Here is a 57,671-nt window from a genome sequence, read left to right on the forward strand (position 1 = left end):
AACTTCGCCGTTCGAAGGATCTAGCGGTGGCCGTTCCCATTCCCCACATCACGCCCAAAGTGGGCGAGTCGTACACCACCTCAGTGGACGTGGCCGAGGCAGGTAGCCGACGACGCCACCGCCACACTTGATCGCAACAGCCGTTGGGTCGTAGACGTTCGCCGGCTCCGGCACCAGTTCCGCAATCATCTCCAACTCAGCGTCGTCCCGACCGCTCGAACGCGGCAAGAGGCTCCGGATGTGGTCGAAGTAGTGCGACTCGCCAACGACATCACGGCTAGGCCATCCGCGCTGTCCCCAAAGGCCAAATGGTTGCATCACGGCGACTTCCAAACGTCATAGCTTCAGCGGGCGCTCAAGCGCCATCGTGGATGCACGACAGTCGGACTGCCATCACACGAACGGCTTTGTCGGCCACCGAACGGTGCAGATCGACCCACCTTGACCGCTGAGGCTCCAACGATGTGCTCGGATTCGCCGCCGTTCCGGGCAGTCGGAAACGACTTCGGCGGCCACACGCATTGGCAAGACCGCTGAAGTTGATCGGGGGTGGGCTGAAGCTGGCCCTGTTAGATGCGCAGAGCTGATCACGTAGCGGAGAAGGCGGAGGGGTCCTGCTTACGCTACCGACCGGCGTCCGACGAGGCTTGATCAGGTCGTTCACGATCGGCGCCGCTCAGCCGGTCCAGCGCTCAACCGGAACAGCCGCGGCGGCCTCCCCGTGGGTAAGGCCGCCGCTGTTGATCTCCAGTGGAGGTGCCGGGAATCGAACCCGGGTCCTTCGTCGCTTTGTTAGGGCTTCTCCGAGCGCAGCTCGCTATGTCTCTCTCGGCCCTACCAATCACGCGAGCGAGTTGGTATGACGGGCCCAGCCACAATTAATCTCGCCGCGCGAGCCCCGTGACCGGGCTCGGTTGGCCAGCCTTCTAGCTGATGCCGGTTACTGGGCCGAAGGCACTCCCAGACCGACAGAGCTCAAGGTCGCTTAGGCAGCGAGCGTGAGCTCAGAGCGCTTAACATTGGCGCTTATAACTTTCCGACGACTGATTCACGAGACAACGTCGGCTTCCTCGGCTCGCTTCCCCTATCGCCACAAACAAAGTCGAAACCAGTCACCCCCTCGTAGGCCGCGGCGGCCCCTGAGGGACGGCGCGGTGGTCGTCCCACCATGGCACGACCGATCAAGCTTAACCCCTCCCCGCCCCAACTTCATCCCGGTATCGCGCTGCAGTCCCGCTGGTCGATCGTGCAGGTGAAGGGCTCGTTGCGCACGCCTAGGCCTTCGACGTCGAAGCGGACCGTGGCGGTGCCGCCCGGTTTCACGGTGCGGGTGGTGTCCAGAGGGGTGAAGGCGATGTGGCCCTCGGTGCGGGTCATCACGGCGCCGGTGACGTTGCGGACGGTCAGGTCCAGGAGGGGGAGTTGGATCTCCACGGTCCAGCCCGCCGCGGTCAGGTCGCTCGGGTTGGTGATGGTCACCGTCACCCGGTATGCGGTCAGGCTCAGATTTTCCGTCTTGAACCCGGCCACCAGCTGCGCCGGGCCCGACGGCTGCGGTACCGCCGAGGACGGTGGCACGGACGCCTGCGGGGCCCGGGAGGCGGCCGACACGATCGGCTGAGACGTGGCTCGGGTCGGGGCTATCGCCGCCCCCGGGACCGTCGCCTGCGCCGGGCCTGGGCTCTCGCCGCCGGTGCGGGGCGGGCCGGGCGGGTGCAGGGCGGTCGCCTTGCCGATCAGGATGGCGGCGAGGGCCAGCAGGAGCAGTACCGCCGCGCCGGTGGCCACCGCCTGGTTGCGGCGGTCGGCGGACCAGTCGCGGCCGCCCGTCACGCGGTGCCACACGGTGCTCAGGAAGGCGCGGAGCCGGGCCACGCGGGAGACCGGCTCCTCCATGGTCGGGGCGCTCGGAGCGGTCGGGGCCATCGGGGCGGTCGGCGCGGCGACCTTGGCCACCCCGGTGGCCCTGGCGGTCAGTACCGCGGCCGCGAAGCCGGGGACGGCCGTGGTCGGGCGGGGGCCGGCGGTCGAACGCATCCGGGAGCTCAGGCCCGGCGCCGACCGGCTGGGGCCGTTGTGCTGGCGCGGCAGCCGGTTGAACAGGCCGACATTGCGCCTCGGCGAGGCCGCCGGCGCGGGCTCCGGGTCCGCGGACGTCGGCGCGGCCGCGACGATCTTCTCCAGCGTGGCGGTCAAAGGACCTTTGAAGAGTGTGGTGTACGTCGAGAGCAGTACCCGCCGCCGCATTGTCCCTTGGGGGCCGAGAAATCCGCTCTGCGTCATCGTGAACCGGGTGCCGGACCCCCGCTCCGCCAGCGTCAGCGCGACGACCGTGTGGAGGTTGCTCGCCTCCCAGCGCATGACCAGGCGATTGGGGGCCTCGACGGTGACGATCTGGCCCTCGATCGGGTCTTCCAGGCCGGTGAGCTCGGTCGACTGGAACGTGAACGTCCCGTCCTCGCGGATCATGAAGCGGCTGGTCGGGAGCCAGTCCGTGACGAGGTGGGCCTCGGTGAACGCGCGCCACACCACGCTGGGTGGGTGCTCGAGGTCGACATCGACCCGAATCTCGGTCACGCAGGGACTATATGGCCTCAACGCATTGCTTGCATGACACCGGCGCGCTACTCACGCGCCGGAGTCGCTCTACTCGGCGATGCCCTTGCCGCGGCGGCCCGCAACGCGAGCGATCTCGCGGTCGGCGTCGCGTTTGGCCAGCGTCTGGCGCTTGTCGTACGACTTTTTACCGCGTGCGAGGGCGAGCTCGACCTTCGCCCATCCGTCGGAGAAGTAGACCGACAGCGGCACCAGAGTCAGGCCGCTCTCCCGGACCTTCGCCCCGATTCGGTCGATTTCCTGCCGCTTCAGCAGGAGTTTCCGGACCCGGCGGGGTGGGTGGTTGGTCCAGGTGCCCATCGTGTATTCGGGCACGTGCATCGCGTGCAGGTAGACCTCGCGGTCCGAGATCTGGCCGAACGCGTCGACCAGCGAGCAGCGCCCGGCCCGCAGCGACTTGACCTCGGTGCCGGTCAGCGCGATGCCGGTCTCGAACGTCTCGAGGATCTCGTAGTCGTGACGCGCCTTCCGGTTGGACGCGACCAGCTTGCGCCCTTTTTCGCGCGGCATGACTCCTCCTTCAAATCGATCGAGAGAAGCGTAGCGCGCCCGGCAAGACTTTTAACACAGGCAGCCGGGCAGCCAGGTCAGCGGCTGGGTCGGCCGGCCGTCGAGGCGGACTTCGAAGTGCAGGTGGTACCCGGTCGAGGCACCAGTCGTGCCGACCCGCCCGATCAGCTCGCCCCGGGAAACGCGCTCGCCGACGTGCACGAGAATGGCCGACTGGTGCGCATAACAGGTCGCCAGCCCCTTTCCCTGAAACAGTCCGTGCGAAATACACGTGTAGTTGCCGTTCCCGCCGGACGGCCCGGCCCGCACGACGACACCGTCCGCCGCCGCGACAATCGGCTGCCCACCGCCGGCCGCGATGTCGACACCGGCATGCAGTTGATAGACCTTGTACACCGGGTCGAACCGCATTCCGAAGTTGCTGGACTTCCAGCCATGCACCGGCATCAGGAGGAACGCTCCCGAGTTGGGACCGATTACGGTGTTGGGAACAGCATTTTTTCCGGGGGTACCCCCTGAGGCCTTCTTTTTGGCAGCACGCGCTTCGGCCTGTGCTTCCGCCCGCAGCTGTTCCGCGACCTTGTCGCTCTCGGCCTTCAACTCGTCGTATCGGGCCAGCACCGCACCGCGCTCCGAGTTGGCCGTCGCCTCCGCCTGCGCGCTCCGGTCGAGCAGCGCCTGGACGTCCGCGGCGGCCTGCTCGGCACCGGCCTGGGCGGCCTGCGACGCCTCCAGGCTGCGCTGGGCCGCGACGGCCGCGTCCTGGGCCTTGCGCAGGGCCAGCACGGCGACGTCGCTGTGCTGCTTGGCCGCCATCCGCGCGACGGTGAGCTCGTCGACGGCCGCCTGGTTCTCCTGGGCGACATGATTGAGATACTCGATGCGCAGCGCCAGGTCCGTCGGCCCGGTCGAGTCGAGCACCGAGTTGAACATCGCGAACCCGCTGCCCTTGTACGCGGCCGCCACAAACACCGACGCGTCCTGGCGGGCCCGCTCGACCTGCTGCTGCGCGGCGGCGTACCCGGCGTCGGCCACCTCCGCGGCCGCATCGGCCTCGGCCCGGTCCCGCTCAGCCTGCCGGACCGCGGCGTCGGCCGCGATCACCCGCCCTTTGGCCTCGGCCAACCCTTGCTGTGCACCGGGCAGTGCGGCCTGCGCACGATCGTGGTCGGCCGCGGCCTGCTGCGCCTTGTCGGTCGCCGCCTCCAGCGTGGCCTGGGTCTCCTGCAACTGCTTGTCGAGCCGAGCCTTGTCGTCGCCGGCGTCCGCATGCCCAGGCGTACCCGGCCCGAGCACCAACAGCAGAACCCCAACCGCGGCCATGATCCGAATTCGGTTCAAGGAAGCAACCCTCCAGTACCACTTGAGGGTTACGGTACGCAGAAAAACCCCAAAAGTCCGGAATTTCCGTTAAGTGGGCCTGTCGCCCACACCCACTCGAAAGAGCCACCCGCACGCAAGCCCCACGAGCAAAGCCCCCACGCCCACACCGCCCCGCCGCGCCCCACACCGCACCGCACCGCACCGCACGACCTCGCCGCGTCCTGCGCCGCACCGCACCACCCCCCATGTCCCGCACCGCACCACCCCACCTCCCATGTCCCGCCGACTCGCCGCACCGCGCACCGCTCTACTCGCAGCGCCCCGCTTGCATCACCTCACCGCGCCTCCCACACGCTCGCACCGCGCCCGCACCGCGCCCGCCCAGCACCGCACGCCGCCGGGCCCCTCACACCGCCTCCCCGCCCAGCACCGCACACCGCCGCGCCCCTCACACCGCCTCCCCGCCCCGCACCGCCGCATACCACCCAGCCCCGCCCCGCGCCCACATCGCGCCGCCCGCCCACCACTCGCGCAAACCGCACTGTCTCGCCGCACTGCCGCAGTCCACGTAACTCTGCGCTGCGCCGCATCGAGTCGCCGCACACCGCGCCATGCCAATCAGTCACCGAAAAGCGACACAACCGACTTATCCGCCGTCAGGGTATAAATCCGATAAGTCGTGGTGCGGAGCGCCCGACTTATCGTGCTGCACCACACGATGCGGCCGTACGGCTGCGCCAGGCGCCAGGCTTCACGAACGGCAAAGGGCGGCCCCCGCGCGAAACGGAGGCCGCCCTTTCGAAAGAGACGTGATCAGACGCGCACGTAGAACCGCAGCGTCACCCAGGCCGTCACGGCACTGACCAGGCCGCCGGCGCCGCACAGGACGGGCAGCATGACCCAGATGTTGCTCCAGTCGACGGGTAGCAGCACCGTCGTCAGAGCCTTCAGCGAGCCGTCGATAAAGAATATCTTGGCCGCTACCAGGCCGCCGAAGGCGAGGATCGCGCCGATCAGGCCGGCGAAGACCGCCTCCAGGACGAAGGGCATCTGGATGAACCAGTTCGAGGCGCCGACGAGCTTCATGACGGCGACCTCGCGCCGTTTGCTGTAGGCGGCGACCTGGATGGTGTTGGCCACGAGGAGCAAGGCGGCCACCCCCTGGACCACGGCGACCGTCAACGCCAGCGTCTGCAGGGCTCCGAGCAGGTCGAAGACCCGTTTCAGCAGCTGCTTCTGGTCGATGATGTCGCTGACGCCGTCCTGGCTGCGGAACTGGTCGCTGAACTCCTGGACCTTGTTGGGGTCCTTGAGCTTGATCCGGAACGACTCCGGCAGCGACTCCTTCTTGGTCGCGGCGACCAGGTCGGGCGCGTCCTTGAACTGCTCCTGGAAACGGTTCCAGGCGGCGTCCTTGGTCTCGTGCTCGTAGGACTTCACGAGGCCGTTGGACTTCAGCGCGCTCTCGATGTTGTTGCGCTGGTCGTCGGACACGTCGGCCTTGAGGAAGACGGACACCTCCACCCGCTGGTAGAAGAAGTCTTCCATCTTGCCGACCTGGAAGAACAGCAGCAGGCTCGCGCCGAGCATGCCCAGCGACACCGTCATGGTGATGATCATGGCGACGGTCATCGTGACGTTGCGCCAGAGCCCGGTCAGGACTTCGGACAGGACGTATCTCACGCGCATCGGGTGGGGGTTCCTTCCCAGCGGACCCAGCAGGAGGACGGGGGGCGGTGCGGACTAGGGCTGAGGATCGTCAGCCGTAGACACCGCGAGGCTGGTCCCGCACAATCCGGCCACTTTCGATCTCGACGACCCGCCGGCGCATCTGGTTCACGATGTTGGAGTCGTGGGTGACCATGACGACCGTGGTGCCGGTGCGGTTGATCCGGTCGAGCAGCCGCATGATCTCGATCGACGTGTCCGGGTCGAGGTTTCCGGTCGGCTCGTCGGCCAGCAGGATCAGCGGCCGGTTGACGAACGCGCGGGCGACGGCGACCCGCTGCTGCTCACCACCGGAGAGCTCGTGGGGGTAGCGGTGCTCCTTGCCGCCCAGGCCGACGAGCTCGAGCACCTCGGGGACGACGCGGCGGGCGACGCCCTTCGACTTGCCGATCACCTCGAGGGCGAAGGCGACGTTCTCGTAGGCGGTGCGGTTCGGCAGGAGCCGGAAGTCCTGGAACACGCAGCCGATCTGGCGCCGGAAGGCCGGGATCCGCCAGGAGCGCATCGACGTCACATCACGCTCGTTCACGACGACCTTGCCCCGGTTGGGGGTGACCTCGTGCAGCAGCAGCTTGATGATCGTGGATTTGCCGGAGCCGGAGGGACCGATGAAGAAGACGAACTCGCCCTTCTCGATGTTGACGTTCACGTCGTCGAGAGAGGGGCGGGACGCCTTCGGATACGTCTTCGTCACGTGGTCAAGCCGAATCACGGGAGGTGAGTCTACGCGTTGTGACAAGTGGGCCAAGTACACGCGGTGCGTCGTGCACGATTTGCCAGGAATGCGGACCCGAACCGGGGACGCGAAACGCAGGGCAGCGCTTGTTCCCACGCTCGAATGTGACGTAGGTCTCATCTTCGCCGCAGGAACCGCCAATCACCCACGGTGATTGACGGACTCCAAAGCGATGATCATGCCGCTAATCAAGACTTAAGCGCCCCCACAACCGAACCGAAGCCCGGCCCGAGATCCAGACCGAAGCCCGGCCCGAGACGCGACCGAAGCCCGCCCCGAGACGCGGACCGAAGTCCGGTCCTAAACGGCCGGGTCCATCTCGCGCTGCTTGCGCCACCGGATGCCGGCGTCGATGAACCCGTCCAGGTCGCCGTCGAAGACCGCGGTCGGGTTGCCGGTCTCGTGCTCGGTGCGGAGATCCTTGACCATCTGGTAGGGGTGCAGGACGTAGGAGCGCATCTGGTCGCCCCAGGAGCCGGCCACGTCGCCGCGCAGGGCGTCCATCTTCGCCGCCTCCTCGGCCCGCTTCACCGCCAGCAGCTTCGCCTTGAGCACGCCCATGGCGGTCGCCTTGTTCTGGATCTGGGAGCGCTCGTTCTGGCACGAGACCACGATGCCGGTCGGGATGTGGGTGAGCCGCACCGCCGAGTCGGTGGTGTTGACGCCCTGGCCGCCGGGGCCGCTGGAGCGGTACACATCCACGCGCAGTTCATCGTCCGGGATCTCGACCTCGTCGGTCGTCTCGACCACCGGCACGACCTCCAGGGCCGCGAACGACGTCTGGCGGCGGCCCTGGTTGTCGAACGGGCTGATCCGCACCAGCCGGTGGGTGCCCGACTCGACGGAGAGCGTGCCGTAGGCATAGGGGGCCTTCACCGCGAACGTCGCCGACTTGATGCCGGCCTCCTCCGCGTAGGAGGTGTCGTAGACGTCGGTGGTGTAGCCGTGCCGCTCGGCCCAGCGCAGATACATCCGCAGGAGCATGTCGGCGAAGTCGGCCGCGTCGACCCCGCCGGCGCCGGCCCGGATCGTCACGAGCGCCTCGCGGGCGTCGTACTCCCCGGACAGCAGCGTGCGGACCTCGAGCTCCTCGATCGACTTCGACAGCCCGACGATCTCGGCGCCGACCTCGCCCAGCGAGCCGGCGTCGCCCTCGTCCTGCGCGAGCTCGAGCAGCACCTGAGCGTCGTCGATCCGGGACCGGAGCCGCTCCAGCTTGTTGATCTCGCCCTGGACGTAGGACAGGCGCGACGTCACCTTCTGCGCGGCGACCGTGTCGTCCCACAGGTTGGGCGCCGATGCCTGCTCTTCGAGCTCCGCCTTCTCCTTGCGCAAGCGGTTGAGGTCGAGCACCGCCTCGATGTTGCGCAGCGTGCCGTCGAGGCTCTTGAGGGATTCGGCGTGGTCGAGAGCAGTCACGCACCAAGGGTACGCCGCTTCCCCTCCGGCTATTTGCCCGGCGCGCTCTTGAGCCAGGTGAGTGCCGCCTTGTGATAACCGACGGCGAACTCCAGCGAGGCCGAGAAGAAGTCGTCACCCGACTTCTTGGCTTCTTTGGCCATTTCCCGCGCCTCGGTCAGTGCCGCATTGTGGAATTCGGCGGCCTGGGCATAGACGTCCTGCAGTTGCGCGGCCGACTGCTGCGCCCCGAACGCGACCCGCAATGCGACGGGATTGCGCAATGCCTCCCGCCCGGCCGGCTCGGCGAGCCAGCGCGCGAAGGCGCGCTTTCCGGCCGGCGTGATCGCATAGGGCTGGCTGGATCGGGCGCCCGGCTTGCCGAGCTTGACGTATCCGGAATCGGCCAGGGCCGGCAGCTCGCGGTAGACCTGGCTGCGCGTCATCGACCAGTAAGGACCCAGCCGACGTTGGGCGGCCGCCATCAGCTGGCCACCCGTCATCGGCCCCTCGTGCAGCAGGCCCAGCAGGGCCGCCGCGGTCGCGTTGACTCCAGAATCCGCCATGACCCCACGCTGCCATCTTTCGACTGCGCAGTCCAGCATTTCGGCAAATCCACTGTGAACTGTCGCGCTGCGACTGTCTAGTTAGGACAGCCGTACGGTGATCGCCATTACTGTTTGAATGTCGGGAACGCCGGCATCGAGGGCATCGAAGGGAACGACGGCATCGGGTCGCCGATCCCCGGCAGCCCCGTCTTGGTCGGTGTCGGGACGGTCGTGGTCGGCTTCTTGGTCGGCGGCTTCTGCTCGCCGCCCGCGCCCGGATCAACGGTTTCCGTCGCCGGCGGGGTCTCCCCCGGCGTGGCGCTCACCGCGGGCGCGGCGCCGGCCGAGCCGGACGGGGCCGGTGCCGTCGTCGCGACGCCCTGCTTGTCACCCGTTTTGTCGGTCTTCGGGGCCCCGCCGGTCAGCAGCAGCGCGCCGACCGCCACGATCGCGATCAACAACAGGCCACCGCCGATCGCGGCAAGGACCCGGCGCTGCTGTTTCCGGCCCCCGTCCGACGCCGGCCGGGAGTCCCCCTCGCCGAACTCTTCGAACAGGCGATCGGCAGTCTCTTCAGGCGTCGCCGCCATTGGTCGGATAGGCATTTCGGGGGTACTGGGAGCAGGCTGCATGAATGCGTTGATAATGGCGGTCGGCGGCTCCGGGAGCGACACGACTTCAGTGGACGGCTCCTCGACCGGCGCCACCTCGGCTGGCGCCACCTCGGCCCGCAACCCCGTCGGCGGCTCGTCCGGCGACGCGGCCCGCTGCGGCGGGATGACCATCTCCCCCACCGGCGCGGCGTCACCCCAGAGCGGCACACCGGCGGCCACAGCCCCGGACGGCGTCTCGGGCGCGGCGGCCTCCGCAAGCGCAGCAGGCTCCACCCCCGCGGCAGCCTCCACGACGGCGGTGACCTCGTCGGAGGCGCCCGGAGCAGGGTCAGTGGCCACAGGGCCACCAGCATCGGCATCGGCAGCACGAGCCGGAGCCACGACGGCCGGCGAGGGAGCGGTGACCTCCTCAGCAGCGGCCGCGGCGGAGTCGGTGGCCACAGGGCCCTCAGCTGAGAAAGCCGAGACCGCCGAGAAAGCCGAGGCGGCCGAAGCGGCCGCCGCTGAAGGCGCGGCGACGACCTCGGTGTCCGGCTCGCTTGTTGGGGTTGGTGCGGCCTCAGGCAGTACCCCCGCCGCAATAATCTCGGTCGGAACCTCAGCGGAAGGCTCACCGATCGGCACCGCCATCATCAATGCCGCGGAAGCGGCGGCCGGCGACGTCGGCGCGGTCGGCAGGGGCACCCAGTCGACGCGGCGGACCGGCGCCTGCATCGGCGCGGTCAGCTCGGCCGAACGCTGCCAGAACGTGACGGCCTCGGCCGGCAGCCGGGGCAGCGGCTCGAACCCGTCCAGCGCACCCTCGGCCGCGCGCAGCCGCCCCACGATCGAGGCCGCCGTGGGCCGCATCCGCGGGTCGATCTCCATGCAGACCTCGATCACCGGCCAGAGTGCGGCCGGCATCCCGGGCGGAGGCACGGGCACGCAGTCGGCGTGGCGGCGCAGGACCTCGTTCGGCGCCCCTCCACGATACGGGCTGCGGCCGCAGATCAGCTCGAAGAGGACTACGCCCAGGGCGTACACGTCGGCCGCCGGGCTCGGGGTGCCACCGGCGACGACCTCGGGCGCCACGTACTCGGGCGTGGCGTGGGTCGGGCCGGCCGGGCGGTCCAGTCGGCGCGCGACCCCGAAGTCGGCCAGGCGCACCGGCCCGCCGTCGGTGGGGACGAGCACGTTGCCGGGCTTCACGTCGCCGTGGACGATGTTGTTCGCGTGAACGTACGCGAGCGCGTCGGCGACCTGGGCCACCACCTCGGCCGCGACGGCGGGCGGCAGCGGCCCCTCGGCGCGCAGCCGGCGGCGCAGGTCCGGCCCGGTGACCAGCTCCATGGCGATCGCCATGATGCCCTTCTCGGTGACGAGGTTCTTCACCCGGATGACGGACGGGTGCTCGAGCGCGGCCAGCAGCTCGGCCTCGCCGAGGAAACCGTCCTTGAGCTCGGGCACCTCGGCCGCCTCGGGCCGCAGCACCTTGACCGCGACCCATTCACCGGCCCGAGAGTCGTACGCGCGCCAGACCGCGCCGATCGCGCCCCGAGCCACCTCCGACTCGAGCCGGTAGCGGCCCCCCAGCATCGTCTTTGCGCTCGTCACCGTCTTCATTGCGAGTCCCTCCCCTTACCCTGAGACGCTAGGCGAGGGCGCTTGATCGACGAGTCGCCGTCCCGGCGGATGGCACAAAGACGGGAGTCTGTTAAAGGCCGCTGCGCAGCTCCCAGAGCTCAGGGTAGAACCGCAGCTCAACCCGGGAGCGCAGGTAGGCCCCGCCGGCGCTGCCGCCCGTGCCGGCCTTCGTCCCGATCTGCCGTTCGGCCATGAGCACGTGCCGGGCCCGCCACAGCGACCAGGCCTGATCGTGGTCGACCATGGCCTCGGCCAGATCCCAGAGCGGGCCATACCGCTCCCGGTCCCGCGAGATCGTCACCAGCGACGCGAACCGCTCCTCGGCGTCGGCCACCGCGAACCCGTGCTTGTCCAGCATGGCCAGGAACGCCTCCCACACGCTGGGCTCGGCCAGCCGCCGCTCCAGCCGGGCCCGTTCAAGATCGGTGAGGCCGCGGAACCGCTTGAGGTACGTCGGGTCTTTCAGCCCGGAGAGGAACTCGATCTCCCGGAACTGCCCCGACTGAAACCCCGACGCCGGCGACAACTTGCTACGGAACCGCAGGAAGTCCTGCGGGGTCATGGTGTCGATGACATCGACCTGGCCCACGAGCACCCGCTGGATCGCCAGGCACCGCTCCAGCCGGACCCGGGGAAGATAGGTCTCCCCGCCGAGCAGCCGGTCCCGCGCGTCGGTGAGCTCGTGGAGGATCAGCTTGAACCACAGCTCGTACACCTGGTGGATCGTGATGAACAGCAGCTCGTCGTGCGCGGGCGGGCTGGACTCCGGCACCTGCGCCTCGAGCAGCCCCGACAGCCGCAGATAGTCACCGTAGGTAAGCTGCCCGCCCTGCTCCCCGAAATGCGCGTCAGTCCAGTTGCCGGCGGCGCTGCCAGCAGATTCGTTGGTCACCGGCCCACGCTATAAGGTCACGTGTCGTGACGAGAGGCGCACTGGTCCGCTGGCTGCAGGGTCTCGAAGGACGCGAGCTGGGCGAGGTCCTCCGCCGCCGCCCGGACGCGCTGGTCACCCCGTCTCCCGGTGATCTCACGCAGCTGGCGGCCCGGCTTTCCACGCGTACCGCCATCGCCGAGGTCCTCAACACCCTCCCCCTGCCGGCCCTGCAGGTGATCGAGACCCTGGCCCGCCTGGGTGAGCCCCCGTTCCGGTTGGCGGATCTGGCCGCCGCCCTGCACCGCACCCCCGACGACGCCGAACTGGAGGCCACGCTGCGCGTCCTGAGCCAGCGCGCCCTCGTCTGGCCCGACGGCGATGATCTCTGGACCACCCCCGCCCTGCTCCTGGAGACCTCCGAGTCCCTCGACGAGCCGTTCGAACCGGTCCCGCCCGCTCCCGCTCTGATCCCCGCCGACCGCGCCGCGATCCGGACGGCGGCCGGAGAGTCCGCTGCTGACCTGCTGGAATACGCAGCATTGGTACTGTCTGAGGCCCCCTTCTCGCGCCAGCGCAACGGCGGCGTGGCGACCCGCGAACACGCCCGGCTGGCGGCGGCGCTCGACCTCGACGAGCCCTTGGTCGCCCATTTCGCCGATGTTGTACTGCATGCCGGTCTCCTGGCCCCGAACGGCACCCAACTCGAGGCGACAACCGCCGCGACCGACTGGTCCGCCGCCCCGCCCGCCGAACGCCTGGCCCGCCTGCTGTCCGCCTGGTGGTCCGGCGCGTGGCTGCGCCGAGTCGTGATCCAGGTCCTGCACGACCTGCCGCCGGACACCGCCGTACGCAGCACCGACACCTTGGCACCCCTGGTCCGCTGGACCGCTCCCCGCCCGTCCCGCGAGGTGGACCTGCCGGAGCTCGTCAGCGGCATCGTGGCCGAGGCGACGCTACTGGGCGTCTGCGTGATGACGGAGCCGGACACGTTCGCGATCAGCCCGCTGGGCCGAGCCTTGGCCGACGCCCGCCCGATCGCCGAGGTCGCGGCCCGCCTCCTACCCGAACCACCTTTACCGCACCCCCTGAAGGTCCGCACCGCCCTGAGCGTGATCATCAGCGAGGACTCGGCGCTGCTGGACGAGGTGGTGACCGCCCTGCACCTGACCCGGGTAGCCCCAACGGTGGCGATCTCATCGGAAGACAGAGCCGAAACGCTTACCGCTCTACGAACCGCCGGCTTCCGCCCCGACCACACCCTGGCCGCCCCGAAGATCACCGTGCACCAGCCTCCATCCCCGCCGCTTCCCACCACCCCGACCCGCCCACCCCGCCGGAAGCCGACGGTGGACCCGGTGGACCTGGCCCAACGCCTGACCGTCCCGATGCAGCGCAACGCCACCCCGCTGGAACAGATCCGCCACCGAGCCCCCCAACTCCGCCCCGAACAAGCCCAACTCCTGGCCGACGCGGTGGAACACGGCACCCCGATCTGGATCCGCTACGTGGACGCCAACGGCCGAGCCTCCGAGCGCGTAATCGAAAACGCCGAACTCTCCGGCACCGTCATTGAGGCCTGGTGCCGCCTACGCCGAGACGACCGAGCCTTCACCCTGGACAAAATCGTCGCCGTAGCCCGCCCCCGCCACTGACCTTCACCACCCCACCACCCTCCGCCGATGATCGCGCTAAAACGCTGACTGTTTGCCATGCCGGAAGGCCGATGGGCCCTCAGAGTTCCCCTGTCCTGCATGACGAGGCCAACGGGCCGAGGCGAGGCGGGGCGGGGCGAGGCGAGCCGAGCCGAGCCGGGCCGAGCCGAGCCGGGCCGGGCCGAGGCGAGCCGGGCCGGGCCGAGGCGGGCCGAGGCGGGCCGAGCCGAGCCGGGCCGAGCCGAGCCGGGCCGGGCCGAGCCGAGGCGGGCCGAGCCGAGCCGGGCCGAGGCGGGCCGAGCCGAGGCGAGCCGGGCCGAGGCGGGCCGAGCCGAGGCGAGCCAAGACGGGCCGAGGCGAGCCAAGACGGGCCGAGGCGAGCCAAGACGGGCCGAGGCGAGCCAAGACGGGCCGAGGCGGGGCGGGGCGGGGCCGAGGCGAGGCGGGGCGAGACGGGCCGAAGCGCGCATGACGACATGCCGGGTGAGTCGGCGCTGCCGATGAGTCGCCGCAGTCAGCCCGCCATCGAACCGTTCACCGTGCTCAGGCCGGACGGCGCACCGTGCCGCAGCCGCCTCGACCTCAACTGACGGTGCGGTGCGGTCAGACCCTGCCCCGCACCGATCCCGCCGGCGCCACCGAAGACCTCCCTCGACCACCGCCCAGCGCAAATCCGCATGCCCGATCATCTCCACCAACTGCTCCGCCATTCCGAAGCAATCGCCTCGTGGCGCACCAGGGCAGCCGCCATCACCGCGCCACGCGGGAGGCCGACGAGCCCAGAACTCATCAACCCACCCACAGGCGCGGCGAACAGCGAACCGCGACTGACAGCCAGCGAACGGCGAACGGCCGGTCAGCCCATGTGCGGATAGCGATGATCGGTCGGCGGGACGAAGGTCTCCTTGATCGTGCGGGGTGAGGTCCAGCGCAGCAGGTTGTGCCACGAGCCGGCCTTGTCGTTGGTGCCGGAGGCGCGGCCGCCGCCGAATGGCTGCTGGCCCACCACGGCGCCGGTCGGCTTGTCGTTGATGTAGAAGTTGCCGGCCGCGAACCGCAGGGCGTGCGCGGCCCGGTCGACGGCCTGGCGGTCGGTGGCGAAGATGGAGCCGGTCAGCGCGTAGGGCGCGGCCGACTCGGCCTGGGCCACGACCGCGTCGAACTGCTCGTCGGGGAAGACGTGGACGGCCAGGATCGGGCCGAAGTACTCCGTCGTGAACACCTCGTGCGTGGGGTCGGTGCACTCGACGACCGTCGGGCGCACGAAGAAGCCGTCGGCGTCGTCGGCAATACCACCGGCGACAACCGTGCACGCGGACGAGTTCTTGATCCGGTCCAGCGCCGCGGCCAGCCGGTCGAAGGCCCGCCGGTCGATGACCGCGCCGCCGAAGTTGGTGAAGTCGGTGACGTCGCCATAGGTGAGCGACTCGGTCGTCGCCACCAGGTCGTCCTTGATCCGGGACCAGAGGCTGGCCGGGATGTAGGCGCGGGAGGCGGCCGAGCACTTCTGGCCCTGGAACTCGAACGCGCCCCGCACCATCGCCGTGATCAGTGGCGCCGGGTCGGCCGACGGGTGGGCGATGATGAAGTCCTTGCCACCGGTCTCGCCGACGACGCGCGGGTAGGAGCGGTACACGTTCTCGGCGACCGTGCGGTTGAGGGTCCGGAACACCGCGGTCGAGCCGGTGAAGTGGATGCCGGCCAGGTCCGGGTCGGCCAGGGCCACCTCGGACGTCGCCAGCCCGTCGCCGGTAACCAGATTGATCACGCCGGGCGGCAGGCCCGCGGCCTCGAACAGGCGCATCGTGAAGTGCGCGGACAACTGCTGGGTGGGCGACGGCTTCCAGAGCACCGTGTTGCCCATGAGTGCGGGCGCGGAGGGCAGGTTGCCGGCGATCGCGGTGAAGTTGAAGGGCGTGATCGCGTAGACGAACCCCTCCAGCGGTCGGTGGTCGAAGCGGTTCCACACACCGGCCGAGGATCGGGGCTGATCGGCGAGGATCCGCTGCCCGAAGTACACGTTGAAGCGCAGGAAATCAATCAACTCGCACGCGGAGTCGATCTCGGCCTGGATCGCGGTCTTGGACTGGCCGAGCATCGTCGCGGCGTTGAGCGTGTCCCGCCAGGGGCCGCTGAGCAGGTCGGCCGCGCGCAGGAACACGGCGGCCCGCTCGGCGTAGGGCAGGTCCCGCCAGGCCGGCGCGGCCCGTTTGGCGGCGGCGACGGCCCGGGCGGCGTCGTCGGTGGTCGCGTTATGGGTCACGCCCAGCACGTGGCTGTGCCGGTGTGGCTGCACGACGTCGATCGGCTCGCCCGCGGCCATCCGCTGCTCGCCGTCGATGGTCATCGTGAGCTCGTGCCGCTCGGCCGCGAGCTCGCCGAGGCGGCGCTCCAGCCCGGCCCGCTCCGAGGTGTCAGGGGCGTATCCGCGCACCGGCTCGTTTCCGGGCTCGGGCACGGTGAACAAGGCATCCATGAGGGTCTCCCACGTCGTCTCGGCAGCGTTGGCGAGGTTTTCACCATCCTCCCACGGCCCGGCGGGGTGCTCGAAAATCGCTCACAGAACGTGGTTTTCGACTACTGAGCGTCATTGAGGCGGGTGAACGGGCGGTCCGGCGCCTCGCGTACGCTGCATGCTCGTGGGGTCCAAGCGTGCTGAACTGGCCGAGCCGGCCATCGCTGCGTGGCGCCCGGCGCGTGCGGTGTTCGTGGCCGCGTTCGCGCTGGTGCTGCTCTTCCTGACGCTGTTCTCGGCGTATGGGCACGTGCCCGGGGCCGCGGTCGCCGCGCTCGTGCTGCCGGCCGTGCTGACCCCGACCCTGATCGCCGGTGCGGCCGTCGGCGTGCTGGCGGTGGGCCGGTTCGCGGCCGAGGCGAGCACACGCGGTCGGCTCACGTACGGCGCGCTCGGCGGCCTGCCGGTCGGGCTGCTCGCGATGGGCGGGATGCTGCTGGCGTACCACTCCGGCCCGTCCGTCGCCTATGTCGCCGTCACGGTGGCCGTGGCCGGGGTACTGGGCGGACTCACCGCCGCAGGAAGCCCGGTGAGTGCGATCGCCGCCGGTGCCGCCGCGGGGGTACTGGCTTCCGCGATCGGGCTCCTCGTCGCCTACTTCCAGAATGATCTCGTCGACTTCTTCGGCAACCAGGAGACGGTCGGCAGCATGGCCGACGCGTCCTATCGGCTCCAGCTGACGGCGTCGATCGTCAGCGGCATCGCCGGCGGGGCCATGGCGTTCGGATACCTGCGGCGCACCGGCCTCGCGTTGCCTTGGCCGTCATACCCGCTCGCCGGCGCCATCCCCGGCCTGTTCACGCTCGGCGCCGCGCTGGTCGGGTGGCTCGGAGGACTGCCGCTGTCCAACGCGGTCGCGAAGGAGAGCGAGTTTGACGCCGCCATCATCGCCAACCGCCTCCCGGAGCAGGTCAACCACGGCCTGATCCTGCTGTTCGCGGGCGCGTTCGTGGCGATGATCCTCGTCGGCCGTACCATCAAACGCTCTTAACCCACCAGTTGATCGAGCTCTGAGGGGTCGTACCACTCCAGCTCATGATCTTCGGCGCCGTCCACGGTGAACTGCGCGTCCGGGTTGCCGGCCTCGGCCGCCTCCACCACATCCGCCGCCGCCGACACGTCGCCCTCGGCGTCATGGCCGTCGACGTGGATCGCCGCCACCGTGCGCAGCGCGATCCGGCCGGAGACCTCGACCAGGCTGGAGCCGAGATCGAGCCCGTGCATCTTCACCTGCGACCCGGGCAGGTCGGCGGAGAGCACGACCCGGCGGCGCGGCGTCTTCGCGTCGTTGCGCAACAGGCGGAGGGCACCCTGCGCGGCGCGGGTGAACGCCACGTACTCCAACTCCTCCTCGTCACCCTCGGCGTACCACTCCCGCAGCGACGGCGTGACGGCGTGCGCCTCCGTCGGCGGCGGCAGCTCACCGCTCTCCCGCAGCACGGCGAGCTGAGCGAGCGTCGCGGGCAGATACACACGCGTGAGGTCCGTCGTCACGCTCCTGTCCTACACCCTGGCCCGGGTTTCGACACGCATGTCGGGCGTGTCGGATCGCCGCATCTCATCGGACCCGCTCGTAAGCAGTGGGAAGCGAACGATGGCAAACTGGGCCGATGGAGCCGCGATTCCTGCTCATGGCCGATGTCGCCGAGCAGTTGAACGTGTCGGCCTCGCAGGTGTACCACATGGTGCGCAGCGGCGAGCTGCCGGCGATCAAGGTCGGCGGGCGCGGCCAGTGGCGGATCGAACGCAGCAAGCTCGAGGAATACATCGAGCGCAAGTACGCGGAAACCGCCGAGTGGGTCCGCACCAATCCCCTGGTCGAGAGGGACGACACCGACCTGGGTTGACCAGGCCTTTTTTGGTTTGGTGGGTACTGTCCACAAGCCGCGCTTCCCCACGCCCTTCAGCACCGGTGAGCCCCCTCCCCGAACCGGACATTTCGGTTACGGGCCAGCGGCCTGCGGAAAAGCGCTAACCCCGCCAAACCCCCTCGAACACCCTCACAAGCCGCCGCCCCCTCATTGACTGCCGTCGGACTTGCTCGATACAACTGACGCCGGAAGCAAACGAAAGCAAACGCAAGCATCGGGGGGCTCCCATGACGGCGATCACCGAGCAGAGACCGCGCCGCGGGATCCGCGGCAGCCGGCAGCAAGCGAACGGCTCCGATCGCGGCCGCACCGGCGGCGCGAGCGGCGACCACAGCGGCGACAGCACCGGGTCCGCCCCGGCCAGCTCGACCAGCCGCGGCGACTCAACCCGCACCGGCGGCGCCTCAATCCGCGGCGGCGGCCCTGTCCGCGGCGATGGTGGTGGCGTCCCGGCCCGCGGCGGCGGCGAAGGCCCGGCCCGCGGCGGCGGAGGTGGCCCGGTCCGGACACGTGCAGCCGAGCGGGACGACGGGGCAGTTCGCAGCGCAGCGGTCCGGGGTGGCGGGGCGGTTCAAGAGATCGGGGCAGTTCCCGAACTCAGTTCGGTTCACGGTCCCGCCTCGGGCCGGGTCTCCGGCACCAGGGCACGCAACCGCCCCACGCTGGCCGTGCCACCCCAGATACGCCCGGCTCCCGTCGCGCCGGTTCCGGGCGTGATCCCGCGAAAGCCGGCCGTCATCCTGCGCATGCCACCCCCGCTGGACCCGCCGCCGGAAGACGACCCACCCGACCCGACGAGCTGGCTGGCCCCGGTCAAGCCCGCCCCCGAGATGGACCCGCTCCCCTTGGAGTGGCCGGGCCTACCGAACCCGCTCCGCCGCCCCGAGCCCGAGCCCGAGCCGATCCAACCAGCTCCGACCCGGCGCCCGCCGCACTCCGACTCCTACCGGGCCGCCAAGAGCTTCGCGAAGATGGCCGTCGAGATCCTCAACGGCTACCGCGCGCCGAGCCAGCTCCGCCCGCTGGCCCACCCGCACCACTTCAACGACATCAGCGACCAGGTCCTGCGCCGCACCGTCCGCCTGCGGATGGCCGCCGGCCGCGCCGCCAGCAAGGGCACCCTGGTCCGAATCCGACGCCTGCTCGTCAACGAGCCCCTGGACGGCATAGCCGAAGGCGTGGTGGTCCTGGAACACGGCGAATCCACGTGGGCCATGGCGCTGCGCTTCGAACGCGAGAACCGTCCCCACTACGGCGTACTGGGCTGGGTCTGCACCCTCGTCCAAGTCCTCTGAGCCACTGCACCCGCTACGGCGAGCGCTGCACGCCGTCCCGGCACGGGGCGGGACGGCCCAGCCTCGCCCACGCGCCCGCCGCTCGCGTTCGGGAGGGACAAACACGAGCGGCGGTTCCTGGAGGGGCCGGTCACCCCGGAATCGGTGGGCCGGAACAGTGACCCCTCCCCTCCAAGGCGGCCATCGCGCCCCTTCGTGCCAGGGCGCGATGGCCGCCACCCACCACACGTTCCCCCGGTGTGCTCGGTAGCTGACCGAAGCGGCGGGTGCACTGGGCTCCACCCACCACGAAGACGCGGCCGCCGCGCGCTGAAAGGGCCCAGCCCGCGGCGGCCGCCCAACCCAGCATCGTCCCGTCCCCACCCAACGACACCACGAGGGACGCCCGCCCGACCAGCTCATCGACGGACCACCCAGCCGAGCACATCACCCACCACCAGAAGCGCGGCCGCCGCGGGCTGAATCTGGCCGGCCCGCGGCGACCGCCCCGACCAGACCAGACCAGCCACAAGCGCAAGCACAACCACCCACCACAAGGACGCGGCCGCCGCGGGCGTAACCGGCCACCCCGCGGCGGCCGCCTCAGAAAGCCACCAAGCACATGGTCAAGCACCAAGCACCAAGCACCAAGCACCAAGACGACACGAAGCAAGAAGACAAGCACAACTGAACAAGCCCACCGCAACAGCGCGGCCGTCGCACTCCCCCAAGAGCCTGTGCGGCGGCCGCCCCACATCCAGCCCACCCCCGACCCGCTCCTCACCCCACACATCACCGCGCCGCTAGCCACCACCGCACCGCCCGCCACCACCACCGCACCGCCCGCCACCACGGCGCTAACCACGACCACCGCACCACCTGCCACCACGCCGCTAACCACCACCACCGCGCCGCCCGCACCGCACCGCCCGCACCGCACCGCCGGCACCGCGCCGCACCGCGCCGCCCGCCACCACCACCGCGCCGCCCGCCACCACCACCGCGCCGCCCGCCACCACCACCGCGGCGCCCGCCGCCACGCCGGCAACCACCACCACCGCGCCGCCCGCCACCACCACCGCAGCGCCCGCCGCCACGCCGGCAACCACCACCACCCGCCACCACGCGCTAACCACCGCCACCGCACCACCCGCCACCACGCGCTAACCACCACCACCGCGCTGCCCCCGCCACCACCGCACAGCCCGCCTTCGGCCTCGGCGGCGCTGCACGGCACAGGTGCAGTTGCCATCGCTCGAGTCAGGCAAGCGCGCAACCACTCGGATCCAGCTCAGGCATCAAGTCGAAGCGGCCTCACACCAAGCCCATATGGCGTGGACGACGTGAGCGGCGAGCGGATCGGCAGAGGGCAAATCGGCGGTGCGTGCCCAAACGAAAGCGGACGTCCGCCGAAGTCCAGGCGGGCGCCCTACCGAAACGAAGCAGGCGCACCTGCCGAAATCGAAGCGGGCGGCCCACGTAGAAAAGAAGCGGGCGCTCCGCCGAAGTTGAAGCGCGCGGCCCGCGTAAAAAAGAAGCGGGCGCCCCCGCTGAGGCGGGAGCGCCCGTTCACACTGCGGTAGGCCGGATCAGGCCGGGCCGTCCGGGGCGCCGTGGCAGCGCTTGTACTTCTTGCCCGAGCCGCACGGGCACGGGGCGTTGCGGGACGGGCCGTTGCTGGCGACGGCCTGGCCCGGGGATGGCTTGCGGGCGCCTGCGGTCGGGGCCGGCGGGCCGGAGCGGCGGGCGGACGGCGACGGGCGCTGGCCCGTGGCTGAGCCGTTGGCGCCGTTGGTGCCGACGCCGAGGGCCGGGGCCTGCTCCTGCTCGATGACCACGCCCGCCTCGCCGGCGGCGCCGTCGATGGTCGGGGCCGAGTATTGCAGGGCGCGTGGCATCCGGTTGCCGCCGAGGCCCTTGGCGCGGATCTCGACCGGGTGGTCGGAGAGCTTCACCGCGGGCGCGTCGCTGTCGGCCTCGTCGTCGGCCTCGGCCGCGGGCTCCTCGACGGCCTCTTCGACCTGGACTTCCAGGTTGAAGAGGAAGCCGATGGCCTCTTCCTTGATGCCTTCCTGCATCTGCTGGAACATGTCGAAGCCCTCGCGCTGGTATTCGACCACCGGGTCGCGCTGGGCGTAGGCGCGGAGGGTGATGCCCTCCTGCAGGTAGTCCATCTCGTAGAGGTGCTCGCGCCACTTGCGGTCGATGACGTTGAGCAGGACCTGGCGCTCCAGCTCGCGGACGGCTTCCGCGCCGAGCTCCTCCTCGCGGCGGTCGTAGGCGTTGTGGGCGTCCTCGATGAGCTGGACGCGGAGGAACTCGGGGTCGAGCTGGCCGCCGGCCTCCTCCTCGAGGTCCTCGATGGTGACGCCGACCGGGTAGAGCTGCTTGAGGTTGGTCCACAGCTGCTCGAGGTCCCAGTCCTCGGAGGTCTCGCCGAGGGAGGTGGCACCGACGACGTAGGCGCCGATCACGTCGTCGACCATGTTGCGGACCTGGTCGCTGAGGTCCTCGCCGTCCAGGACGCGCTTGCGCTCGGCGTAGATGACCTTGCGCTGCTTATTGAGGACCTCGTCGTACTTGAGGACGTTCTTGCGGATCTCCGCGTTCTGGGCCTCGATCTGGGTCTGCGCGCTCTTGATCTGGCGCGTGACCATCTTCGACTCGATCGGGACGTCCTCGGGGATGTTGAAGCGGTCCATGACCGCTTCGACGGCACTCGCGCGGAAGCGGCGCATGAGCTCGTCCTGCAGGGAGAGATAGAACCGCGACTCGCCCGGGTCGCCCTGCCGGCCGGAGCGGCCGCGGAGCTGGTTGTCGATGCGGCGGGACTCGTGCCGCTCGGTGCCGAGGACGTAGAGGCCGCCGACGTCGGTGACCTCGTCGGACTCCTCCTCGACCAGCTTCTCGAACTCGGGCAGGAGCTCCGCGAACGCCTTCTCGTACTCCTCCGGCGTCTCCTCCTCGGTGACCCCGCGCTGGCGCAGCTCGGCGTTGGCGAGGTATTCCGCGTTGCCGCCGAGCAGGATGTCGGTGCCACGGCCGGCCATGTTGGTGGCGACCGTGACCGCGCCCTTGCGGCCGGCCTGCGCGATGATCTCCGCCTCTTTGGCGTGGAACTTCGCGTTGAGCACGGCGTGCGGGACGCCCTTGCGGCGCAGGAGCTGGGAGAGCAGCTCGGACTTCTCGACGGAGACGGTGCCGACGAGGATCGGCTGGCCGAGGCTGTGCCGCTCGACGATGTCGTCGACGACGGCGTTGTACTTGGCCTTCTCCGTCTTGTAGATCACGTCCGGGTGGTCCTGGCGGATCATCGAGCGGTGCGTCGGGATGGAGACGACGCCGACGTTGTACACCTTGTTGAACTCGGCCGCCTCGGTCTGCGCGGTGCCGGTCATGCCCGAGAGCTTGGTGTAGAGCCGGAAGAAGTTCTGCAGGGTGATCGAGGCGAGGGTCTGGTTCTCCTGCTTGATCTCGACGCCCTCTTTGGCCTCGATGGCCTGGTGCATGCCTTCGTTGTACCGCCGGCCGTGCAGGATGCGGCCGGTGAACTCGTCGACGATCAGGACCTCGCCGTCGGTGACGACGTAGTCCTTGTCGAGCTTGTAGAGCTCCTTGGCCTTGATCGCGTTGTTGAGGTAGCCGACCAGCGGCGTGTTCACCGACTCGTAGAGGTTGTCGATGCCGAGCTGGTCCTCGACCTTGGCGACGCCGCGCTCGGTGACGGAGATGGTCCGCTTCGACTCGTCGACGTCGTAGTCGGCCTCGCCCTCCTTGCCGCGCTTGAGGCGGTTGACCACGCGGGCGAACTCCTGATACCACCGGGCGGACTGCTCGGCCGGCCCGGCGATGATCAGCGGGGTGCGGGCCTCGTCGATGAGGATCGAGTCGACCTCGTCGACGATGGCGAAGTTGTGGCCGCGCTGGACGAGCTCGTCCTTCGACCAGGCCATGTTGTCGCGCAGGTAGTCGAAGCCGAACTCGTTGTTCGTCCCGTAGGTGATGTCGCACTCGTAGGCGGCCTTGTGGGCGCTCGAGGGCTGGTTGGGCAGCACCGTGCCGACGGAGAGGCCGAGGAAGCGGTGCACGCGGCCCATCCACTCGGCGTCGCGCTGGGCCAGGTAGTCGTTCGTCGTGATGACGTGGACGCCCTTGCCGGACAGCGCGTTCAGGTAGGCCGGGAGCACACAGGTGAGCGTCTTGCCCTCACCGGTCTTCATCTCGGCGATGTTGCCGTAGTGGAGGGCGGCACCGCCCATGATCTGTACGTCGTAGTGGCGCTGACCGAGCACCCGCGAGGCCGCCTCGCGGGCGACCGCGAACGCCTCCGGCAGGATGTCGTCCAGCGTCTGACCGTCGGCGAGCCGTTCCTTGAACTGCTCGGTCATGCCGGCGAGCTCGTCGTCGGTCAGGTCGGCATACTCGTCCTCCAGCGAGTTGACGGCGTCGGCGACGGCCTTCAACCTGCGCACCATCCGGCCCTCGCCGGCGCGGAGGATCTTCTCGAAAATCGACACGGGTCAGCGCTCCCTCAAACGTCTGCGGTCCATCGTAGGCGGCTTTCCGGCCGACCTGCCGCCCCTGTCCGCTGACGCAACGGACACAAGGTACCAAACCGCTATAAATCCCCCGACGCACGACAGAAAATCCAGCTGAAATATCCGCCTCACGGCACCGGCCCATGAGGCAGGATCGGCGTTCATGGACCCGATCGAACTCGCCACCGGTGACGGACTCGTCCTGCGCGCCTGGCAGCCCGAGGACGCCGCGGACGTGTTCCGGGCGTGCCAGGACCCCCTCATCCAGCGCTGGACGATGGTCCCCGTTCCATATCTCCCCGAGCACGCCGAGGGTTTCACCGGCGAGCTGACCAGGGCGGCCTGGGCCGGCGAGACGTCCGCCCCACTGGGGGTGTTCGACGCCCGCTCGGGTGAACTGCTCGCCTCGGCCGGCCTGGTCGCGCTGGACCGGCGCGGCGGCGACGCCGAGCTGGGCACCTGGGTCGCGCCGTGGGCCCGCGGCCGGCGGGTCGCCGAGCGGGCCGGCCGGGCCGTCGCGCACTGGGCGTTCGAGGTCCTCGGCCTGCGCCGGCTCACCTGGCGGGCCGAGATCGGCAACCACGCCTCCAAGCTGACCGCCGAGCGGATCGGGTTCACGTTCGACGGCGTGGTGCGGGCCGGCCTGCCCGCGCGCGGCGGCGGCTTCGTCGACGGCTGGCAGGGCGTGCTGCTGCCCGGCGAGGTCTGCGACACACCCCCGGCCTGGGTGGCCCCCGGCGGCCCGGGCGCGCAGCGGGCCCACGCGCTGAGCCACCCGCCGGAGCGCCTCCCGGCCGGCCCGTGCACCCTGCGCACCCTGCGCGACAGCGACCTCGACGACCTGGTGGCGACCTTCCGCGACCCGGACACGGTGCAGTGGACCTCCATCCCCCTCGATTACCGCCCGGAGCAGGGCCGCGAGTTCGTCCGCAACGCGTATCCGGCGATGTGGCTTCGCGGTACCGGAGCAGGCTTCGCTTTTGCCGACAGGGAAGACCGTTTCGCCGGCACCATCGATCTGCGTATCAGCGGCCTCGATCCGGTCACCGCCGAGGTCGGATACTCCGCGGCGCCCTGGGCCCGGGGTAAGGGCTACACGACGGCGGCGGTACGGGCCGTATGCCGCTATGGCTTCGAGCGGCTGGCCCTCGGCCGGATCGTCTGGCGCGCCCACGTCGGCAACGACGCGTCCCGCCGAGTGGCGGAAAAGGTGGGCTTCAAGGTGGAAGGCGTGCAGCGCGACAGCTGCGTGCAGCGGGGCGAGCGGGTCGACGGCTGGGTCGCGACGCTGCTGCGCCCGGATCTGACAGCGGAGAACTGACATGAACATCGAGTTGCGTCCGTCCGGCACCGACACCGGCGAGCGGACGATCGTCGACGGCGACACCGGCGCCACCCTCGGCCGGATCGACGTCACCCCGCACGGCCCCGGCATCGCCGAGATCGACGTCTGGGTCGCTCCCGAGGCCCGCGGCCGTCGCGTCGCCACGAGCGCGCTCGAGTCGCTCAACGCCGAGCTTTTCAAGAGCCAGACGCAGCGTTGGTACTGTCTGATCGAGGCGACCAACATCGCCGGACTGCGAGCCGCCGGAGCCGCCGGGTTCACCCGCGAAGGGATCGCCCGCGGTGCCGGCCGGAGCGACGACGGCACCCCGCTCGACCTCATCGTCGTGGCCCGCGTCGCCGACGACCCGCCCGGCCCCAGCCCGCGGGCCCTGCCCGATCTTCCCGAGGGCCGGCTCACCGACGGCGTGGTGGTCGTTCGGCCCCTGACGGCCGACGACGCCTCATTGACGTACAACCTCCGCGTCTTGCCCGAAGTGAGCGGCCGCTCGGTCGTCGGCACGCCCATGGACCCGGCCATCGTGGCCCGCCAGTGCGCCGAGTCCGCGTCGAGGTGGCTGGCCGGCGTGCGCGCCGAAATGACGATCCACCGCGCCGACGACGACACGTACCTCGGGGAGATCGCCGTCTTCTACTCCGAGCCCGTCCTCAAGGAGGCGATGATCGGCTACAGCCTGACCCCGGAGGCCCGCGGCCACGGTTACGCGGCCCGGGCCGCCCGCCTGGTGACCGACTGGGGCTTCGAGATCGGCATGGCCCGCATGACCGCCGGCACCGCCACCGACAACATCGCCTCCCAGCGCGTCCTGGAGGCGGCCGGCTACCACCGCGAATGCGTCCAGCTGGCCAAGCTTCCCGGCCCCGACGGCGGACGCATCGACAACGTCGCGTTCGCCAAGGTGCGCCCATCGGACATCTGAGCGTCATGTGACGTTGCGCTGCGCCCTCGAACGTAGGGCCATGCGTCGTCGTGCAGTGATTTCCGGCATGGGTGTGGCCGCGGGTGCGGCCGTGCTGCCCGCCGCTCTCGTCAGCCCGGCGTTTCGTGCGACACAGGCCTCGGCGTCGGAGGCCCAGTCGGCCGGCGCCGGCTTCGCGTCAAACGGGGCTTCCGACAACGACCGTGACCGCCGCCGCCCGGCCCGCCCCCTGGTGATCGGCCACCGCGGCGCCAGCGGTCACCGGCCCGAGCACACGCTGGGCTCATACACGCTCGCGATCGAGCTCGGCGCCGACTTCATCGAGCCCGACCTCGTTCCCACGAAGGACGGGCAGCTCGTCGCCCGGCACGAGAACGAGATCGGCGGCACCACCGACGTCTCCACCAAGCCGCAGTTCGCCTCGCGCAAGACGACCAAGACGGTCGACGGTGTCGCGGTGACCGGCTGGTTCACCGAGGACTTCACGCTCGCCGAGCTCAAGACCCTGCGCGCGGTCGAGCGGCTCCCGGCCGTGCGCCCGCACAACACGATCTACAACGGGATCTTCCAGATTCCGACGTTCCAGGAGGTCATCGACCTCGCGCGGGAAGCGGGCAAGCGCGTCGGGCGCACGATCGGCGTCTACCCGGAGACGAAGCACCCGACCTACTTCAACTCGATCGGCCTGGCCCTCGAGCCGCTGGTCGCGAAGGTGCTCAAGCGCAACGGCCTGGCCGGGCGCAACGCGGCCGCGTTCCTGCAGTCGTTCGAGCCGACGAGCATCAAGAAGCTGCGCGGGCTCGTCGACACCCCGGCGGTCGTGCTGCTCGACCAGGTCGGGCTGCCGTTCGACTTCAAGACCAGCGGCGACCCGCGGACGTGGGCCGACCTGGCCAAGCCGGCCGGCCTGGACTACCTCAAGGCGTTCGCCGACGGCGTCGGCGCGACCAAGAACCTGGTCATCGCCCGTGACGCGGCCGGCAACCTGCTGCAGCCCACCGCCCTGATCCACGACGCGCACGCCCGCGGGCTGAAGGTGCACTCGTGGACGTTCCGCAACGAGAACCAGTTCCTGCCGCTCAACCTGCGCGTCGGTGACGACCCCAACGCCTGGGGCAACATCATCGAGGAGGTCAGGACCTTCCTGGCCGCCGGCCTCGACGGCGTCTTCGCCGACTACGCGGACACGGCCTTCCTCGCCCGCGACCTCTACCTCCAGTCGCCGGGTCGCTGATCAACCGTCCTCGACAGGGCACCCTGGCACCGGGTGCCCTGTCGAGGCACGGTCATGTATGGAACCAGCGGGCTACAGCCCGAGGCTCATGACCCCGTAGTCGTACGCCCGGCGGCGGTACACGACGCTCGGCCGCCCGGACTCCTTGTCGTTGAACAGATAGAAGTCGTGGCCGAGCAGCTCCATGTGGAACAGCGCATCGTCCACGGTCATCGGCTCACCGGGATGTTCCTTCTCGCGCACGATGTGCCACGGCTGGTCGTCGGCCTCCTCGATCAGATCGAAGCCGTCCACGCGCTCCGCCGTCGCCGGGTCGGCTTTCGTGGCGAGCGCGGTCGTGGCGTACTGCTCGGGTGGCGTGAACGCGAGTGACGCGGTCGCCGCGGCGACGGAGACCGGCGCGTGCCGGCCCCGGTGGACCCGGCGACGATCGGCGGCCCGGCTCAGCCGGCTGTCCAGCTTGCTGATCGCAGTGTCCAAGGCGCTGTAGAAGTCGGCGGCGCAGGCTTCCGCCCGGATCACCGGACCACGCGAGTAGCACGTGATCTCGACTCGCTGACAGTGATCGGATTGGCGCGGATTGCGCTCGTGAAACAACTCGACGTCGACGCGGATGAGCTTGTGGTCGTAGCGCTCGACTTTCGTCAGCTTGTCTGCGACGTGCTGCCGGTAGTGATCGGGCACCTCGACGTTGCGGCCCTTGACGACGATGTCCACTCCTGACCTCCCCCACGGGTTCTTCCAGAGAAACGGGTTCGGGTGTCGGTTTCGAGACTCGGCCGGAACGCGCCTCCCCAGAGGCTGAGCCCACGCGGCACGCGACCGAAACTGCGGGTGTCAGGTCCTCCCTTCGCGGCCTCCTCGCCGCGCGGCCCGCTCGAGAGCGGCCACCGGGGCGAGCACTGGTCGTCTCTCGACGTTAAACCGATGTCAGCCACTAGTCACCCCTGGTTCAGAAGAACGGTCGGTTCCTAGACTGAAACCCACCCCGAGGGATTACCCCACGTTGCGCAAGAAGTAACTAACGGTGCAAATCGGTAAAATTCGTGTTCTGCCGCTGACGGTATGTAATGCCCAAATCTTGACGGCCGCTTCCCGCCCCCGCCCCCATTTCTCCGGGTCCGCACCTCTGGCCGCCACAATGCACCCAACCCGCCAGCCCAACGCCCCCAAGCACCCGACACCGATCCCCCACCGCCCAAGCACCCACAGCCGCCGCCCCCACCCGCACCGCCCACCCGCCACGTTCGCCCAGGCCCCACCCCGCCGCACCGCGCCGCCCGCCGCCGCCGCTCCCATAGCCCGCGCCGTCATCTCACACTCGCGCCGTCGCTACATAAGCAGCTCGCACCGTCGTCCGCAGCCTGCACCGTCGCCGGCGGCCTCGTCAGCTCCGGCGCTGTGTCGCGGCGATCGTGGCCGCGCAATCGACGGAAACGCCGGCCTCCGCCAGCCGATGCGCCGCCGCCGCGAGGGTGACGCCGGTCGTGACGATGTCGTCCACCAGCACCACCGCCGCACCCCCACACCGAATCCTGGTCCGAAGCGCGTTCGCCGAGCGGGGTCGCACGGCGAAGGCCAACCGAGCCGCCGCAGCCCGCTGTACCGCCGTCAGCTCCGCCGAATCATCCCCCCGTGGCAACGCCCGCAACGGCCGCGCGATCTCGGTCCTGGGCCGTCTACGGGCCGCCGCCCGAGCCAGCCGCAGCATGTGGTCCCCATGCCGCCGCCGCACGGCCGCCGCGGTCGACGGCACCGGCACGAGCACAACCGGCACCGCCGGCGGCACCGCCCGTTCGAGAACCCGCCCGAGGAGCCCACCCAACGCCCCGGTCAATTCATGCCGATTCTTCTCCTTGTACTGCACAATCGCCCGACGAACCGCCCCCGCATACGCCGCCAGCGCGAACGTCGCCGGCATCCCAACCGGCAAAGGGTCAGGCCAGGTCCGCCGCGGCACCACCGCCCCGAACGCCGCCGAGCACCGAACACAAAGCACCCGCGCCGAAGCCTCTTCGCACCCCGCACAAGCAGCCGGCAGCACGAGGTCCACCAGCCCTTCGATCAGCCCAAGCACCGAACCCCCTCAACAGCACCGCACCGTCCACGCCAACGACACCCACGCGCCCGCCTACGCACACCCCGGCCCCTCGCAGCAGCCGAGCCCACGCTTAAGCCTCGGTCCGCTCCAGCCGCGGTCCCGGTCGCCCCCAGTCCGCTCCGGTCACAGTCGCGGTCGCTCACCCTCAGTCCGCTCCAGCCGCGGTCGCCCCCAGTCCGCTCCCGTCGCAGTCGCGGTCGCTCACCCTCAGTCCGCTTCAGCCCCCGTCTCGGTCCGCTTCAGTCTCGGGCTCCGTCGGTCCGCTTCATTCAGCCCCGGTCTCAATCTCGGTCTCGTCCGCTTCAGTCTCAGTCCGCGAAGAACGGGGCGGTCGGCGTGCGCGGGGCCTGGTTGCCCGACGGCGGGGTGGGGTCCTCGAGTTTCAGGGGGTCGCTGAAGCTGGAGTACAACCGCAGGGCCACGCCGTTGGATTCGAACATCACCGAGTACTTCTGCGGGAAGTCCGGCCGGTTCACCTGGGCCACGAGCTGGGTCACCTCCAGCTGCGTGTCCTCGCGCAGCTGCTGCGGCAGGACGTCCTCCTCGGCACCGTCGATGGTGACGGCGACCAGCGAGTAGGTCGGGGTCAGCGGGTGCGCCGAGCGTGGGCTGGGCTTGCCGCCGACGGCGAGGGTGGTCTCGCCCAGCCAGCCGACCGCCCGGGTGTCGCCGAGCGTCGTGGCGATCTGCACCGGCTGGCCGATGCTGATCTTGTTGTTGTCGAGCAGTAGTGGCGCGACCATGAGGTTGCCGTCGGCGATGAACGCGATGCGCCGGCCCTCGGGCGCGACCGAGAACGCGGTGATCGGCAAGGTCGACAGGCCGGTGCCCAGCCCCACCGTCTCGAACGTCTGCGCCGACTCGTCGGTGCTGATGAACAGGTGGGAGCCGTCGGAGACGAGCAGCCGCCGGAACGGGTAGGTGATCCAGGCCGGCCGGCTCAGGCGGGCCCCGGCGACGTTGACGTAGACGTACTTGGGCGGGCTGGTCAGGGCGGCGGGTGAGAGCACGTAGAGCCGCTGCTCGTTCTTGCCGCCGCCGACGTTGACCAGGCGCACGAGGGCGGCCTTGTTGCCCTGCCGGTTGATCGCCGCGGACACCACCCCGGTGTTGTCGCCGCCGGGCGCGAACAGCGGGTTTTCGGTGACGCCGATCCCCAGCGCGTCGGTGCGCACACTGCCGTTGACGATGCAGAACCGCCGCTGGTCGACCTCGGACGCCTCGATCGCGGCGTTGAAGTCGTCGTATCCGTCGGAGCTCGCGTTGTCGGGCTGCCCCTCGATCATCAGTTTCACGGGCTTGTGGTCGGGCAGCGACCAGCGGATCTGCCGCGCCAGCCGGGTGCGCTCGGCGTCGGTGCGCAGGGTGGCCGTGCCGCGCAGGTTGACCCGGACGTCGCTGTCGCTGAAGACCGGGTTCTCCTTGGTCGTCAACCCGTCCGGCAGCTTCTCGGCGACGTTCTGCAGCAGCTGGCCCGGGCCGTTCTGCAGCCACTTGATGATCTCGTTGACCTGCTTGGCCTTGGACAGCGTGCTGGGCATGTATCGCAGGTCCGGCACCAGCCGCGGGTTGTCCGAGTCGCTTTCCCAGAAGTAGACGGACTGTTTCAGGTACCAGTTCTTGAGCCCCGACTCGCTGATGTAGAGCCGGTCCGGGACCATGCTCAGCCGCAGCTGCCCGCCGACGAACACGGTCTGGTAGGTCTCCGTGATGTCGTCGTATGACGCCGGCGGGACGACCTCGCCGTTCTCGTTGAGCACGGCGACCGGGTGCAGCGGCAGGACGACCTGCTCGCCACCGCGGCCGTCGCCCGCCCCTTCGATGTCGATGGGGTCGCGCACGATGGTCATGCCGGGCTTGGGCGGCTTCCAGGTGGCGGCGGTCGTGTCGGTCATGGCCTTGCGCAGCCGGTCCAGCGCCTCTTTGTTGGCGTCCGGCTCGGCTCCGGCCCCGCCCAGGTTGGCTCCGACGGAGGACTGCAGGAACGAGGTGACCAGATCCTTCGTGGTCTTCTCGCTGCCGAGGTCGGGCGGCGACTTGACCCCGGCCTGGGCCGCGGCCGGACTCGGCGCCGGCCCCGCGTACTTCGGCTCGGTCCGCGACGGCAGCCCGCACCCGCTCAGCCCGGCCACCGCGGCCAGCACCGCACCGGCGGCCACCAGCGCGGCCCCGGTACGCCGCCGCGAGCGGGGAAGCGAAAGGCGTCGCCGCGGCGTCATGAGGTCTCGCCGATCAGGGCGGCCTCGTCGGCGCGGGCGTCGTCCGGGACCAGTCGCAGCGGTGAGGAGACCAGGCGGTCGCCGCTACGGGCCGGCAAGGTCAGGCGGAACTGGGCACCCTTGCCGGGCGCGCCCCAGGCCTCCAGCCAGCCGCCGTGCAGGCGGGCGTCCTCCAGGCTGATCGACAGGCCGAGGCCGGTGCCGCCGGTCTGCCGGGCCCGGGACGGGTCGGCCCGCCAGAACCGGTTGAACACGAGCTTCTCCTCGCCCACCTTCAGGCCGACGCCGTGGTCGCGGACGGTCACCGCGACCGCCGAGCCGTCCGCGGCCAGGGTGACCACCACCGGCTTGCCCTCGCCGTGCTCGACCGCGTTGCCGACCAGGTTGCGCAGCACGCGCTCGACGCGGCGCGGGTCGACCTCGGCGATCACCTCGGTGTCGGGCACGACGACCTTCAGTTCTACTTTGCACCGCTCGGCCAGTGACAGGAGCTGGTCGGCGACGCGGCGCACGACCGGGACGAGGTCGGTCGGCTCGGCGTCGAGGGCGGCGAACCCGGCGTCGAACCGGCTGATCTCCAGCAGGTCGGTGAGCAGGCCCTCGAACCGGTCGAGCTCGGCCTGCAGCAGCTCCGCACTGCGGGCCGCGGCCGGGTCGAAGTCGTCGCGGGAGGAGAACAGCAGGTCGGCCGCCATCCGCACGGTGGTCAGCGGGGTGCGCAGCTCGTGGGACACGTCCGACGTGAACCGCCGCTGCAGCCGGGACATCTCCTCGAGGCGCACGATCTGGCGCTGCAGGTTGGCCGCCATCTGGTTGAACGCGGCGGCGAGCCGGGCCAGATCATCCTCTCCGCGCACCACCATGCGCTGGTCGAGCAGGCCGGCCGAGAGCCGCTGGGCGGTGCGCGCGGCGACCCGCACGGGCGTGACCACCAGACGGGTCATCATGGCCGCGATGAGGGCGAGCAGCGCCACGAGGGCGATGCCGGTGCCGGTGACCACGGCCCCGGTGAACTGCACGAGCTCGTCCTCGCTGTCCAGCGGGATGATGTAGTAGAGCTCGACCGGCAGGGGGCCGACGGGGACGGCGGTGCCCATCACGAGGTACTTCTGCAGGCCGGCGCCGATGTCCAGCGTGGCGATCTGCTGATAGGTGCCCGACTTCGAGCCGACGACGAGTGCGCGGATGCCGCTGACCTGCGGGTCGTCCATGACGTCGCCGTCGCGGGCCTTGGGCCAGTTGGCCTGCAGGTTGCCGCTGCGGCGCAGCATGATGACCTCGGCCTGCGCGTCGTTGACCGATGCGTAGAGCTGGGTCACGACGTTCTTCAGGCTCAGCGGCAGGCTCGGGTCGTCGGCCTGCGTGAAGCCGGTCAGCTCCCGCATGGCGTAGCTGGCACCGCTGTCGACCATTTTGGCGGACTGGTCGATCTTGCTCTGCAGCACGCCGTTGCTGATCAGCGAGGCGACCGTGTAGGCGAAGGCCAGCACGAGGGCGGCGGACAGCGACAGCGTGATGCCGACGACCCGGAACTGCAGCGAGCGTCGCCACTGCCGCCGGGACACGGCCCAGAACCGGCGCAGGCGCCGGCTCATGGCCTGCGGGACGATCCGCCGCGGTCGCAGGCGGCGGGCCCGCACGATGATCGGGTCGATGCGCACCACGGGCCTGGCCTAACCGGTGCCGGCCTTGTAGCCGACGCCGCGGACGGTGAGGATGATCTCGGGCTTCTCGGGGTCCGGCTCGATCTTGGCGCGCAGCCGCTGCACGTGGACGTTGACCAGGCGGGTGTCGGCAGCGTGGCGATAGCCCCAGACCTGCTCCAGCAGCACCTCGCGGGTGAACACCTGGCGCGGCTTGCGGGCCAGCGCCACCAGCAGGTCGAACTCGAGCGGGGTCAGCTTGACCTCTTCACCGTCGCGCATGACGGTGTGGGCCGGCACGTCGATGGTGATCTGGTTGCCCGGTGGCCCTATGGTCAGCAGCTCCGGTGCCACGTCCTCGCCCCGGCGCAGCCGCGCGCGCATGCGGGCGACCAGCTCCTTGGGCTTGAACGGCTTCATCACGTAGTCGTCGGCCCCGGACTCCAGCCCCAGGACCACGTCGACCGTGTCGCTCTTCGCGGTGAGCATCACGATCGGCACGCCCGACTCGGCCCGGATGGACCGGCACACGTCGATCCCGCTCATGCCCGGCAGCATCAGGTCGAGCAGCACGATGTCGGGGCGGGTGTCCCGGAAGGCGGCCAGCGCGCGCTCACCGTCGGCGACGAAGGACGGCAGGAAGCCCTCGCTGCGCAGGACGATGCCGAGCATCTCGGCGAGGGCGGGGTCGTCGTCGACCACCAGGACACGGGCTCTCATGCGGTCCAATATTTCACCCCGGCGCCCCAATGTGGGAACCCGAACGCGGATCTTGGGCAAAGACCACCAGGTTGTGCCGATCTTGTAACTCTCGGTAACACTCGGCGGACACGGGCTCCCGAAGTCGCTCGGGCCGACTACCGTGTCCGCCGTGGAGGAGACCAAGGCCGTGATTCCGATGCGTCCGCTCACCTTTGGTGAGTTGCTCGACGCCGCGGTGTCACTGCTGCGCTCCCAGGCCCCGCTGCTGCTCGTGGCCGCGTTCGTGCTGGCCGCGATCGAGCAGGCGGTGTTGTATCCGCTGCGCGAGTGGGCGCACCTGCATCCGCCCGCCTACACGTTCGACTGGAACCGCCACCTCGGCGAGGGCTGGCTGGTCTTCTGTGTCGGCATGACGACCGAGGCCGCGATCCTGGCCCTGCTCGGCGGGTTCGCCGGGGCTGCGGCCGGGCCGGGTCTGCTCGGGCAGCGGGCCCGTCGGCGCGATCTGCTGCGGCAGGTGCGGCGCCGGGCGCTGCCGCTGCTCGTGGTCGCGCTGGCCACCGCCGCGCTGGTCTTCGTGACCTCGCTCGTGCTGATGCTGCCCTGGCCGTGGGTCTACGGGCTGTTCGGGCTGGCCGCGCCCGCCCTCATGATCGACCGGGTCGGGCCGTTCCGCGCGATCGGGCGCTCGTTCAAGCTCGCCGGGCGCGGGACGCGCGGCGTGTTCGTCCGCGTCGGGGCCTACATCAGCTGGGCCGCGATCCGCCTGGCGCTCGGGGTCGGCGGCTCGGCCGTGCTCGAGATCTGGCTCAACCGGCGCGACACCCTCTACATCCTGGCGATCATCGCCGTCTGGGCGGTCGTCGACGCCGTCGCCTACGCGACGCTCGCCTGCATCGACGCGGTGCTCTACCTGGAGGTCCGGATGCGGGTCGAGGGGCTCGACGTGGCCATCGGCCGGCTGCGGCGCCTCGACCGGCCGGTCGACCTGGCCAGCTCCGTCATCCTCGGGGCGGCAGTGCGATGACCAGGGCCTGGGCCGAGTTTCTCCAGATCGTCGACGACCTGCTGGGAGTACCACTGGCGTCGCTTCTGCTGCTTGTCGCGGCGATCCTGTTCGGCCTTCTGCACTATTTCTACCCGCGGTGGATTCCGAAACGGTTCCCGCGGCTGCGCTTCGGGCGGCAGGGCAAGAAGGACGAGGAGCAGGAGCAGCTCGACGTCGATCTCGACGATGACGAGGAGCCGGAGCCGGAGGCCGAGCCGTCCGACGACGAGGAGGTGCCGGAGCTGCCCGCGCACGTGTTCGCCTCGCTGGCCGACCGCCTCGCCGCCGAGGGCCGCTACGCCGAGGCCGTCCGGGAGCGGCTCCGCTCGATGGTGCGCAGCCTCGTCGAGCGGGACATCCTCGAGCACCAGCCCGGCATGACCGTCACCGAGCTGGCCCGGGCGGCGGGCTCGGCCCGGCCCGCGGTGGAGGCACCGATGCGCAACGCGTCCGGCATCTTCTCCGACATCTGGTACGGCGAGCGCCCGGCCACCGCCGACCATGACAGCCGCATGCGCGAGCTCGCCGCGGAGGTCGGCAAATGACCGTCACCGCGCCGGACCGGCCGGCCGAGAGCCCCAGGACCGGCCGGACGCCGAAGATCGCGAAGAAGCCGCGGTCCCGGCGCTGGCTGCGCCTGGTGATCCCGCCGGTGGCGGTGCTGGTGCTGATGCTGTTGGGGGTGGTGGGATACCAGCTGGAGCAGCCCGACCTCGACGACGCCGGCTATCTCTCGCCCAGCAGCCACGCCGGGATCGGCGCCGCCGACCTGGCCGATCGGGTCCGGGCCGCGGGGGTCCAGATCATCCCCGAGCAGAAGAGCTCCGACGCGCTCATCGCGGCCTACAGCGGCAACGCCACGTTGCTGATCACCACGCCGCAGCTCGTGAACAAGTTCTACCTGCGCATGATCAAGCTGCTGCCGCCCTCGACCCGCGTGGTGATCGTCGAGCCGGACGCGGGCGTCATCAACGACGGCCTGCTGCCGATGGCCGGCACGGCCCGCAGCTATGTGGCCCGGACGACCGCGCCCGGCTGCGACTACGCGCCCGCGGCCCAGGCCGGGGCGGCGAGTGTGGTGCGCACCCGTTACGGGCCGCTCTACGAGGAGCTCGGCCGCGAGCTCGCCCGCTGCTACGCCGACTCGCTGATCGTCTACCAGCGCGACGGCGCCGCTCCCGTCACCGTCGTGGGCTCGGCCGATCCGTTCCGCAACGACCGGGCCGGCGAGCACGGCAACGCCAAGCTGACCACCGCGCTGGTCACCGGCGCGCCCCGGCTGGTCTGGCTCGACCTGCACCGCCGCGAGCCCCCGCCCGGCGTGACGAACGACCCCGGGCTCGCCGGCGCCCCGGAGGCGCCCGCGTCGCTGCGCCCGGTCGACCCGGCGAACCCGGGCGAGACCGACTTCCCGATCCCCGGCGCGGGCTCGGGGGCGCGGCCGCCGGCCCAGGGCAACGCCGACGGCGACAACGGCGACCCGCCGCCGGAGCCCGAGGACCCGCCCAACCCGCTGTGGAGCGCGTTCCCGCCGTGGACATACGTGGTCACCGCCCTGCTCGCGCTCGGTGTCCTCGCGCTCGCCGTGGCGATGGCCCGGCGGCTCGGCGCGCCCGTGGTCGAGCCGCTGCCGGTGGTCGTGCGCTCCAGCGAGACCGCGATCGGACGGGGCCGGCTCTACCAGCGGGCCCGGGCCCGCCCGGAGTCGCTGCAGATCCTGCGCGACTCGGCGATCGTCCGGCTGACCCGGCTGCTCCGGCTCGACCCCGACATCGAGCGGGGGGTCCTGATCGAGGCGGTCGCCGCGAGCAGCGGATGGCCACCCCCGGCCGTGGACCTGACGCTGTTCGGACCGCCGCCTGACACCGACCCCGAGTTCGTCGCCGCCGCCGTGCGCCTCGAGCAGCTCGTCAACGCCGTTACCACCGAACAACCAGGCACGCAGCCGGCCGCGGCCGCGCCCGTCGAAGGAGATCCCCGGTGACCGATATCGCCACGCCGCTGATCGAAGGCTCGCCGGAGGCCGGTGCGCAACAGGCCCGGGCCGCGCTCGGCCGGCTGCGCGCCGAGGTGGCCAAGGTCGTCGTCGGGCAGGACGCGGTGGTGACCGGCATGGTCATCGCGCTGCTCGCCCGTGGCCACGTGCTGCTGGAGGGCGTGCCCGGCGTCGCCAAGACGCTGCTCATCCGCACCCTTTCGGCCGCGCTCGACCTGGACTTCAAGCGGGTGCAGTTCACCCCCGACCTGATGCCCGGTGACGTCACCGGCTCGCTGATCTTCGACGCGCGCAGCGCCGAGTTCCAGTTCCGCGAGGGGCCGGTCTTCACCAACCTGCTGCTGGCCGACGAGATCAACCGGACGCCGCCGAAGACCCAGGCGTCGCTGCTGGAGGTCATGGAGGAGCGGCAGGTGTCGGTCGAGGGGGCGGCGCGGCCGCTGCCCGACCCGTTCCTGGTCGCCGCGACGCAGAACCCGATCGAATACGAGGGCACCTACCCGCTGCCGGAGGCCCAGCTCGACCGGTTCCTGCTCAAGCTGACGGTGCCGCTGCCGACCCGGGACGAGGAGCTCGGCGTGCTGCGCGCCCACCACAACGGCTTCGACCCGCGCAAGCTGCGGGAGGCCGGCGTGCAGCCGGTCGCCACCGCGGCCGACCTGGCCCTCGGGCGCTTCGCGGTGCAGCGGGTGGCGGTGGCCGACGGGGTGCTCGCTTACATCGTGGACCTCTGCCGGGCGACCCGGGTGTCGCCGTCGCTCGAGCTGGGCGCCTCCCCGCGTGGGGCCACCGCTCTGCTGGCCGCGGCGAAGGCGTGGGCCTGGCTGACCGGGCGCGACTATGTGACGCCGGACGATGTGAAGGCCCTGGCCCGCCCGACGCTGCGGCACCGGGTGCGGCTGCGGTCGGAGGCCGAGCTGGAGGGCGTGACCACCGACAACGTGCTCGAGTCGGTGCTGGCCACCGTCCCGACACCGCGGTAGGGGCGCTGCATGATCACGTGGCGGGCGGCGGCGCTGCTCGGCGTCGGGGCCGTGGTCCTGGCGCTGGTCGGGCTCATCGCCGGTGACGCGATCCCGGCCGCCGGGCTGTGGGTCGGGGCCGGGGCGTTGGTGCTGCTCGTCGCCGCCGCCTGCGTCGTCGACTGGCTCAGCGCGGCGTCGCCGAAGCTCGTGAAGATGAGCCGCACCGGCGACCAGTCGCTGTGGTTGGGCGAGACGGGGCAGGTCACGCTGCTGGTGCAGAACCGGTCCGACCGGGTGCTCACCGGGCGGGTTCGGGATGCGTGGGTACCGTCGGCCGGCGCGACCCCGACCATGCACGACGTCCGGATCGAGCCCGGCCGCGCGGTCGCCCTGACCACGAAGCTCACCCCGACGCGGCGCGGTGACCGCCCGGCGGTGCGGGCCCTGGTGCGCTCGTTCGGGCCGTTCGGGCTCACCTACCGCCAGACCAGCCGGGCGGCCGCGGCCAAGCTCACTCCGGCGTGGCGGCTTCGGGTGTACCCCCGGTTCCACAGCCGTCGCCTGCTGCCGGAGAAACTCTCGCGCCTGCGCGTGCTGGACGGCTCCGTGGTGACGCGCGGCCGCGGCCAGGGCACCGAGTTCGACACGCTGCGTGAGTACGTGGTGGGCGACGACGTCCGCTCGATCGACTGGCGCGGCAGCGCCCGCCGCTCCGACATCGTGGTGCGGACCTGGCGCCCCGAGCGCGACCGGCGCCTGGTGTGTGTGCTCGACACGGGGCGTACCTCCGCCGCCCGCATCGGCGACGAGCCGCGCCTGGACGCCGCCATGGACGCCGCCCTGCTGCTCGCATCGGTGGCGGCCCGCGCCGACGACCGCGTCGACCTGCTCGCCGTGGACACCGCGGTGCGGGCCTCGGTCACCAACGTCGAGAAGCGCACGCTGCTGTTCCGCCTGGTCACCACCATGGCCCCGCTGGAGCCGGCGCTGGTCGAGACCGACTTCGGCCTGGTCGCCGGCGAGGTCCTGCGCCGCGAGCGCAAGCGGGCCCTGGTCGTGCTGTTCACCGCGCTGGAGCCGGGCGCGCTCGGCGAGGGGCTGCTGCCGGTCCTGCCCCAGCTGGCGGCCAAGCACAAGGTGATCGTGGCGGCCGTGCACGACCCGGAGCTGACCAGGATGAGCCGGGTGACTCCCGACGCGTCCCCGGCCACCGTCTACGCCGCGGCCGCCGCCCAGCGGGCCCTGGCCGAGCGGGACCGGGTCGCCGCCGCCCTGCGCCGCCACGGCGTCGAGGTCGTGGACGCGCCGGCCGACGAGTTCGCCTCCCGCCTGACCGACCACTATCTGGCGCTGAAGCACGCCGGGCGGCTGTAGCGCACGGCTGGGTGGCCGTCAGGGCAGCGCTGCGGCTGACCGGGTGGGTGCAGTCCTAGACGGCGGGCAGGGACTCCTGGACTATCTCGCCCTCGATCGCCGTGCTGGCGCCTTCCTGCTCGGCGCGGCGGCCGAGGATGAAGACGTACACCAGGAAAGCGCTCCAAACCAGGAAGCCGATGAAGTCCTTCACGATGTTGGGCAGCAGGCTCGCCGGCGTCACGAACGCCTCCAGCAGGCCGCTCACCAGCAACACCGCGACCAGGCCCAAAGCGACCAGAATGCCCTCCGACGCGGTCTCGGCCAGCGCGCGGCCGCGGGTGCGCAGCGGGCCCGGGGCGACCCAGGACCAGCCGATGCGCAGGCCGACGCCGGCGCCGATGAACACCGCGGTCAGCTCCAGCAGGCCGTGCGGCACGATCAGGCCGAAAAAGAGGTCGCCGCGGCCGTAGGCGATCATGACGCCGCCGATGAGGCCGACGTTCAGGGCGTTGCCGAACAGCAGGTAGACGACCGGGAAGAAGATCACGCCGGAGGCCAGGACCTCGCCCGTGAGCAGGGCGTTGTGGGTCCACACGCGGAGGAACTGGTTCTGCGGGAGGTACTGGCTGTAGTAGCCCTCGAAGTCGTTGTTGACCAGGGCGCTGATCTCCCCGTCCGACATGAAGTAGCCGGCCACTTCGGGGTTGGACGCGACGTAGCCCATCAGCGCGAACGTGAACAGCGAGAACGCCGTCGCCACGCCGCACCACCAGGGCCAGGCCCGGTAGACGGTCAGCGGGAAGGTGTGCGTGAAGAAGCGGCCCACCGTGGCCATCGAGAACGAGGGGGTGCCGGTGAGCGCGTTGCGGCCCGCGAGCACCAGCCGGGACAGGCGGGCGACCAGGATCGGGTCGGGCGAGCGGCTGCGGATCAGCGACAGGTGCGTCGCCGCGCGCTGGTACAACCCTACGAGCTCGTCCGCCTCGGCCGCGTTGAGCTTCCGCTTCCGTGACAGCTCGTCCAGCCGTCGCCACTCGGCGTTGTGCTCGTTGACGTAGGCGTCCAGGTCCACCCCGGCAGCGTAGACGCCCCGGGCACCCCGCTGGCGCCGGTCACCCGGGCGGCCCCCACGACGTGCACGGGTGTAGCAGACTGTCGCCATGACCGAAACCGCGGCGGCGCCCGGCGAGCGGCTCGTCAGCGGGGAGGCTGTCGAGCTCGAGGTGCGCGTGGCCCGGGCCGGATCGCGGGTCCTCGCGCTGATGCTCGACATCGTGCTGCAGACGGTGCTGCTGTTCGGGCTGCTCGTGGGGACCGGCATCGTCGTATACCTGACGCTGCGGACCAACATCTTCGACGGCGGCCTGTTCGAGGCCATGATCGTGATCCTGATGGCCGTAGTGTTCATCGGCTACCCGGTGTTCTGGGAGACGATCCTGCGGGGCCGCACGCCCGGCAAGGCGGCGATGGGCCTGCGGGTGGTCCGCGACGACGGCGGCCCGGTGCGGTTTCGCCACGCCCTCGCCCGGGCCCTGGTCGGGCTCGCGATCGAGTGGCCGGGCCTGCTGTTCCCGGTCGTGTCGTGGCTCGGCAGCCTCGGCGTCCTGATGCTCAATCCGAGCGGCAAGCGCATCGGTGACCTGGTGGCCGGCACGATCGTCATCCACGAGCGGACCCCGGCCGGCTGGGGCTGGGTCCCGGCGATGCCGCCGCCCCTGGCCCGCTGGGCCGCGCTGCTGGACCTGACCGGCCTCGACGACAGCCTGGCCCTGGCCGTGCGGCATTTCCTGGCCCGCAACCGCGAGATCGGCGAGCCCGCCCGCACCGCCCTCGGCCAGGCCCTGGCCCGCGAGGTCGCCGACCGGACGACACCACCGCCCCCGCCGGGCGTGCCGGGCTGGGCCTACCTGGCCGCGGTCCTGGCCGAACGGCACCGCCGGTCGGCCCACCGCCTGGCCCGCGCCCGCGCCGCCTCCGCCACCGTGTGGCCGGGCCTCTACGCCGCGATCACCCCGCGGATGCTCCCGCCGGCCCGCCCGCAGCCGCTCGGCGGCCAGTGGGCCCCGCTACAGCCCGCCGTGCCCCAGCCGACCGTGCCACAGCCCCAGCCCCCGAGGCCACCGGTCCCGCACGCGTAGCCCCGGTTCAGGCCGAGCGCAGGCCCCACTCGCCGATGTTGTAGGTCGGGCCCCAGACCGAGGGGTTGTCGCGGATGTTGGCGTACTCCGAGTAGGTGAACGTCAGCGTCGGGCGCTGCATGAGCGGCAGCACGTAGGCGTCCTTCGTCAGCAGGTCGTCGGCCTGGTTGAGGGTGTCCGCGGCGTGCTTCGGGTCGACGTCGGTGGCGGCCGCGTGCACCAGGCGGTCCAGTTCCGGGTTGGTGTAGCCGCCGTAGTTGCCGGCCGCGCCCGTCGCCCACCGTCGCTCGGCCGCGCCCTGGTAGAGCGGGCCGTTGACGAAGTCGGCGAGGACCAGATCGAAGTCGCCGGCCGTCAGGGTCTGCGAGAGGCTGTCGGTGGGCTCCGGGTGGGCGTCGATGCCGATGTTCTTCAGGGCGGCCGAGATCAGCTCGGCGGCCGCGGCGCGGATGGTGTTGGCCTTGTCGTAGCGCAGGCGCAAGGTTGGGATCGCCTCACCGGCCTTGGTCGACAGGCGGCCGTTCTCGAGCTTGTAGCCGGCGTCGGCGAGCAGCTTCTTGGCCTTCTCGCTATCGCCGCTGCCCTGGCCAGTGCCGGAGATGACGTCCTTGTAGCCGGTGTCCCCGGGCACGAAGTTGTGGCTGCCCAGCGGCTTGAGGCCCTTGTCGAAGGCGCCGTAGGTCTTCTCGACCACGGTCTTGACGCTGACCTCGGTGAACAGCGCGCGGCGCAGGACCGGGTCGGCGAGGTACTTGTTGCGCACGTTGAGCATCAGGTGCTCCCACGCGTAGCTCTCGCCCACCTCGTAGATCACCCCGGGGATGCCGTCGACCCCGGCGACCAGGGTCTGCGACGGCGTCGGTGACATGCCGGTGATCTCTTTGGCCTTGAGCGCGGGCAGGATCGCGGCCGGGTCGGTGATGAACTTGAACGTGATGGTGTCGAGGGACGGCTTCGTCTTGCCGTACCACTTGTCGTTCTTCTTCAGCACCAGGCTCTTGTCCTTGTCGTACGCGTCGATCTGGTAGGGGCCGCCGGACCAGGTCGGCACGGTGCGGGCGAACCAGTCGGAGGCCGCGTAGACGCCGTCGGGCTTGGCGAGGTCGTAGCCCTGCTTGGTGGCCAGGTGCGACGGGTAGAGGCCGTCGTTGGAGAAGTCGCCCTTCCAGTCGCCGAAGGTCTTGCCGTCGGTGAAGGTCATCGTGACGGTCTTGCCGCTGTCCGAGCCGACGATGCTCTTGATCACGTCGTAGCCGGCGGTGGCGGCCGGTGTGCAGCCGTTGCAGTGCAGCGGGTTACCCGAGTTCTGCTTCCACGAGAAGATGAAGTCGTCGGCGGTGATCGGGATGCCGTCGCTCCAGACCGCGTCCGGACGGATCTTGTAGACGATCGTCTCGGGGTTCTGGTTGGTGATGTCGGCGCTGCTCACCAGGTCGGTGTTGAGCTGGAGGCGGCCCTGCGGGTCGACCTTGAACACCTGCGGGAGCAGGCCGGAGAGGGCCTGCCTGGTAGCCGGCCCGGCCCCGTCGCGGGTGTTGACGTTCCAGTTGGCGATCGTCGCTTCGAGGCCATAGGTGTATGAGCCGCCGAGCTTGAGGTCGCCGCCGTTGCAGGTGGTCGGGTTCTTCTCGCAGTCCGCGAACCCGATGGTGGCCGTCGGGGACGGCTTGCCGGAGCCGCCGCCGGTGCACGCGCCGAGCAGCAGGGCGGCCGCCGCGAGTGCCACGGTCGCGCCCCGCATTTGCCTTCCAGTAACAAACGCCACCCGGCCACCATAGGGGGCGGCCCTAGACGAAGAGGGCACGACCCCAGTAGTCGTCCGCGCCGGTGACTCCCGGTGGGCAGGCGAACAACCCGCTGGAAACATGGCGGATGTACTCGTTCAGCGCATCCTGTCGCGCCAGCCGGGTCTGGATCGGGACGAACTGCTTACGCGGGTCGCGCTGATAGGCGATGAAGAACAGCCCGGCGTCGAGCCGGCCGAGGCCGTCGGAGCCGTCGACGAAGTTGTACCCCCGCCGCAGCAGCCGCGCACCGTCGTTGAACTTCTGGTGGGCCAGGCGGACGTGGGCGTCCGTCGCGATGGTCTCGCCCGAGAAGTCCGGCTCGTCGAACTCCTTGGCCGAGCCGAGCGCGGCGCCCTCGCCCTTGTTGCGGCCGATGATCTGCTCCTGCTCGGCGAGCGAGGTGCGGTCCCAGGTCTCGATCAGCATCCGGATCTTGCGGGTGACCATGTAAGAGCCACCGGTCATCCAGTCCTGGCCGTCGCCGGGCGCGGCCCACAGCTGCTCGTCGAGGAGCTGGGTCTCCTCGGCCTTGAGGTTGGCCGTGCCGTCCTTGAAGCCGAACAGGTTGCGGGCCGTCTGCTGGGTCACCGACGTCGAGGAGGTGCGCCCGAAGCCGAGCTGGGACCAGCGCACACTGACCACCCCGAAGCCGATGCGGGCCAGGTTGCGCACCGCGTGCACGGCCACCTGCGGGTCATGGGCGCAGGCCTGCACGCAGATGTCACCGCCGGAGATCTCCGGCTGGAGCGTGTCCTTGGCGAACTTCGGCAGGTCCGCGAGGGCGGCCGGGCGCTTGTCGGCGATACCGAAACGATCCTTGCCTTCTGCGGTACGGAACAGTGTCGGACCGAAGCCGATCGTCAGCGTGAGGGCAGACGGCGGCAGGCCGATCGCCTCGCCGGTGTCATCGGGGGCGGCCTCCGGCACCCCGTTGACGGCGCCGATGGCGCCCGCGTCCCGGCCCTGCGTCATGCGGGCCGCGGCCGCGGTCCACTTCCGCAGCAGCTCGACGACCTCGGCCTTCTTGTCGGTGATGACGTCGAAGGCGACGAAGTGCAGCCGGTCCTGGGCGGGTGTGACGATCCCGGCCTGGCGGGCGCCGTAGAAGGGCACCGCCGCGCCCGGGTCGTTGGCCCGGGCGGGCGGCGTCTCGTCGAAGAGCGCCAGGCCGGCGGCCCCGCCGGCGGCGGCCCCGAAGGCCCCCGCACCGGCGAGTCCGAGCATCTTGCGACGATCCATGGGAGAACCCCTCAAGAAATTATTTCGAAGCGACGAGCGGTGCGACCTTGCTGATCGGCTCGGCCAGGGCGTTGATGGCGTCGGCCAGGGCCTTCAGCTGGGTCTCGGACAGCTCGTTGTGCAGCTTCCAGCCGTCGCCGTTGCGGTACTTGTCCAGCTCCGCCTGCGCCGCCGCGAACTTCTCGTCCAGGCTCTTGGCCAGGGCCGCGTCCTTCTCCTCGATGACCGGGCGCAGCGCCGCGATCGCGGCCTTCGAGCCTTCCAGGTTGGCCTGGAAGTCCCACAGGTCGGTGTGCGAGAAGGTGTCTTCCTCACCGGTGATCTTCCCGGTGGCCACCTCGTCGAGCAGCTCCTTGGCGCCGTTGGCGAGCTCGATCGGGGAGAGCTGGACGGTCTCGGCCTTGCTGACGATCGTCTTGACGTCCTCGAGCAGCTTGTCGGCGGTCGGGCCGGACTTGCTGATGTCGTTGGTGACCCAGAGGTCCTTCTCGATCTTGTGGAAGCCGGTCCACTCCTGGCCCGGCTCGAGGTCGGCCTCGCGGGCGTCGATCGCCGGGTCGAGGTCGCCGAAGCTCTCGGCGACCGGCTCGATCCGCTCCCAGTAGGTCCGGGCGATCGGGAAGAGGGCCTTGGCCTTGGCGGCGTCGCCGGCCTTGACCGCGTTGACGAACTCGGTCGTCTTGTCGATCAGCGCGCCGGTGTTGTTCTTCACGTACTGCTGGTAGTCCTTGGTCGCCTGCGCGAGCTTGGCGTCGTCGGTCAGCGGCTTGCTCTCGCCGGTGGCCTTGAACGCGCCGCGGATGCCGTTGCCGATCATGCCGGGCTTGCAGGCGGTCTCGTAGGTGCCGGCGGGCAGCTCCACGATCAGGTCCCGGGTGAGGCCGGGCGCGACGTTCTCCACCTCGCCGACGATCCGGTCGCCGGTGGCATAGACGTAGAACTCGGTGACCTTGCCGCCCTTGTTGCTGACGGCGAAGGTGATGGGGCCGGAGGCCGCCTCGGTCTTCTCGACCTTGCACTCGGAGTCGGTCGCGGTCACGGCGATCTTGCCGTTGCCGCTGGCCGCCCCGCCGGGCTGGCTGTCGGACTTGTTATCGCCACACGCGGTGAGGGCCGCGAGGGCCAGCGCCGGCACCGCGCCAGCGACGAGCAGGCGTGAAGTACGCATGGTTCTCCTACGAAATGTGGGAAGGGGGTGAGATCAGGCGTTGGAAGGTGCCGGCTCCGGTGCCGGTTTGCGCAGCAGTGGCAGCAGGAAGAGGACCAGTACCGGCACTCCGTAGGCGATCCAGGCGATGGTCTCCAGCACGGACGGCTGGGGCGTGAAGTTGAACATGCCGCGCAGCAGCTCGGCGTACCAGGCGGTCGGCGGCAGCGCGCCGGAGAGGTCGAACGCGTGGTTGTTCAGGCCCGGCAGGACGTTGGCCTCCTGCAGGTCGTGGACCCCGTACTTGAGGATGCCGGCGGCCACGAGCACCAGCAGGGCGCCGGTCCAGGTGAAGAACTTCGTCAGGTTGATCCGGATCGCGCTGGCGTAGAGCAGGAAGCCGAGCACGACCGCGGTGGCCAGGCCGAGCGAGATGCCGACGAAGGGCTGCCAGTCGTCGGCGCCCTGGGCCGCGGCGAAGAACAGGACCGAGGTCTCCAGGCCCTCGCGGGCGACGGCCAGGAAGGCCATGCCGGCTACCGCGAACGGGCCGACCTGGATCGCGTCCTCGAGCTTGCCGCGCAGCTCCTTGCTCATCTGGCGGGCCATCCGGCGCATCCAGAAGATCATGAAGGTGACGAACACGACGGCGATCAGCGAGGCGATCGCGTCGACCAGCTCCTGGTGGGGGCCGGAGAGGTACGCGGTGCCGGCTTCGAGCAGCGCGGCCACGCCGATGGAGAGCAGGGCCGCGAGGGCGACGCCGCCCCAGACCCACTTCAACAGGTGCTTGCGGTCGCTCTTGACCAGGAACGCGACGAGGATCGAGATGACGAGCGTGATCTCGAGGCCCTCGCGCAAGCCGATCAGGTAGATGGCGGTCACACTGTCTCCGCAGGTAAGGCTTCGCTAACTTAGGTCAGCTTTACCTTAGGCCACACCCGCATCTACTACAAGCGTGTGGTACTTCTCCGCTCGAGTCTTCGAGTTCGACGACGTCATGGACAAAAGCCCCACCGGAGCAACTCCGGTGGGGCTTCGGGACGAACTGGGAGATCAGTAGCGGTAGTGGTCCGCCTTGAACGGGCCCTCGACCGGGATGCCCAGGTATTCGGCCTGCTTCTTGGTCAGCTCGGTGAGGTGGACGCCCAGGGCGTCCAGGTGCAGCCGGGCGACCTTCTCGTCGAGGTGCTTGGCCAGCGTGTAGACGCCGATCGGGTACTCCTCGATCTTCGTGAACAGCTCGATCTGGGCGATCGTCTGGTTGGCAAAGCTGTTGGACATGACGAACGACGGGTGGCCGGTCGCGTTGCCGAGGTTCAGCAGGCGCCCCTCGGACAGCACGATGATCGAGTGGCCGTCGTCGAACTTCCACTCGTCGACCTGCGGCTTGATGTTGATCCGCGTCACGTCCGAGCGGTTGGCCAGGCCGGCCATGTCGATCTCGTTGTCGAAGTGGCCGATGTTGCCCACGATCGCCTGGTGCTTCATCCGGCCCATGTGCTCGGCCGTGATGACGTCGAGGCAGCCGGTGGCCGTGATGAAGATGTCGGCCGTCTCGACGACGTCCTCCATCGTCGCGACCTGGTAGCCGTCCATCGCGGCCTGCAGCGCGCAGATCGGGTCGACCTCGGTGACGATGACCCGGGCGCCCTGGCCGCGCAGCGACTCGGCGCAGCCCTTGCCCACGTCGCCGTAGCCGAAGACCACGGCGACCTTGCCGCCGATGAGCACGTCGGTGGCCCGGTTGATGCCGTCGATGAGCGAGTGCCGGCAGCCGTACTTGTTGTCGAACTTCGACTTCGTGACGGAGTCGTTGACGTTGATCGCCGGGAAGAGCAGCGTGCCGGCCTGCTGCATCTCATACAGGCGGTGCACGCCGGTGGTGGTCTCCTCGGTGACGCCCTTGATGCCGGCCGCGACGCGGGTCCAGCGGCGGTTGTCCTCGCCGATGGAGCGCTGCAGCACCTTGAGGATGACCGCGTACTCCTCGGAGTCGGCGGTGTCGGGCGACGGTACCGCGCCCGCGCCCTCGAACTCGGCACCCTTGTGGACGAGCAGGGTGGCGTCGCCACCGTCGTCGAGGATCATGTTCGGGCCCTGACCGTCGGGCCAGAGGAGCACCTGCTCGGTGCACCACCAGTACTCCTCGAGGGTCTCGCCCTTCCACGCGTAGACCGGCACGCCGGCCGGCTTCTCGGGGGTGCCCTCGGGGCCGACGGCAATGGCCGCGGCGGCGTGGTCCTGGGTCGAGAAGATGTTGCAGCTGGCCCAGCGCACCTGCGCACCGAGGGCCACGAGCGTCTCGATCAGCACCGCGGTCTGGATCGTCATGTGCAGCGAGCCGGTGACCCGCGCTCCCTTGAGCGGCTGCGTCGCGGCGAACTCGCGCCGGATGGCCATGAGGCCCGGCATCTCGTGCTCGGCGAGCTGGATCTCCTTGCGCCCGAACGCGGCGAGGGACAGATCGGCAACCTTGAAGTCACCGTCGGCGACGGTGCTCGGCGGCAGCGTGCTGGTCAAAATGATCTCCTGGTCTGCAGAGGCTGGACGGCGACCCTTCACGGTACGCGGCGGCCTCGGACCGCTGCCAAAGGCCCCCTGACGGGGTGCGGACAGCGAGCAGGGCGGCGAGATTGCTCCCACCGCCCTGCTCTTCCCCCCGGTTTGGTTCCCCCGCATATTGCTTGGACTGTGTCTCAAGCTCTGCGTAACTAGAAGACTACCCTGTGCAACCAGATTGTCAAGCAATTGCTCTCAAATCGGACGCTTTGGATTCCTAACGAGCGCGGGCGCGCCGCGAGAGTCGCGACGCGCCCGGTTCAGCAGCCCATGTGGGTTACGGTGTCGACGCCTGGAAGGCCTCGCCGGTGCCGCTGAGTGCGAGCTCGGGCCGGCTGGCCGGAGCGAACGCGGCCTGGCCGGCGGTCAGGGTCACGGGCACCGCGCCGTCGTCGACGCGGACCGAGCCGCGCGTGCACAGCACGATCCGGGGCCCGCCGCCCGGCAGCCGGACCGCGGGCCGGTCACTGCCCAGCACCGCCCGGTGCAGCGCGAAGTCGGGCAGCGGCACCGGATAGGCGGACAGCCCGTTGCCGAGGTCCTCGGCGTGGGTCACCGGCTCGTCGAGCACCTCGAAGCGCAGCACCCGCAGCAGCTCCTCGACGTCCACGTGCTTGGGGGTCAGGCCGCCGCGCAGGACGTTGTCGGAGGCGGCCATGATCTCGACCCCGACGCCGCGCAGGTAGGCGTGCAGGTTGCCGGCCGGCATCCAGACCGCCTCGGACGGGTGCAGCCGGATGCGGTTGAGCAGGGTCGCCACGATCACGCCGGCGTCGCCCGGGTATTGCTCGGCCAGGGCCGTGACCAGGTCGTAGGCCGGCCGCTCGGCGGCCCGCGGCGCGCACGCGGCCACCACCTCGCCGACCAGCTCGGCGTCCGGGTTGCCCAGCAGGCCGCGGACCGCGTCGTGCAGCGCCGCGGCCGGGTCGTCCTGCCGCAGGGCGTCGACGGTCGGCTTGAGCCGCTCCACCCCGAGAGCGGCCAGGTCGGCCGCGGCCACCTTCGGATCGCGGAAGCCGCACAGCGCGTCGAAGTCGGTCAGCGCGACCAGCAGCTCCGGCTTGTGCCAGGCGTCGACGTAGGACTGGTGCCCGGCCGCGTGCGCCTCCCGGGCCCGGTCCAGCGTCGGGTGGGCCTGCAGCGAGAGCGGCTGGGCCGCGGCCAGCACCTTGAGCAGGAACGGCAGCCGGGTGCCGAAGCGCTCGACGTTGGCCGGGCCGAGCAGGGTGGCCGGGTCGGCCGCAATCGCGTCGACGAGCGAGGTGCCACTGACGGCCAGCCGGGACGGGCTCGCCGGGTGGGCGCCCATCCACAGCTCGGCCTCGGGGTCGGGGGTCGGCGCCGGGCGGCCCTGGAGGTTGGCGATCGCGGTGTGCGAGCCCCACGCGTACTTGCGGATGGGGCTGTCGAGGAGCTCCATGATCAGTGCGCCTCGGCCGCGTCGACGGTGGCGGGAGCGGTGGTCTTGTCCGTCTCGCCGGCCTTGCTCGCCCGGTAGATGTCGGGCTCCAGGTAGATCACCCGGGCGATCGGGACCGCGGCCCGGATGCGCTCCTCGGCCGCGTCGATGCCGCGGGCGATCTCGTCGGCCGTCTCGTTGTGCCGGACCGCGATCTTGGCCGCGACCAGCAGCTCGTCCGGCCCGAGGTGCACGGTGCGCATGTGGATCACGCGCTCGACCTCGGGGCCGTTGCTGATCGCCGCCTCGATGGCGTCGACCTGCTCGGGCGTGGCCGCCTCGCCGACCAGGAGGCTCTTCATCTCCACCGCGAGGACGGCGGCGACCAGGATCAGCAGCACGCCGATGGCCGCGGTGCCGACGCCGTCCCAGATGCCATTGCCGGTGATCAGGGTCAGACCGACCCCGAACAGCGCGAGCACCAGACCCACCAGGGCGGCGAAGTCCTCGAGCAGGATGACCGGCAGCTCCGGCTCCTTGGCCCGGCGAATGAACTGTACCCACGTCGCCTTGCCCTTGATCTTGCGCGTCTCGGCGATCGCCGTGCGGAAGGAGAAGCCCTCCATGGCGATCGCGGCGACCAGGACCGCGACCGGGACCCACTGCCAGGACTCGATCGGCTCCGGGTGGGAGATCTTGTGCCAGGCCTCGTAGATCGCGAAGACACCGCCGACGAAGAACAGCACGACGGCGACGATGAAGGCGTAGATGTACCGCTCCCGGCCATACCCGAACGGGTGGCGGGAGGTGGCCTGCTTCGTCGCCTGCTTGCCACCGAGCAGCAGCAGGCCCTGGTTGCCGGAGTCGGCGACCGAGTGGATCGCCTCCGCCAGCATCGACGACGAGCCGGTCAGGAAGAACGCGACGAACTTGGTGACGGCGATGCCGAGGTTGGCGGCGAGGGCCGCCAAGATCGCTTTCGTCCCACCTTCAGTGCTCATGGAGAAACCAGATCCTTCATCTCGGACACAGCGGGGACGGCCATCGGGTCGAAGCCGTGGGCCAGACCAAGGTAGATAGAGGTGAAGTCGGGTACCGCCACCAGCGAGGCGAGCCGCTCCAGCGCGGAGCCGCCCTCGGCGGTGATCAGGCTGACCCGCACGCCGCGCCGCTCGGCCAGCTCCTGCACGGCCTCGGCCCGGCGCTCCTCGACCGCGACCGGCTCGCCGTCGGCCTCCTCCTCGTCGGCGGTCAGCCCACCGTCGCGGAGCAGGACCAGGCGCAGCCGGGTGGCCGGGTGGTCGTCGTCGTCACCGGGGTCGGCGAAGATGTCGCGCGAGTCCTCGGCCAGGCCCCCGTAGACGCCGTCGAGCAGGCCCACCCGGCCGCGGCCGGCCTCGCCGAGCGCGCCGACGACGGCCGGGTAGCGGGCATTGGCCGCAAGCGTGTCGCCGAAGCGGCGGGCGGCCACGGTGGCCAGCGGCGAGGAGCCCCAGACGATCGGCACCGAGTGGGCCAGGTCCAGGGCCAGGCTCTTGCCCGGATTGACGAACGACTCCAGCTGTGTGCGGCAGCGCTCGGCGTCGGCGTCGAGCCGGGTCGCGGTCTCGGCGAAGTCGGCCTCGGTGACCTTGACCAGGCCGAGCTGGCGGGCGGCGAGCAGCACCGGGACGGTCAGGCCCCAGAGGCTGGCCCGGGCCGGGGCCCGCCGCGGCACCGGGATGAACGGCGCCCGGAAGCGGTCGGCCAGGGCGTGCAGCTGCGTGTCGGGCGCGCCGATCGCGACCAGCCGGGCACCGCGGCGGCCGGCGGCCTCGGCGGCCGCGAGGGCCTCCGGGGACCGGCCGGACGCCGAGACGGCGATGACCACGTCGGCCGCGCCGACCCAGCCGGGGATGCCGGCGCTGCGGTGGGCCAGGACCGGCACCGGGCAGCGCGGCCCGGCCACGGTCTCCAGGATGTCACCGGTGCGCGCGGCCGTGCCGACGCCCGCGACGACGACCGCCCGCGGGCGGCCCTCGTCGGCCAGCGCGCTCAGGTCGGTCTCGGCGGCCAGCGTGGCCGCCTCCCGGACCTGGGCCCCGGCCGACGCGGTCGCCCGCAGCATGCCGCCCGGGTCGCTCGCCGCGAGGGCCTCGGCGTTGTCGAGCAGGGAGAGATCGATCTCACGATGTCCGCGGACCCCAGCGGTCCCCTCGAGCGGGTTCACTCCGCCCCACCTTCCTCGTCACTAGCCGGCTGGCGCGCCTCGTCGAGCAGCAACACGGGAATGCCGTCGCGAATCTCGAAGATCCGGCCGCATTCCGTACAGGTCAGCGTCTGTGCCGAAGCATCGTGGCGCAACTCGGCGTGGTGCTCGTCGGGGCAGCGCAGTATGGAAAGCAGGGCGGGGTCCACGGACACGCGTTCCAACTCCTTCTCAGCGGCGGATCACGGCCAGCATCTCATCGCGCAGCGCGGCCATCCGCTCGGCGGTCGCAGCCTCAACGTTAAGCCGCAGCAGCGGCTCGGTGTTGGACGGGCGCACGTTGGCCCAGCTGCCGTCCGGAAACGTGAGGGTGATCCCGTCGAGCCGGTCGATCTCGACCGGGAAGGTCTGCTCGATCTCGGCCATCTTCGCGGCGGTGTCGGCCACGGTGGAGTTGATCTCACCCGAGGCCGCGTAGCGCTCGTAGTCCTTGGCCAGCGCCGACAGCGGCGCGGCCTGCCCGCCGAGCAGGGCCAGGGTGTGCAGCGCGGCCAGCATGCCGGTGTCGGCGCCCCAGAAGTCGCGGAAGTAGTAGTGCGCCGAGTGCTCACCACCGAAGATCGCGCCGGTGCGGGCCATCTCGGCCTTGATGAACGAGTGCCCGACCCGGGTCCGGACCGGCTCGCCGCCGTGCTCGCGGACGATCTCCGGCACCACCTTCGAGGTGATGAGGTTGTGGATGACCGTCGCGCCCGGCTCCTTGGCCAGCTCGCGGATCGCCACCATCGCCGTGATCACCGACGGGGAGACGGCCTCGCCACGCTCGTCGACGACGAAGCAGCGGTCGGCGTCGCCGTCGAAGGCCAGGCCGAGGTCGGCCCCCGTCTCCCGGACCTTGGCCTGCAGGTCGACCAGGTTGGCCGGCTCCAGCGGGTTGGCCTCGTGGTTGGGGAAGGTGCCGTCGAGCTCGAAGTAGAGCGGGATGATCGTCAGCGGCAGGCCGGAGCCGAGCACGGCCGGCACGGTGTAGCCGCCCATGCCGTTGCCGGCGTCGACGACGACCGTCAGCGGCCGGATGTCGGAGAGGTCGACCAGCCCGAGCAGGTGGGTGGCGTAGCGCTCGAGCAGGCTGTACTGCTCGATACCGCCCTTGAGCTCGCCCTCGCTCACCCGGGGCGCCCCGCTGTCGAGCAGCTGCTGCGCCCGCTCGCGGATCTCGGTCAGGCCCGAGTCCTGCCCGACCGGCTTGGCGCCCTGCTTGCAGAGCTTGATCCCGTTGTACTGGGCGGGGTTGTGACTCGCCGTGAACATGGCACCGGGCAGGTCCAGCACGCCCGAGGCGTAGTACAGCAGGTCGGTCGAGCCCAGCCCGGCCTCCAGCACGTCCGCGCCCTCGGCCCGGGCACCGTTCGCGAAGGCGGTCGCCAGGGCCGGTCCGGAGGCGCGCATGTCGTGCGCGGTCACGATCTTGTCGGCGAACTCGCCGCGGGCCCGCAGCGTCTGCACGAACGCGCGGCCCAGCGCCTCCGCCACCGGCTCGTTGAGCTGGTCGGGCACCGTCCCCCGCACGTCGTAGGCCTTGACGATCCGGCTCAGGTCGATCACAGTCTCGCACCCCTAGTCGTGGTCGCTCTTCCTACGAGGGAGCCTAGTGCGGTTGCGTTCCGTACACGTCTCAGTCCCGAGTTGCGCATGTGAGATCGGGTAAACGTTGTGGTACAGGATGAGGCATGGCGGAGGAAGGCAACTCCCTGCGGGCCATCGTCGCGGCTCTTGCCGCGAACCTGGGCATCGCAGTCTCGAAGTTCGTCGCGTTCTTGTTCACCGGCTCATCGTCCCTGCTCGCGGAGGCCGTGCACTCCGTGGCCGACACCGCCAACCAGGTGCTGCTGCTCATCGGCGGCCGGCGGGCCCAGCAGCGGGCCAGCCAGCTGCATCCGTTCGGCTACGCACGGTTCCGATACTTCTACGGCTTCCTCGTCACCCTGGTGATCTTCCTCGTCGGTGGCGTGTTCGCGCTGTTCGAGGGGTATGAGAAGCTGCACAACCCGAAGCCGGTCGAGGAGCCGATCTGGGCGTTCGCGGTGCTGGTCATCTCGATCGGGCTGGAGGGGTTCTCCCTGCGTACGGCGGTCCACGAGGCTCAGCCCTCCCGCCGCGGCGCACCCTGGCTGCGGTTCATCAAGACCACCCGCTCCCCCGAGCTGCCGGTCGTGCTGGCCGAGGACTTCGGGGCCCTGACCGGCCTGAGCTTCGCCCTGGTCGGCATCACCCTCGCGGTCATCACCGGCGACGGCCGCTGGGACGCGGCCGGCACCCTCGCGATCGGTGCGCTGCTGGTCGTCATCTCCATCACGCTGTCGCAGCGGATGCGCAGCCTGCTCATCGGCGAGTCGGCCGACAACCGCACGCTCGTGGCCATCGAGGCCGCGATCGAGCGCGAGGCCCTGATCGAACGCATGATCCACCTGCGCACCATGCACCTCGGCCCCGACCAGCTCCTGATCGCGGCCAAGGTGGCGGTGCGCGCCGACGAGACCATGGCCCACGTGGCCCGGGCCATCAACCGCGCCGAGAAGCGGGTCCGCGACGAGCTGAGCTACGAGTGCTTCATCTTCCTGGAGCCCGACGTGTTCGACGCGAACCTGTTCGAGACCGCCGAACGCCCCCCGGGCTCCTCTTCCAATGAACACCGGGAGGCGTGGGAGTGAATATTTACAACTGCAGGCCGGTGAGGACCATGACCCGCTCCTCGGTGTAGTCGGCCATGGCGCTGGCCAGGCCCTCGCGGCCGATCCCGCTGGCCTTCGCCCCGCCGTAGGGCATCTGGTCGGCCCGGAAGCTGGGGACGTCGCCGACGATCACGCCGCCGACCTCCAGCACCCGGTGGGCCTCGAAGGCGCGGTCCAGCCGCCGGGTGAACACACCGGCCTGCAGCCCGTACTGCGAGGCGTTGACGGCCGCGAACCCGTCGGCGTCGGCGGCGACCCGCTCCAGCACCAGCACCGGGCCGAAGACCTCCTCGGTCGCCACCTTCGCGTCGGCCGGGACGTCGGCCAGCACGGTCGGGGCGTAGGCGGCGCCGTCGCGGGTGCCGCCGGTGAGCAGCTTCGCACCGGCGGCGACCGCCTCGGCCACCCACGCCTCGACCCGCTTCGCCGCATCCTCGCTGATCAGCGGGCCGACGTCGGTCTGCTCGTCGCTCGGGTCGCCGGTGCGCTGGGCCTCGACGGCCGCCACGAGCTTGTCGGCCAGGGCGTCGTAGTGGCGCTCGTGGGAGTACACCCGCTGCACCGCGATGCAGCTCTGTCCGGCCTGATAGTTGGAGAACGTCGCGATCCGGGTCGCCGCCCAGTCGAGGTCGTCGTAGTCCTCGCAGACCACGACGGCCGCGTTGCCGCCCAGCTCCAGGGTGACGTGCTTGCGCGGCACGGCGTCGCGGATCTGCCAGCCGACCGGCCCCGAGCCGGTGAACGAGACGACCGGCAGCCGCGGGTCGGCGACCAGCGCGGGGGCCCGGTCGTTGGGGATCGGCAGGACCGACCACATCCCGGCCGGCAGATCAGTCTCCGCCAAAAGAGAACCGAGCATCAGTGCGCTCAGCGGGGTGGCCGGGGCCGGCTTGAGCACGATCGGCGCGCCGACCGCGAGCGCCGGGGCGACCTTGTGCGCGACCAGGTTGAGCGGGAAGTTGAACGGCGCGATGCCGAGCACCGGGCCCCGCGGCACCCGCTTGATCAGGGCCAGGCGGCCGGTGGCGGCGGCGTCGGTGTCGAGCCGCTGGAGGGTGCCCGAGAACCGGCGGGCCTCCTCGGCGGCCCAGCGGAACGTCGACACGGCCCGGGCGACCTCGCCCCGCGACCACTTCATCGGCTTGCCGTTCTCGGCGGTGATCAGCCGGGCGACCTCGTCGGCGCGCTCCTTGAGCCGGGCGCTGACGTGGTCGAGCGCGGCGGCCCGGGCGTGCGCGGGGAGCGCGGCGGCCTCGGCGGCGACCGCGGCCGCGGCGGCGACGGCCGTCTCGACCTGCTCCGGGGTGGCGTTGGAGGTGGCGCCGACCGGACGCCCGTCGTAGGGGTGGCGGATCTCGACGGCGTCGTCGCTGGATGCCGGACTCCCGGCGATGAAGAACGGGGTCACGGTTGCACCCTATCTCCCACGGAAACGGTTGCGGGAGGGCTTGTGCGCCACGGATTCGATGGAAAGATGTCCCTGCCGGCACTCAAGGGAGTGGACATGACCAAGCAGCTGCAGAACTTCGTCGACGGCGCCTACGCGGCCCCCGCCGACGGCCGATACTCCGACCTCATCGACCCCTCCACCGGCGAAGTGTTCGCCTCCGCACCGGTGTCCAGCGCCGCGGACGTCGACCGGGCCATGGGGGCCGCGGCCAAGGCGTTCGAGACGTGGCGCGACGCGACCCCCTCCGAGCGGCAGCGGGCCCTGCTGAAGCTGGCCGACGCGCTGGAGGCGCGGGCCGACGAGGTGATCGACGCCGAGGTCCGCAACACCGGCAAGCCGCGGGCGCTGACGGCCAGCGAGGAGCTGCCGCCCGCGATCGACCAGATCCGGTTCTTCGCCGGCGCCGCCCGGGTGCTCGAGGGCAAGTCGGCCGGCGAGTACATGAAGGGCCACACCAGCTACGTGCGGCGCGAGCCGATCGGCGTGTGCGCGCAGGTCACGCCCTGGAACTACCCGCTGATGATGGCCGTGTGGAAGATCGCGCCGGCGCTCGCCGCGGGCAACACGGTCGTGCTGAAGCCCTCCGACACCACCCCGGTCTCGTCGCTGCTGCTGGCCGAGCTGGCGGCCGAGTTCCTGCCGCCGGGCGTGCTCAACGTGGTCACCGGCGACCGGGACACCGGCCGCGCGCTGGTCGCCCACCCGACCCCGGCGTTCGTGTCGATCACCGGCTCGGTGCGGGCCGGGCGCGAGGTCGCCTCGGCCGCCGCCCCCTCGCTCAAGCGCACCCACCTGGAGCTGGGCGGCAAGGCCCCGGTCGTGGTCTTCGACGACGCCGACCTGGCCGCCGCGGCCGAGGCGATCGCGGTCGCCGGCTACTTCAACGCCGGCCAGGACTGCACCGCGGCCACCCGAGTGCTGGCCGGCCCCGGCATCTACGACGACTTCGTGGCCGCCCTGGCCGAGCAGGCCGCGGCCACCAAGACCGGCGCCCCGGACGACGAGGACATCCTCTACGGCCCGCTCAACAACGCCAACCAGCTGGCCCGGGTCGGCGGCTTCATCGACCGGCTGCCCGACCACGCCCAGCTCAACACCGGCGGGGCCCGGGTCGGCGACCGGGGCTACTTCTACTCCCCCACCGTGGTCTCGGGCCTGCGCCAGCAGGACGAGATCATCCAGGACGAGGTGTTCGGCCCGGTCATCACCGTGCAGCGGTTCTCCGACGAGGACGAGGCGGTGCGCTGGGCCAACGGCGTGGAATACGGCCTGTCGTCCTCCGTCTGGACCCGCGACCACGGCCGCGCGATGCGGATGAGCCGGCGACTGGACTTCGGCTGCGTCTGGGTCAACGCGCACATCCCGATCGTGGCCGAGATGCCGCACGGCGGGTTCAAGCAGTCCGGCTACGGGAAGGACCTCTCCATGTACGGCCTGGAGGACTACACCCGGATCAAGCACGTCATGCACAACATCGAGCTGTGATCGAGATGTCCAACTCAGCCGACATCCACAAGCGCCGGTCGGTCGCCGTCGCGCGCGGGGTCAGCAGCATGCTCGCGTCCTACGTCGACCACGCCGAGAACGGCACCCTCACCGACGTCGACGGCCGGGAGTGGATCGACCTCGCGGCCGGCATCGCGGTCACCAACGTGGGCAACTCCAGCCCCAAGGTGGTGGC

Annotated in this window: 46 protein-coding genes and 1 other RNA gene (1 of these 47 running past the window's edge); 16 read left to right on the plus strand and 31 right to left on the minus strand. The window is 70.7% G+C overall.

Going from position 1 to position 57,671, the window contains the following annotated elements; translation table 11 throughout:
• Positions 1-748 precede the first annotated feature (748 nt).
• The 10 genes from ssrA to ACIA8L_RS44120 all read right to left on the minus strand — a co-directional run bounded on the left by ssrA (position 749) and on the right by ACIA8L_RS44120 (position 11,988).
• Positions 749-1,120, minus strand: a transfer-messenger RNA (tmRNA) gene (gene ssrA / locus ACIA8L_RS44075).
• A gap of 89 nt (positions 1,121-1,209) precedes the next feature.
• Complete coding sequence (locus tag ACIA8L_RS44080; protein ID WP_395914316.1) at positions 1,210-2,577, minus strand: SRPBCC domain-containing protein; 1,368 nt, start codon at positions 2,575-2,577, stop codon at positions 1,210-1,212.
• A gap of 69 nt (positions 2,578-2,646) precedes the next feature.
• Positions 2,647-3,126: an SsrA-binding protein SmpB gene (smpB, locus tag ACIA8L_RS44085; protein WP_395914318.1), complete on the minus strand. Its 480-nt coding sequence runs from the start codon at positions 3,124-3,126 to the stop codon at positions 2,647-2,649.
• Positions 3,127-3,177: 51 nt separating this feature from the next.
• Entirely contained in the window at positions 3,178-4,467 is a 1,290-nt protein-coding gene (locus ACIA8L_RS44090; protein WP_395914320.1) for a peptidoglycan DD-metalloendopeptidase family protein, read from the minus strand.
• Positions 4,468-5,262: 795 nt separating this feature from the next.
• The gene (ftsX, locus tag ACIA8L_RS44095; protein ID WP_395914322.1) at positions 5,263-6,138 is read right to left on the minus strand and encodes a permease-like cell division protein FtsX; all 876 of its coding nucleotides are present in this window, start codon (positions 6,136-6,138) and stop codon (positions 5,263-5,265) included.
• 70 nt (positions 6,139-6,208) lie between these two features.
• Positions 6,209-6,889, minus strand: coding sequence for a cell division ATP-binding protein FtsE (ftsE, locus tag ACIA8L_RS44100; RefSeq protein ID WP_223098643.1), 681 nt, complete (start codon positions 6,887-6,889; stop codon positions 6,209-6,211).
• A gap of 324 nt (positions 6,890-7,213) precedes the next feature.
• Positions 7,214-8,332, minus strand: a complete 1,119-nt coding sequence (gene prfB / locus ACIA8L_RS44105; protein ID WP_395914324.1) for a peptide chain release factor 2 — start codon at positions 8,330-8,332, stop codon at positions 7,214-7,216.
• 29 nt (positions 8,333-8,361) lie between these two features.
• Positions 8,362-8,877 carry a PadR family transcriptional regulator gene (locus tag ACIA8L_RS44110; protein WP_395914326.1) on the minus strand — a complete coding sequence of 172 codons (516 nt, stop codon included), beginning with the start codon at positions 8,875-8,877 and terminating at the stop codon, positions 8,362-8,364.
• A 107-nt stretch (positions 8,878-8,984) separates the two neighbouring features.
• The gene (locus tag ACIA8L_RS44115) at positions 8,985-11,075 is read right to left on the minus strand and encodes a protein kinase (protein WP_395914328.1); all 2,091 of its coding nucleotides are present in this window, start codon (positions 11,073-11,075) and stop codon (positions 8,985-8,987) included.
• A 91-nt stretch (positions 11,076-11,166) separates the two neighbouring features.
• The gene (locus tag ACIA8L_RS44120) at positions 11,167-11,988 is read right to left on the minus strand and encodes a tryptophan 2,3-dioxygenase (RefSeq protein ID WP_395914330.1); all 822 of its coding nucleotides are present in this window, start codon (positions 11,986-11,988) and stop codon (positions 11,167-11,169) included.
• Between the two features lie 26 nt (positions 11,989-12,014).
• Between ACIA8L_RS44120 and ACIA8L_RS44125 the strand changes: the two genes are divergently transcribed.
• Positions 12,015-13,622, plus strand: coding sequence for a hypothetical protein (locus ACIA8L_RS44125; RefSeq protein WP_395914332.1), 1,608 nt, complete (start codon positions 12,015-12,017; stop codon positions 13,620-13,622).
• Positions 13,623-14,478: 856 nt separating this feature from the next.
• On the opposite strand, the gene pruA is transcribed toward ACIA8L_RS44125, so the two are convergent.
• Positions 14,479-16,098: an L-glutamate gamma-semialdehyde dehydrogenase gene (gene pruA / locus ACIA8L_RS44130; protein ID WP_395914334.1), complete on the minus strand. Its 1,620-nt coding sequence runs from the start codon at positions 16,096-16,098 to the stop codon at positions 14,479-14,481.
• A gap of 163 nt (positions 16,099-16,261) precedes the next feature.
• Here pruA and ACIA8L_RS44135 point away from each other — a divergent pair, with 163 nt between their 5' ends.
• Positions 16,262-17,128 carry a hypothetical protein gene (locus tag ACIA8L_RS44135; protein WP_395914335.1) on the plus strand — a complete coding sequence of 289 codons (867 nt, stop codon included), beginning with the start codon at positions 16,262-16,264 and terminating at the stop codon, positions 17,126-17,128.
• Here the strand turns inward: ACIA8L_RS44135 and ACIA8L_RS44140 are convergent.
• Positions 17,125-17,631, minus strand: coding sequence for a DUF6912 family protein (locus ACIA8L_RS44140; protein ID WP_395914337.1), 507 nt, complete (start codon positions 17,629-17,631; stop codon positions 17,125-17,127). The genes ACIA8L_RS44135 and ACIA8L_RS44140 overlap by 4 nt on opposite strands.
• Positions 17,632-17,747: 116 nt before the next feature.
• On the opposite strand from ACIA8L_RS44140, the gene ACIA8L_RS44145 reads away from it, so the two are divergent.
• On the plus strand, positions 17,748-17,984 hold the full coding sequence (locus tag ACIA8L_RS44145; RefSeq protein WP_395914339.1) for a helix-turn-helix domain-containing protein: 237 nt from the start codon (positions 17,748-17,750) through the stop codon (positions 17,982-17,984).
• Between the two features lie 737 nt (positions 17,985-18,721).
• Positions 18,722-19,303, plus strand: coding sequence for an Rv3235 family protein (locus ACIA8L_RS44150; protein ID WP_395914342.1), 582 nt, complete (start codon positions 18,722-18,724; stop codon positions 19,301-19,303).
• A gap of 872 nt (positions 19,304-20,175) precedes the next feature.
• Here the strand turns inward: ACIA8L_RS44150 and ACIA8L_RS44155 are convergent.
• Both ACIA8L_RS44155 and secA read right to left on the minus strand, forming a co-directional pair.
• Complete coding sequence (locus ACIA8L_RS44155) at positions 20,176-20,442, minus strand: hypothetical protein (protein ID WP_395914343.1); 267 nt, start codon at positions 20,440-20,442, stop codon at positions 20,176-20,178.
• A 429-nt stretch (positions 20,443-20,871) separates the two neighbouring features.
• A complete protein-coding gene (gene secA / locus ACIA8L_RS44160) occupies positions 20,872-23,799 on the minus strand; it encodes a preprotein translocase subunit SecA (RefSeq protein ID WP_395914345.1) in 2,928 nt (975 codons plus the stop codon).
• Between the two features lie 184 nt (positions 23,800-23,983).
• Between secA and ACIA8L_RS44165 the strand changes: the two genes are divergently transcribed.
• Genes ACIA8L_RS44165 through ACIA8L_RS44175 form a run of 3 tightly spaced genes read left to right on the plus strand, consistent with a single transcriptional unit; the run spans position 23,984 to position 27,318 of the window.
• Positions 23,984-25,141 (plus strand): GNAT family N-acetyltransferase, encoded by a 1,158-nt coding sequence (locus ACIA8L_RS44165; protein ID WP_395914347.1) that lies wholly within the window; start codon positions 23,984-23,986, stop codon positions 25,139-25,141.
• Position 25,142: 1 nt separating this feature from the next.
• Positions 25,143-26,084, plus strand: coding sequence for a GNAT family N-acetyltransferase (locus ACIA8L_RS44170; RefSeq protein WP_395914349.1), 942 nt, complete (start codon positions 25,143-25,145; stop codon positions 26,082-26,084).
• Between the two features lie 40 nt (positions 26,085-26,124).
• Entirely contained in the window at positions 26,125-27,318 is a 1,194-nt protein-coding gene (locus tag ACIA8L_RS44175; protein WP_395914350.1) for a glycerophosphodiester phosphodiesterase, read from the plus strand.
• 72 nt (positions 27,319-27,390) lie between these two features.
• Here ACIA8L_RS44175 and hpf read toward each other — a convergent pair whose 3' ends face one another.
• The 5 genes from hpf to mtrA all read right to left on the minus strand — a co-directional run bounded on the left by hpf (position 27,391) and on the right by mtrA (position 34,001).
• Entirely contained in the window at positions 27,391-28,035 is a 645-nt protein-coding gene (gene hpf, locus ACIA8L_RS44180) for a ribosome hibernation-promoting factor, HPF/YfiA family (protein ID WP_395914351.1), read from the minus strand.
• A gap of 670 nt (positions 28,036-28,705) precedes the next feature.
• A complete protein-coding gene (locus ACIA8L_RS44185) occupies positions 28,706-29,395 on the minus strand; it encodes a ComF family protein (protein ID WP_395914353.1) in 690 nt (229 codons plus the stop codon).
• 332 nt (positions 29,396-29,727) lie between these two features.
• Positions 29,728-31,638, minus strand: coding sequence for an LpqB family beta-propeller domain-containing protein (locus tag ACIA8L_RS44190; RefSeq protein ID WP_395914355.1), 1,911 nt, complete (start codon positions 31,636-31,638; stop codon positions 29,728-29,730).
• On the minus strand, positions 31,635-33,233 hold the full coding sequence (gene mtrB / locus ACIA8L_RS44195; RefSeq protein ID WP_395914634.1) for an MtrAB system histidine kinase MtrB: 1,599 nt from the start codon (positions 33,231-33,233) through the stop codon (positions 31,635-31,637). The genes ACIA8L_RS44190 and mtrB overlap by 4 nt, the downstream gene beginning before the upstream one ends.
• Before the next feature lie 78 nt (positions 33,234-33,311).
• Positions 33,312-34,001: an MtrAB system response regulator MtrA gene (gene mtrA, locus ACIA8L_RS44200; RefSeq protein WP_223098678.1), complete on the minus strand. Its 690-nt coding sequence runs from the start codon at positions 33,999-34,001 to the stop codon at positions 33,312-33,314.
• Positions 34,002-34,152: 151 nt separating this feature from the next.
• Here mtrA and ACIA8L_RS44205 point away from each other — a divergent pair, with 151 nt between their 5' ends.
• The 5 genes from ACIA8L_RS44205 to ACIA8L_RS44225 are packed head-to-tail and all read left to right on the plus strand — an operon-like array spanning position 34,153 to position 39,366.
• Positions 34,153-35,010, plus strand: a complete 858-nt coding sequence (locus tag ACIA8L_RS44205; protein ID WP_395914357.1) for a hypothetical protein — start codon at positions 34,153-34,155, stop codon at positions 35,008-35,010.
• A complete protein-coding gene (locus ACIA8L_RS44210) occupies positions 35,007-35,576 on the plus strand; it encodes a DUF4129 domain-containing protein (protein WP_395914359.1) in 570 nt (189 codons plus the stop codon). Before ACIA8L_RS44205 ends, ACIA8L_RS44210 begins: the two co-directional genes overlap by 4 nt.
• Complete coding sequence (locus tag ACIA8L_RS44215) at positions 35,573-37,015, plus strand: DUF4350 domain-containing protein (RefSeq protein ID WP_395914361.1); 1,443 nt, start codon at positions 35,573-35,575, stop codon at positions 37,013-37,015. Before ACIA8L_RS44210 ends, ACIA8L_RS44215 begins: the two co-directional genes overlap by 4 nt.
• A complete protein-coding gene (locus ACIA8L_RS44220) occupies positions 37,012-38,010 on the plus strand; it encodes an AAA family ATPase (RefSeq protein ID WP_395914363.1) in 999 nt (332 codons plus the stop codon). The genes ACIA8L_RS44215 and ACIA8L_RS44220 overlap by 4 nt, the downstream gene beginning before the upstream one ends.
• Positions 38,011-38,019: 9 nt before the next feature.
• Positions 38,020-39,366, plus strand: a complete 1,347-nt coding sequence (locus tag ACIA8L_RS44225; protein ID WP_395914365.1) for a DUF58 domain-containing protein — start codon at positions 38,020-38,022, stop codon at positions 39,364-39,366.
• 55 nt (positions 39,367-39,421) lie between these two features.
• On the opposite strand, the gene ACIA8L_RS44230 is transcribed toward ACIA8L_RS44225, so the two are convergent.
• The gene (locus ACIA8L_RS44230) at positions 39,422-40,420 is read right to left on the minus strand and encodes a stage II sporulation protein M (RefSeq protein WP_395914366.1); all 999 of its coding nucleotides are present in this window, start codon (positions 40,418-40,420) and stop codon (positions 39,422-39,424) included.
• Positions 40,421-40,508: 88 nt separating this feature from the next.
• Here ACIA8L_RS44230 and ACIA8L_RS44235 point away from each other — a divergent pair, with 88 nt between their 5' ends.
• A complete protein-coding gene (locus tag ACIA8L_RS44235; RefSeq protein ID WP_395914368.1) occupies positions 40,509-41,486 on the plus strand; it encodes an RDD family protein in 978 nt (325 codons plus the stop codon).
• Between the two features lie 7 nt (positions 41,487-41,493).
• Here the strand turns inward: ACIA8L_RS44235 and ACIA8L_RS44240 are convergent, their stop codons facing one another.
• The 10 genes from ACIA8L_RS44240 to ACIA8L_RS44285 all read right to left on the minus strand — a co-directional run bounded on the left by ACIA8L_RS44240 (position 41,494) and on the right by ACIA8L_RS44285 (position 53,413).
• Complete coding sequence (locus ACIA8L_RS44240) at positions 41,494-43,227, minus strand: ABC transporter family substrate-binding protein (RefSeq protein WP_395914370.1); 1,734 nt, start codon at positions 43,225-43,227, stop codon at positions 41,494-41,496.
• Positions 43,228-43,273: 46 nt separating this feature from the next.
• A complete protein-coding gene (efeB, locus tag ACIA8L_RS44245) occupies positions 43,274-44,512 on the minus strand; it encodes an iron uptake transporter deferrochelatase/peroxidase subunit (protein ID WP_395914372.1) in 1,239 nt (412 codons plus the stop codon).
• Between the two features lie 19 nt (positions 44,513-44,531).
• Positions 44,532-45,680, minus strand: a complete 1,149-nt coding sequence (gene efeO / locus ACIA8L_RS44250) for an iron uptake system protein EfeO (protein WP_395914374.1) — start codon at positions 45,678-45,680, stop codon at positions 44,532-44,534.
• Between the two features lie 33 nt (positions 45,681-45,713).
• Positions 45,714-46,544: an iron uptake transporter permease EfeU gene (gene efeU / locus ACIA8L_RS44255; protein ID WP_395914376.1), complete on the minus strand. Its 831-nt coding sequence runs from the start codon at positions 46,542-46,544 to the stop codon at positions 45,714-45,716.
• Positions 46,545-46,715: 171 nt separating this feature from the next.
• Positions 46,716-48,182, minus strand: a complete 1,467-nt coding sequence (ahcY, locus tag ACIA8L_RS44260) for an adenosylhomocysteinase (protein WP_395914378.1) — start codon at positions 48,180-48,182, stop codon at positions 46,716-46,718.
• 316 nt (positions 48,183-48,498) lie between these two features.
• Positions 48,499-49,641, minus strand: coding sequence for a mannose-6-phosphate isomerase, class I (gene manA, locus ACIA8L_RS44265; protein ID WP_395914380.1), 1,143 nt, complete (start codon positions 49,639-49,641; stop codon positions 48,499-48,501).
• A 2-nt stretch (positions 49,642-49,643) separates the two neighbouring features.
• The gene (locus ACIA8L_RS44270; protein ID WP_395914382.1) at positions 49,644-50,621 is read right to left on the minus strand and encodes a cation diffusion facilitator family transporter; all 978 of its coding nucleotides are present in this window, start codon (positions 50,619-50,621) and stop codon (positions 49,644-49,646) included.
• Positions 50,618-51,829 carry an SIS domain-containing protein gene (locus tag ACIA8L_RS44275; protein WP_395914384.1) on the minus strand — a complete coding sequence of 404 codons (1,212 nt, stop codon included), beginning with the start codon at positions 51,827-51,829 and terminating at the stop codon, positions 50,618-50,620. The genes ACIA8L_RS44270 and ACIA8L_RS44275 overlap by 4 nt, the downstream gene beginning before the upstream one ends.
• Positions 51,826-52,023, minus strand: coding sequence for a Trm112 family protein (locus ACIA8L_RS44280; RefSeq protein ID WP_395914386.1), 198 nt, complete (start codon positions 52,021-52,023; stop codon positions 51,826-51,828). The genes ACIA8L_RS44275 and ACIA8L_RS44280 overlap by 4 nt, the downstream gene beginning before the upstream one ends.
• Positions 52,024-52,039: 16 nt before the next feature.
• The gene (locus tag ACIA8L_RS44285; protein ID WP_395914388.1) at positions 52,040-53,413 is read right to left on the minus strand and encodes a phosphomannomutase/phosphoglucomutase; all 1,374 of its coding nucleotides are present in this window, start codon (positions 53,411-53,413) and stop codon (positions 52,040-52,042) included.
• A 125-nt stretch (positions 53,414-53,538) separates the two neighbouring features.
• On the opposite strand from ACIA8L_RS44285, the gene ACIA8L_RS44290 reads away from it, so the two are divergent.
• Positions 53,539-54,519: a cation diffusion facilitator family transporter gene (locus ACIA8L_RS44290; RefSeq protein WP_395914390.1), complete on the plus strand. Its 981-nt coding sequence runs from the start codon at positions 53,539-53,541 to the stop codon at positions 54,517-54,519.
• Between the two features lie 4 nt (positions 54,520-54,523).
• Here the strand turns inward: ACIA8L_RS44290 and ACIA8L_RS44295 are convergent, their stop codons facing one another.
• Positions 54,524-55,948, minus strand: a complete 1,425-nt coding sequence (locus ACIA8L_RS44295) for an aldehyde dehydrogenase family protein (protein ID WP_395914392.1) — start codon at positions 55,946-55,948, stop codon at positions 54,524-54,526.
• 96 nt (positions 55,949-56,044) lie between these two features.
• Here ACIA8L_RS44295 and ACIA8L_RS44300 point away from each other — a divergent pair, with 96 nt between their 5' ends.
• Both ACIA8L_RS44300 and gabT read left to right on the plus strand, forming a co-directional pair.
• A complete protein-coding gene (locus tag ACIA8L_RS44300; RefSeq protein ID WP_395914394.1) occupies positions 56,045-57,475 on the plus strand; it encodes a gamma-aminobutyraldehyde dehydrogenase in 1,431 nt (476 codons plus the stop codon).
• Positions 57,476-57,480: 5 nt separating this feature from the next.
• Positions 57,481-57,671: the beginning of a 4-aminobutyrate--2-oxoglutarate transaminase gene (gene gabT / locus ACIA8L_RS44305; RefSeq protein WP_395914636.1), read on the plus strand. It continues 1,102 nt past the right edge of the window; only the first 191 of its 1,293 coding nucleotides appear in the window; the start codon lies at positions 57,481-57,483; the stop codon falls past the right edge of the window.

Source organism: Dactylosporangium sp. NPDC051541 (assembly GCF_044454505.1).
Taxonomy (GTDB): domain Bacteria; phylum Actinomycetota; class Actinomycetes; order Mycobacteriales; family Micromonosporaceae; genus Dactylosporangium.

Coding starts and splice junctions, on each gene's coding strand:
- smpB (WP_395914318.1), bottom strand. CDS start 3,126: ATGCCGCGCGAAAAAGGGCGCAAGCTGGTCGCGTCCAACCGGAAGGCG.
- ftsX (WP_395914322.1), bottom strand. CDS start 6,138: ATGCGCGTGAGATACGTCCTGTCCGAAGTCCTGACCGGGCTCTGGCGC.
- ACIA8L_RS44110 (WP_395914326.1), bottom strand. CDS start 8,877: ATGGCGGATTCTGGAGTCAACGCGACCGCGGCGGCCCTGCTGGGCCTG.
- ACIA8L_RS44115 (WP_395914328.1), bottom strand. CDS start 11,075: ATGAAGACGGTGACGAGCGCAAAGACGATGCTGGGGGGCCGCTACCGG.
- pruA (WP_395914334.1), bottom strand. CDS start 16,098: ATGGATGCCTTGTTCACCGTGCCCGAGCCCGGAAACGAGCCGGTGCGC.
- ACIA8L_RS44145 (WP_395914339.1), top strand. CDS start 17,748: ATGGAGCCGCGATTCCTGCTCATGGCCGATGTCGCCGAGCAGTTGAAC.
- ACIA8L_RS44165 (WP_395914347.1), top strand. CDS start 23,984: ATGGACCCGATCGAACTCGCCACCGGTGACGGACTCGTCCTGCGCGCC.
- ACIA8L_RS44170 (WP_395914349.1), top strand. CDS start 25,143: ATGAACATCGAGTTGCGTCCGTCCGGCACCGACACCGGCGAGCGGACG.
- ACIA8L_RS44175 (WP_395914350.1), top strand. CDS start 26,125: ATGCGTCGTCGTGCAGTGATTTCCGGCATGGGTGTGGCCGCGGGTGCG.
- ACIA8L_RS44190 (WP_395914355.1), bottom strand. CDS start 31,638: ATGACGCCGCGGCGACGCCTTTCGCTTCCCCGCTCGCGGCGGCGTACC.
- mtrB (WP_395914634.1), bottom strand. CDS start 33,233: ATGAGCCGGCGCCTGCGCCGGTTCTGGGCCGTGTCCCGGCGGCAGTGG.
- mtrA (WP_223098678.1), bottom strand. CDS start 34,001: ATGAGAGCCCGTGTCCTGGTGGTCGACGACGACCCCGCCCTCGCCGAG.
- ACIA8L_RS44210 (WP_395914359.1), top strand. CDS start 35,007: ATGACCAGGGCCTGGGCCGAGTTTCTCCAGATCGTCGACGACCTGCTG.
- ACIA8L_RS44215 (WP_395914361.1), top strand. CDS start 35,573: ATGACCGTCACCGCGCCGGACCGGCCGGCCGAGAGCCCCAGGACCGGC.
- ACIA8L_RS44225 (WP_395914365.1), top strand. CDS start 38,020: ATGATCACGTGGCGGGCGGCGGCGCTGCTCGGCGTCGGGGCCGTGGTC.
- ACIA8L_RS44235 (WP_395914368.1), top strand. CDS start 40,509: ATGACCGAAACCGCGGCGGCGCCCGGCGAGCGGCTCGTCAGCGGGGAG.
- ACIA8L_RS44240 (WP_395914370.1), bottom strand. CDS start 43,227: ATGCGGGGCGCGACCGTGGCACTCGCGGCGGCCGCCCTGCTGCTCGGC.
- efeB (WP_395914372.1), bottom strand. CDS start 44,512: ATGGATCGTCGCAAGATGCTCGGACTCGCCGGTGCGGGGGCCTTCGGG.
- efeO (WP_395914374.1), bottom strand. CDS start 45,680: ATGCGTACTTCACGCCTGCTCGTCGCTGGCGCGGTGCCGGCGCTGGCC.
- manA (WP_395914380.1), bottom strand. CDS start 49,641: ATGGAGCTCCTCGACAGCCCCATCCGCAAGTACGCGTGGGGCTCGCAC.
- ACIA8L_RS44270 (WP_395914382.1), bottom strand. CDS start 50,621: ATGAGCACTGAAGGTGGGACGAAAGCGATCTTGGCGGCCCTCGCCGCC.
- ACIA8L_RS44290 (WP_395914390.1), top strand. CDS start 53,539: ATGGCGGAGGAAGGCAACTCCCTGCGGGCCATCGTCGCGGCTCTTGCC.
- ACIA8L_RS44300 (WP_395914394.1), top strand. CDS start 56,045: ATGACCAAGCAGCTGCAGAACTTCGTCGACGGCGCCTACGCGGCCCCC.